We start from the raw sequence: 57,671 nt of genomic DNA on the forward strand, positions 1-57,671 counted from the left end.
GCGGGCGGCGGGTTCGCTCAGCCCACCTGGTGCAACCAGACGACCGGAGCGAAGTCACTCGCGTGGCGGAACGGTTCGAGCTCGTCGTCCCACGCCTGCCCGAGCGCGAGGCGAAGCTCACGGTGCAGCTCGACCGCGTCGTGGCCGGCGAGCTCCATGGCGTACCGGATGCGATCCTCGGGCACGACCATGTTGCCGGCGGAATCGGTCTGTGCGAAGAAGACCCCGAGCTCGGGAGTGTGCATCCACCGAGCGCCGTCAGAGCCCGGCGCAGGGTCCTCGCTCACCTCGTATCGGAGCTGCTCCCAGCCACGCAGCGCGGACGCGAGCTTCGCGCCGGTGCCGGGCGGGCCCTCCCAGTAGAACTCGGCACGCATGAGGCCGCGATACACGGGTTGTTCGGCCCAGTCGAAGTTCACAGCGCTGCCGAGCGCACGGCCTGCCGCCCACTCCACATGCGGGCACATCGCCTTCGGCGAGGAGTGCACGAACAGCACGCCTCGCGCGGCGCGCGCAGCCCGCGTGATCTTCTCCGCCATCTCCGTTCTCCGTTCTCGAGGTGCGTCTTCCCCTACGACCTCGGAACCACCGGAAAAGCGGGTGTTCGATTGTGGACGGCGAGCCGTCATGCACGAGTATGCCTCGGATTCGCACGGGAGACAAGGCGCACATGCCCCTTCGGGGGACGCTGCGGTGATCGCGGCGAGGCGCCGAAAACCATATACTCGGTGAATCGTTCCCCTTCGGGTCGGAGGTCGCATGGCCGTGCGCGACGCACTGCTCGCACTGCTGACCGCGGGTCCCGCCTACGGGTTCCAGTTGCACGGGGGCCTCGCCGATCGCACCGGCGGCCGGCGCGCGATCAACGTCGGTCAGACCTACGCCACGCTCGAGCGGCTCACGAAGCAGGGGCTCGTCGAGCCGGCGGGCTCGACCGACGACGGGCTTCCGCTGCACCGGCTCACGGCGGCCGGGCGCGCGGCGGCGGCGGCGTGGCTCGAGGGCGCGGATGCCGCGGGCGCCGACTCGTGGGACGAGACCGTCGATCGCGTCCTCATCGCGCAGTCGCTCCCCGATTGGAATGCCGCCGCCGTCGTGGCGGCCGAGCGTGCGCGGTGGGTGACGCGACGTGACGAGGCATCCGTCGCCGCCGGCATGCCACCCCCACCGACCGAGCGCAACGGGCCGGGGGTCGACGCCGACGTCGGTGAGGCCGCGCTCGGTCGTCTCGCGGCGGCAGCCGACGTCGCCCGTGCCGAGGCCGCGCTCTCGTGGCTCGACTCGGTCGGTCGTGCGGAGCGGCGCCCGTTCGCACCTCGCTCCGAGCGCCCACGGCGCGGCCGGCGCCCGGGCAGCGCGACGGCGGTCGGCGCCGACGTCGACACGGGCGACGCCGCTCAGGCGTCGGCCAGGGCGTAGCTGTCGACGATCGCGAGATCCAGCGGGAATTCGACCGGGAAGTCGCCGAAGAGCAGCGTGCCCGCTTCGCGCGCGGCCTCCTCGACGGCGGCGGCCACCTCGTCGGCGACCTCGCGTGGCGAGTGCACGATGATCTCGTCGTGCAGGAAGTACACGAGGTGCGGCGCGCGGGCGAAGACGGGGCCGGAAGCCGCAGCCGAAGGTGTCTCGTCGAAGACGCGTGCGGCCAGCTGCTCGAGCCGACCACGCAGGCCGGCCATCCAGCACAGCGACCACTCCGCGGCACTCCCCTGCACGACGAAGTTGCGGGTGAAGCGGCCCCAGTCGCGGGCGGTCGATCGGGCACGGCGCTCGTCGGACGCCGTCGCGTCGGGCTCGCTGGCGCGCGCCTGCACGGCACGCCACTCGGCCGTGGGGAGCGGTGACGAACGGCCGAGGAGCGTCGTCACGGTGCCGCCCCGCTCGCCCTCGCGCGCTGCGCGATCGACGAGCGCCATGGCTCTCGGGTACGCGCGGGCGAGACGGGGCACGAGGCGTCCGCTCTCCCCCGTGGTCGCGCCGTACATGGCGCCGAGGATGGCGTACTTCGCCTCCTCGCGCGTCGCGACGACGCCCGCGTCGACGAGACCGCGGTAGAAGTCGCGACCCCGGCTGGCCCCGGCGATCGCCTCGTCGCGGGCCATGCCGGCGAGAACGCGAGGCTCGAGCTGTGCCGCGTCGGCGACGACGAGCGTCCACCCGGGGTCGGCCGCGACCGCGCTGCGCACGTTCTTCGGCAGTTGCAGGGCGCCGCCGCCCGAGGTGGCCCAGCGTCCGGTGGCAGTGCCGCCCGGGACGTACTCGGGTCGGAACCGCCCGTCGACGACCCACTCGTCGAGCCAGGCCCACCCGTTCGCGCTGAGCAGCCTGGCGAGCTTCTTGTATTCTAGGAGCGGTTCGATCGCGGGGTGTTCGTGCTCGCGCAGCTCCCACTTCGCGGTCGAGTCGACTTGGATGCCGGCCCGGCGGAGCGCCCGCAGCAGGTCGACCTGCGAGTCGAGGTTGACGGATGCCACGCCGAGCGCCTCGCGCACCTGCACCGCGAGCGCCTCCATGCGTTCGGGTTTGCGACCGGGCGTGGGTCGTGCTCCGAGTTCGGCGGTGAGCACCTGCTCGTGCACCGACCGATGCCACGGGACGCCGGCCGCCTGCATCTCAGCCGCGATGAGCGCTCCTGCGGATTCGGCGGCGAGGAGGAGCCGCAGCGCGCCGGGATCCGTGCTCTCGGCGACGAGTGCGTCCTGGCGGGCGAGTTCGGCGAGCATCGCCTCGGTGTCGACGGCGCCGGTTGATCGCGCCGGGTCGCGGGTTGAGGCGTCCATCGGTTCGAACTCGTCGAGGTCGAACAGCGTGCTGTGGGCCGACCCCGTGGCCGTGGCCGGGCTCGCGGTGGGCTGCGCCTCGGCTGGACCCGGCGGCATCCATTCCGGCCGCGCATGGCGGCCCGCCTCGCGGGCCGTGGCCGTGGCCGCCGACCGGTCGAGGATGGCGGCCGCGAGCCGGAGGTCTCGGCAGCGCTGCACGCGCACGCCCGCCTGCAGCAACCGTGGGTACCACAGCCGGGCATCGAGCCACACCCACCGCGGATGGGAGGTCTCGAGCGCGCGCACGACCTCGGGCAGTTCGTCGGCGGCGACCTGCGCGAGCGCCTCGCCCGGATGGGCCGGGTCGACGAGTCGGACCAGGCCCGCCTCACCCTGCCCGACGACGATCCGCACGCATCCATTCTTGCCGCCGCCGCTGACAGTGTCGGCGGCTCCGGTCACCATGGAGGCATGGACCCAACCGAGGCGCGACGATGGTCGCGGTGAGCTTCCGCTGTGGGCACGGCGCCGACGCCGATGAGGCGGGCGTGGTGGCCCTGCGTCGCGTCTGCCCGCTCTGCATGCTGGTCGACGAGACGCATCGTTCACGCGCTGAGCTGCTGCGCAAGGTCGCCCCGCCGCAGCGTCGCGCACTCGCTCGCGAGACGCGCGTCGGCGCGGCCTACGAGTGGCAGTGCCCTCGCGGCCACGATCGGTACGCCGCAACGGTGCGCGAGGTGCTCACGGGCACTGGTTGCGCGAAGTGCCGCCAGAGCGCGGTCGCACCCGCGGCCCTGCGCGAGGCGGGCGTGCCGTTCATGAACCCCTCGCTCAGAACCCGTACCTCGCAGACCGAGCAGCGACTGAAGACCCTGCTCGGCGAACGCATCCGCCTCAATCATCGGGTGAACGCCATCCACATCGCCCGAACCTTCTATGGACGCCGCGAAGTCTGGCCCGACGTCATCGTGCCGCCGCTGCGCATCGCCGTCGAGTACGACGACCCCGGTCGATCTCGACGGGCCCACCTGGGGTTGAAGGAGGCATCCGACCTCGACAAAGACGACGCGCTCCGCGAGGTCGGCTGGGAGGTCATCCGCATCCGCGCGGGCGGCCTCGAGGCCATCGGCCCGCAGAGCATCGTGTGCCGGCAGCTGACGCCGGCCGTCGCCGACGAGGTGGTCGAGCGGATGCGGCGCATCCGCGGTGATGCGGCCGTCGACGCGATTGCGCTGGGGCATCCGGCCGTCTCCTGACTCGCGTGAACGCAGTGGGGAGAACGGATGCGTCCGCTCCCCGCGCGCCGATAAGGTGGGGTCCAGCCGCGCCCGCCGCGGGCTCCCGCGCAGAGAGGCCGTCAGTGCTCCTTCCGTTCCTCATCGTCGGAGGGGTCGGCCTCGTGCTGCTCCTCATCTCGCTCATCCTCGGTGACATCTTCGACCACTTCGAGGTCGGCGACGGGGCCATTTCGGGCACGGCGTTGTCAGTCGGACTGGTCGTGTTCGGCGCATCCGGAGCACTCACCGTCAGCAGCGGGCTCGACCTCATCTGGGCCTACGTGCTCTCGCTCGTGCTCGCCGTCGTCGCGTACGTGCTCAGCGTACTCATGGTGCGCAACCTCAGCCGCAGTTCCGACGGGGTGCCGCAGTCGGCGGTCGGGCTCACCGGGGTCGCGAGGTCGGATGTCTCCCCCGCGGGCGGTGAGGTCAGCCTCGACGGCCCCGCCGAGATCGAACGACGGCTCGCCTACTCCGACGCCCCCATCGCCGAGGGGTCGCGCGTCCGCGTCGTCGAGCACGTCGGCACGCGCGTCAAGGTCACCGCGGCCTGATTCGCGCGGCCACACGCACTGGCGCATCGCCGAGTACCTGCACGACCCGCACCTCCCCCGCCCCACCCCTCCGCCGAATGCCCTGAAAGGACCCCATGCTCTCCCCCGAACTCATCCAGGTGATCGCCGTCCTCGCGATCGCCGTGGCGCTCCTCGCGCTGCTCGTGTTCATCGCGCGCCGCATCCGCCGCGTGCCGCCCAACGAGGCACTCGTCATCGTCGGCCGCGGCGCCGGCCGACCCACGCCCGGCGAGGCCCCGATCGGCCAGCGCGTCGTGATCGGCGGTCGCACCTTCGTGTGGCCGATCCTGCAGCAGGGCTTCCCGATCTCGCTCGAGCAGCGCCAGATCGGCATCACCGTCGAGGGCGTCGACAAGAACCGCATCAAGATCGCGATCAAGGCGTCGATCAACTTCAAGGTGAGCGGCACCGAGGAGGGCGTGCGGCGTGCCGCGCAGCGATTCCTCTCGCAGCAGGGCGCCCTCACCGAGATCATCAAGGAGTCGCTCGAGGGGTCCCTGCGCTCGATCATCGGCGACATGACGATCGAGCAGATCATCTCCGACCGCAAGGGGCTCTCCGACCGGGTCGTCGCCGAGACGAAGACCGACCTCGTCGAGCAGGGTCTCCAGGTCGACCTGCTCAACATCTCCGACATCTCGACGCCGGGCAGCGATTACCTGGCGAACCTCGGTCGTGCCGAGGCGGCGCGCGCCCGACAGGTCGCCGAGGTCAGCGAGGCCGAGGCCGCACGGGCGAGTGAGTTCGCACGTATCGAGGCGGCGGAGCAGATCGCCGAGCGTCAGAAGGCGCTGAGCCTCAAGCAGGCGATCATCAAGGCCGAGACCGACCGGGCCAACGCCGAGGCGGAGGCCGCCGGCCAGCTCGCGAAGGCCGAGCAGGACAAGCTCGTGGCCGTGCAGGAGCGCGACGCCCTCTCGGAGCAGGCGCTCGTGACGCAGGAGCGCCTCGACATCGAGATCCGCAAGCCCGCAGAGGCCGAGGCGTACGCCGAGGTGCAGCGCGCCACCGCCAAGCGGGACGCGGCGAACGCGTCGACCGAGGCCGAGGCCTTCAAGCGCACGAAGATCGCCGAGGCGAACAAGGTGGCCGCCGTGCAAGACGCCGAGGCCGCCGCGACATCCGTGCGCTTCTCGGGTGAGGCCGAACGCGACCGCCAGGTGGCGCTCGCCGCCGGTATCCGTGCCGACGGCGAGGCGCGCGCTGCGGCCGTGCAGGCCCAGGGCCTCGCGGACGCCGCCGCGACCGACGCGAAGGCCGAGGCGCTGAAGAAGTACGGCGAGGCCGCCCTCGCCCAGGAGATCATCTCGCGCCTGCCCGAGATCGTGCGGGCCGCGGCAGAGCCGATCTCGAACATCAAGACCCTCACGGTGGTCTCGACCGACGGCGCGAGCGCCGTGACGAAGACCGTCGGGCAGGTGCTCGGCGAGGGCACCGAGGTCGTGAAGTCGCTCACCGGCCTCGACGTGGGCGCGATCCTCTCGGGGCTCGCGGCCGGCCAGCTCGTCAAGGCCGACGCGAAGCTCGACGCGGCGCGCGACTGACGCGACGATGGGCGACGGCTCTCGGGCCGTCGCCCATCATGCTGTGTCGACGAGGCGTCGGGTATCGTGCTCGAATGCCGACCGACCACCTCGCTGCTTCGACCGTTGAGCTCACCGAGAAGCTGATCGGCATCGATTCGGTGAACCCGGGTCTCGTTCCCGGTAGTGCAGGAGAGGCTCGTATCGCCGCGTATCTGGGTGACCGACTGGATGCCGCAGGATTCGTCGTTCGGTTGATCACGGCGGTATCCGATCCTTCGCGGGTCAGCGTGATCGCCGTTCGGGTCGGCTCCCGCCCGGGTCGTACCGTGGTGCTGAACGGGCACCTCGACACCGTCGGAGTCGAGGGAATGACTGACCCTTTCACTGCGCGCCTCACGTCTGACCGGCTGTACGGCCGCGGCGCCAGCGACATGAAGGGCGGGGTGGCGGGGCTCGTCGTGGCGGCGGAGCGACTTGCCGCCGCGGACGTGCCGGGCATGATCGTGGTGGCGCTGGTCGCCGACGAGGAGGACGGAAGTGTCGGCGCCGAGTCCGTCCTGCAGGATCTCACCGGACGCGACGTCGCAATGGACCTCTGCTTCATTGCGGAGCCGACCTGGCTCGACCTCGCGGGAGCACACCGCGGATTCGCGGTCGTTGATGTGAGCCTCAGGGGCAAGGCAGCCCATTCCTCGCAACCGGCCGAAGGCGTCGACACGATCGCCCCGCTCGGCGAACTCCTCGTCGGCATCGCGACGGCTGATCGGGCGATCGGCCGACGTCGGGGGCATCCGCTCCTCGGCCATGGGTCGATGATGGCGACCGTGGTTCGGGCCGGCACGGCCCCGTTCACCGTCGCGTCCCGTGCCGACGTCGTCGTGGAGCGCCGAACGTTGCCCGGCGAGTCGATGGCGGTGGTGCTCGACGAGGTACGCGAGATCGTCGACCCGATTGCTGCCAGTACCTCGGGGCTCGAGACATCCGTTCGACGCTCGACCGCTCGTGCAGCGTGGCAGGTCGATGACTCCGGCACGGCAGCCGAGTACAGTGGCCTTCTCGCCGACGCGCTCGCGACCGCCGGGTCGCACGAGCCGAAGGTGGTCGGCGCGCCGTACTGGGTGGAGTCCGCCCTGTGGCAAGCGGCGGGCGTGCCGACCGTGGTCTGCGGTCCCGCCGGCGGGGGTCTGCATGCTGTCGACGAGTGGGTCGATCTCGACCAGCTGCAACGGTTCCCCGTCGCGGTGGAGGCCGCAGTCAGCCGTTTCCTGAACCCGGCGTGACCGCGACTCGATCGCACTGTCGGCGAGATCTGTTCCGTGAGGAAGTAGACCGCGAAGCCGGACTACCGATCCACGAGGCCGTGGTGAGAACGGGCGACGCTTCCGACAACACCGGGTCGACGACTGGATGAAATCCGGTCGGAGCAGGGTGTTCCCGTGGGCGTCGATCCGTCATCACTCCGTAAGGACATCGCCATGGAGTCGGCGTCGTTCCGGCGATGGACTGGTGAGGCAGGCTGAACACGGCCTGCCCGGCCCTGGCCGGTGAGTCGGCCGGCCTCCGGCCGGTGGAAGGAACCTCTCATGCATGCTGGAATCTCTCAGATCACGCTCACGGCGGTCGCCGCGGCGGCCCTGGTCCTCGCGCCGGTATCGGCACAGGCCGTCGGAGCCGGCGGCGTCAGTGGGCCCGCCTTCTATGTCGATGGCGTGCTCTACCGCACGGCGGCCACTCCCAACGACCTGTCCGGTACCGACGCGCCCGAGCACTCCTTCGACGTGATCTACGACTTCGGCGGAGTGCAACGCAACGTGGCGACGGCTGCGCCCGGCGACGCCGACTACAACGGTGGGCGCTGGATGGTGCACGCACTCGACTTCCCCTCGGGATACGCCGCCGCGGTCGATGCCGGCGATGCGGACGGCAACGGCGTGCTCGACTCCGCTGCCGAGCTGATGACGGCGATGAACGCCGGCGCCGTGGTGGACGTGGGGATCGTCGCGTCGTTCACCTGCCCGGTGATCCCGTTGCACGACTGAACCCGGGAACGAGGACCACGATGCACGCACGAGCACACCGACCGGCACGACCCGTGGGCGTGATTGCGCTGCTCGTCGGCGCCCTCGCCCTCGCTGGCTGTGCGACGACGGATGCCTCCGGCACGAGCGCCGACCCCGCCGCGACCGCAGAGGCCGACGCGTCCACCCACGATGCGATGGTCGACGAGACCGAAACGCCCGAGGCATCCACCGATGATGAAGCCGCCGACGCTGACGGCGAAAACGCCGGGGGCGGGTACCTCGACTACGAGGACGGCGTGATCGAGGCGACGGCCGGCCCGAAGGCGCTGTTCTTCCACGCGAGCTGGTGCCCGAAGTGCCGTGCCCTCGACGAAGACCTCCGCGCGGAGGGCGCGCCGGCCGGGCTCACGGTGTTCAAGGTGGACTACGACTCGCGCACGGACCTGCGCCAGCGGTACGGCGTGACCTTGCAGACGACGATCGTGTTCGTCGACGACGCGGGCGAGATGATCACGAGCGTCGTCCTCTACGACGACCCGTCGGTCGAGTCGCTCGTCGCCGCGATCCCGTGACCGCCTCGCTCACCCTCGCGTTCGCGGCGGGTGTCCTCACCGTCGCCGCGCCGTGCGTGCTGCCGCTGCTGCCGGTGGTCGTCGGCGGGGCGATCGTTCGGGACGGCGACGAGCGTCGCGCGAAGTGGCGCCCGTACATCATCGCCGGCTCGCTCGCGGCATCCGTGGTGGCATTCACGTTGCTGCTCAAGGCGACGACCGCGCTGCTCGGCATCCCGCCGCACGTGTGGCAAGTGATCTCCGGCGGCATCGTGATCCTGCTTGGCGTCGACCTGCTGTTCCCGCGGCTGTGGGACCGCGTGTCGAGTGCGCTCGGCTTTGGCGCGCGCAGCGGCGCGATGCTCGATCGGTCCGTGCGGCGCCAGAGCGTGGGCGGCGACGTCCTCACCGGCGCGGCCCTCGGTCCGGTGTTCTCGAGCTGCAGCCCGACCTACGCGCTCATCGTCGCGGCGGTGCTGCCGGTGTCGTTCGCCGAAGGGGTCGCGTACGTCATCACCTATGCGATCGGCCTGGCCGGCATGCTGCTGCTCATCGCGCTGCTCGGACGGCGGCTGGTGCGCCGCCTGCGTTGGCTCGCGAATCCCGACGGCTGGTTCCGCCGGGCGATCGGAGTGGTCTTCATCGCGGTCGGGATCATCGTGATCACCGGCTTCGACAAGCAGCTGCAGACGTGGATCCTCGACGCGGGGCTGTACGATCCGATCGCAGACCTCGAGGAGGTGATCGGTGGCGGCTGACGCGGACCCGCTCCTCGACGGGCGGCTGGTGCTGCTCGTCGACGACGACCCCACGGTGCTCGAGGTGTGCCGCAGCTACCTCGAGCAGGCGGGCTTTCGCGTGCACGAGGCCGCCGACGCGTTCACAGCGCTCGACGCGGTCGACCGAGATCGTCCCGACCTGGTGGTGCTCGACCGCATGCTGCCGGGTGTCGACGGGATCGAGGTGTGCCGACGCATCCGTGCCGTCTCGCAGGTGCCCGTGATCATGCTCACCGCGCTCGGCGGCGAGGTCGACCGGATCGCCGGGCTCGAGGCCGGCGTCGACGACTACCTCGCCAAGCCGTTCTCGCCGCGGGAGCTGACCCTCCGGGTGGGCACGGTGCTGCGCCGGTCGCTCGCGGTCGAGGCAGCGGGCACGGCGCCGCCGGGGTCGGTCGCCGCGCTGATCGAGCGCGCCGGGCTGCGGATCGACACGACCGCACGCACGGTCGATCACGCGGGAACGCCCGTGTCGCTGACGGCACGCGAGTTCGACCTGCTCGCGTACTTGGCGCGACGGCCCGGGCGCGTGTTCTCGCGCGAGGAACTCCTCCGCGCCGTGTGGGGTTGGAGCCACGGAGATCTCTCGACCGTCACCGTGCACGTGCGACGTCTCCGCGAGAAGGTCGAGGCGGATGCCGCACATCCGCGCCTGCTCGTGACCGTGTGGGGGTACGGGTACCGGTTCGACGATCCCGAGGAGGCACCATGACGGGCGCCGACCTCATCCTCGTCATCGCCCTGTCGGCCGCCATCGCCGCCGCCGTCGGTGCGACGGCATGGATGGTGCTGAGATCGATCTCCCGAGCGCCGATCGTCGTGCACCTGATCACGATGGTGGTCGCCGCGGTCGCCGCGGTCGTCGGCGGCGTCCTCGTCGCCGCGCAGGCGATGTACCTCTCCGAGCACGACGCGCGCGTCACGATCGCGATCACCGTGACCAGCGGCACGGTCGCTGTGATCACGGCGTCGATCCTCGGATCGCTGATCTCACGATCGGCGCGGGCACTCACGGCCGCAGCGGAGGACCTCGGGCACGACGTGCCGGTGCAGAAACGGCCGCTCCCCGTCAAGGAGTTCCGCGACGTGCTCGACCAGCTCGCGGCATCCGACGCCCGGCTGCGCGCCGCCCGAGACGCGATCACACGACAGGAGCGCGCGCGGAACGACCTCGTGACGCGGATCGCGCACGACCTCCGCGTGCCGCTGGCCGGCATCCGCGCGCAGGCCGAAGCCCTGCAGGACGGCCTCGCGCCCGAGCCCGACCGCTACCTCGCTCAGATCACGGCGCAGGTCGAGCGGGTCGACGCGCTCGTCTCCGACCTCTTCGCAGTCTCTCAGATCGAGGCGGGCACGCTTGCGCCGCGGCGCGAACGCGTCTCCTTGGCCGACGTCGCCAGCGACGCCGCAGCCGACCTGCGAACGCTCGCCGACGCGGCGGGTATCCGACTCGATGTCACTGCGGCCGAACCGGGCGTCGTCGATGCCGATGCCGGCCAGCTCACTCGGGCCATCGCGAACCTGCTGGCCAACGCCTTGCAGCACGTCTCCCCCGGCGGGCACGTCCTCGTGACGGTCCGCGGCGACGGCGATCGGGTACGAGTCGCCGTCGAGGACGATGGTCCGGGCTTCGCGCCGGGCGAAGCGATGCACGCATTCGAGGCCGGATGGCGCGGGTCTGCGGCTCGCTCACCACACCGTGTCGACCTCACCGGCGGTGCCGGACTCGGACTGGCGATCGCACGCGGCATCGCCCGAGCACACGGTGGCGATGCGACCGCCGCCAACCGCTCGCAGGGCGGTGCCCGGGTCGAGATCGAGCTGCCGGCGACGACCGCCGCCGACTGACCGCCGCTTGCCAACCATCGATCGCTCGGCCGGCGCCATCCGAGACGCGCACAACCCGGGGGCACCAGTAGCCCCGACCAGTGATGACGACGGGCGCGACGAACGGATGCCACGGGCAGGCTCGATGCTGTCACCAGACCCACGAGGTCATCGAAAGGAAATCATCATGAGCACCATCATCGACAGCACCACCGCCATCCGGCCGTTCGCGGTCGAGTTCTCGCAGGAGCAGATCGACGACGCGCGCCGGCGAATCGCGGCGACGCGATTCCCGAGCCGGGAACTCGTCCAGGACCGCTCGCAGGGGGTGCAGCTCGCGACGCTGCAGGCGCTTGCGCGGTACTGGTCCGACGAGTACGACTGGCGCAGCGTCGAACAACGGTTGAACGCGCTGCCGCAGTTCACGACCGAGATCGACGGGGTCGAGATCCACTTCATCCACGTGCGGTCGCCGCATGAGAACGCGATGCCGCTGATCCTGACGCACGGCTGGCCGGGTTCGGTCATCGAGATGCTGGACACCATCGGCCCGCTGACCGACCCGACCGCGCACGGCGGCTCCGCCGAGGACGCATTCCACGTCGTGCTGCCGTCCCTGCCCGGCTACGGCTTCTCCAGCGAACCGACCGAGCTCGGCTGGGAGAACGGCCCCATCGCAAGCGCCTGGGGAAAGCTGATGGCACGCCTCGGATACACGCGCTACGTCGCCCAGGGCGGCGACGTCGGCGCCGCGGTCACCGATGCGATGGGCCGCCAGGGCCCCGACGGACTGGTCGGCATCCACATGAACCTGCTCGCCCTCGCGATCGGCGTCAAGGACATCCTCCCGGCGGAGTCGGAGTCGGAGCGTGCCGCGCACGCCGCCCTCGACACGTTCACCACCGACGGCTTCGGCTACTTCCTCGAGCAGTCCACCAGGCCGCAGACCATCGGCTACTCGCTGCTCGACTCGCCGATCGGCCTCGCCGCTTGGATGCTCGACCATGACACCGACAGCTACCTCAAGATCACCCGCGCGTTCGTCGACGGCGACCCCGTCGGCAACCTCACCCGGGATCAGATCCTGGACAACATCACGTTGTACTGGTTGACGGGCACGGGTGCGTCGGCCGCCCGCTGGTACTGGGAGTTCGGCCGGTTCCTGGCCGCGTCCCACGGCCACACCCCGCCGCCGGTGCAGGTCCCGGTCGCATTCTCGACCTTCCCGGGCGAGCTCTTCCCGTCCCCGCGCACCTGGGTCGAGACCGTCTACCCGACGACCACCTATTTCAACGAGGTCGAGCGCGGTGGTCACTTCGCGGCCTGGGAGGAGCCCGAGCTCTTCACGGCCGAGGTGCGGGCTGCCTTCAGGTCGTTGCGCTGATGTTCGCACTCCGAGCCTACGCACAGGGCGCGCCGGCACGACTCGCCTTCGAGGAGGCCCCCTCGCCCGACCTCGGGCCACGGGATGTCCTGGTCCGAGTTCACGCCAGCGGCGTGAGCCCGGCCGAGCTGGACTGGCCAGGGGTGTGGCTCGACCAGGACGCCGAGCCCCGCGTACTGCCGATCGTTCCTGGACGGGAGGTCGCGGGCGTCATCGAGGCGGTCGGCCCGGAGGCGACGGGCCTCGAGGTCGGGGACGAGGTCTTCGGGTACCTCGACGCCCATCGTGACGGAGCTGACGCGGAATACGTCGCCGTGCGGGCCGACGCCGGCGAACTCGCCCCGAAGCCCGAGTCGCTGACGTTCGCGGAAGCGGCGGCGGTCCCGCTGTCTGCCCTGACCGCGTGGCAGGCGCTCTTCGATCAGGGGGACCTGCAACCCGGTCAGCGAGTGCTCGTCCACGGCGGTGCCGGGGGCGTTGGGACGTTCGCGGTCCAGTTCGCCCGCTGGCGGGGCGCCCTCGTCGTGGCGACGAGCTCTGAGCGCGATCGTGCGTTCGTGAGCGGACTCGGCGCCGACGAGGTGATCGACTACCGCGGGACGCGCTTCGAGGACGTCGTAGCGGACGTGGATCTCGTCCTGGACACGGTCGGAGGTGACACGTGGTCGCGATCATGGGATGTGATCGGCCCGGGTGGGCGGCTCGTGTCGATCGCTGTCCCGCGTCCACCCGACCGCGACGATGGCGACGGGCGCCGGGCGATCTGGTTCGTCGTCCGGCCGGATGTCCGGCAGCTGGTGGAGATCGGCAGGCTGATGGACGCCGGGCTCGTCCGGTCGATCGTCTCGGACGTCCTGCCGCTCGCCAGGGGTGCAGAGGCCTATGGGCCCGGCGCCCTGCGGAGCGGGCCCGGCAAGGTGGTGCTGTCCGTGGCCGGCGGCTAGAAGGCGCCATGCCCGCGGACCTGCTCGCCGGGAGCCACGAGCTCCCGGCGAGCGACGCGCGCCGAGCAGACCTCGACGAGGCTAGCCGGCGACCGGTTCGTAGGTGGGGAGTGAGGTTCGCAGAGCTCTGCGGGAGTTGATCTGAAGCTTGAGGAAGACCTTCTTGAGATGCCACTCGACAGTGCGGGGACTCAGATAGAGCGTGGCACCGATCTCGGCGTTCGTCCTCCCGTCAGCTGCCAGTCGGGCCACATGCGCTTCCTGGGGCGTGAGCTCTTCGTGTTGCGCCTGAGAACGCTTGCGCACCGTCGCCCCGGTCGCGACCAGCTCATGCCGAGCGCGTTCCGCGAACCCTTCAGCACCCATGTCCGTGAACATCGAGTGCGCGGTCCGCAGTTGCTCGCGGGCGTCGACCCGCCGACCCTCGCGTCGAAGCCATTCGCCGTACACCAGATGCGTACGTGCCACCTCTGGACGCAGTCGCGTGGCACTGAGGCACTGGATTGCCTTGACGTAGTGCGGTTCGGCGTCGGCGACCTCGCTGAGCAGGGCGGTCGACCGCTCCGAGATGCCGACCGCCCACTCGGTGGCGCCCACGCTCGCGCTCGCCGTGACGCGCTCGAGCGATTCCGCAGCCCGGTGCGGTTGGCCGAGCCGCGCGGCTGCCTCGATGTGTTCAGCCGACGCGAAGATGGAGACGAACCAGTCGGGCCATGCATCCCACGCTCGTTCAGCGGCATCCAGCGCCTCGTCGTACCTCCTCAGGCCGTTCAGGAACATCGCGCCGGTCCATTGCGCCCACTGGAGTCCGAATCCCGACCCGCTCGCGCCCGCGTTTCGCCTGGCCTCCTCGAGCAGTGCGAAGCCCTCGGAATCACGACCACGAAGAGCCGCCAGCAACATCCCTCCGAATGGAGGAACTCGACTGCCGATCGCCTGATTCACCGCGGCTGCTTCAGCACACAGACGGAGGGCGGCTTCGAACTCGCCCGTCATTGCCATCGTGATCGCAGAACCGTTGAGTCCGAACGCGAGAGGCGTCAGCGCTCCCGCCTCTCGCGCCAGTTGCAACTGCCTCGTCGTGCTCCTGTTCCGGGTCTCGAAGTCCCAGAGCTCGAGCGCGGCACATGAGGCGATCACGCTCCATTGCATTCCTCGGTCGATCGGAAGGTCCTCCGCGAGAAACTCGCTGAGCGCGCGGCGCAGGATCGGTGCCGCCGCCTCGCGACCGTCGGTCATCAGCACGGACATCCCATGCAGGAGGAGATCGGTACCGTGCTGATCGACGCCGAAGGCTCGCCGGCTGCGCACGACGCGGGAGACCTCGCGCATGTCGGCACCGGCCCGGTCGCCCGCGAAGAGCGCCGCCCCCCATGCGTCGAGATAGGACTCGCGAGCAAGAACCCGGTCGAGCGGCTCCAGCCGCTCCGCCGCCGCGAGCAGGAGGGCAGGCGCCTCGTCGAGTGATCCCGACGCGGACGCGATCTGAGCACGCATCAGGTCGGCCCGAGCGTGGTGCAACTCGTCGAACGTGGATTCATCGGCCGTATGAAGCACGTGCAGTGCCGACTCGAATTCACCTGCGTGAAGGCTTGCCTGCGCTGCCGCGAGGGCGCGTTCTGCGCGCGCGGTGGAATCGCTCGTCAATTCGGCCGAGCGCTTGAGGAACGCAGCTGCTGCCGAGAGACCACCTCGGGCACGCGCTCGCCCCGCTGATCGCTCCAACTCCATGGCCACGGTCTCGTCTGGTCCGACGGTTGCTGCCGCGAGATGCCATGCACGTCGGTCGGGCTCGGCCCTCGGGTCGATCGACTCTGCGAGGGCAAGGTGTACGGCGCGCCGATGGTGCGGCGATGCTGCTCGGTAGACCGCGGAGCGCACGAGCGGGTGCCGGAACCGCACACCGCTGTCGACGGTGAGCAAGCCTTCGCCTTCCGTCGCGTCTGCCGCCGAGGCATCGATGCCGAGACGATCTGCCGCGCGCCAGAGCAGTAACGGATCGTCGCCCGGCTCGGCGGCGGCGAGGAGGAGCAGGAGCCGCGCCTCTCGGGAGAGTCCCTCCAGGCGAGCGAGGAAGGCATCCTCGATGCGCTCGGGAAGACCCCGATCGTCACGCAGCACGAAGGCACCCGGGAGTTGCGTCGAGGTCAGCCGCTGCGGCAGCTCCAGCAAGGCGAGCGGATTGCCCCGGGTCTCCGTGAGCAGGCGATCACGCACGCGGGATTCGAGTCGACCCGGGATGACCGTCCGGAGGAGAGCGTGAGCGTCGTCCTCCGCGAGACCCTCCAGTCGCAGTTCCGGCAGGCCGTCGAGTCCGCGATTCGAGGCCGGCTCGCGCACGGCGAACACCATGGCGATCGAATCCCCGAGCAGGCGTCTCGCGACGAAGGCGAGGGCCTGCGTTGAGGCGCTGTCGACCCACTGCGCATCATCAATGAGGCAGAGCATCGGCTGCTGCGCGGCTGCCTCCGAGAGGAGACTCAGCGCGGCGAGCGAGACGAGGAACGGGTCGGGAGTCTCCCCGTCGATCAGCCCCAGCGCGACGCTCAGCGCCACCTCCTGAGGTGCAGGAATCGAGCCCACTCGATCGAGGAACGGCCGGCAGAGCTGGTGCAAGGACGCGAACGGCAGCTGCATCTCCGACTGCACTCCGGCAATGCGGCGAAGCTGGAGGCCGGTGGCGTGGTCCGCGCAATGGCGCAGGAGGCTCGTCTTGCCCACCCCGGCTTCACCACGGATCACCAGAACCGCCCCGTGGCCGCCTCGTGCTTCGGCCAGGAGGTCGTCCAGCATGGTCTGCTCGTGCGCACGTCCGAGAAGGAGACGATCGTCGTGTCCGCCCATGCTGAGGCCTCCTTGCGAACCGGTCCTCACGATCTGAGGCCGCCGAACGGCCGGCGCCCGACGTTGCATCAGCTGTCGGCGCCGAGCCGGGGGCGGCGGCACTGAGTCAGGCGTGAGGAAGTCTCGCTTGGCTCGGAGTGTAATCCGCGGGCATGATCCGCCGCAATCAGGTCCGACGACCAGAGCGGCCGCTCAGCTACTCGAGTGCACAGGGTATCTGCACGCGGATGCTCGGTCCGCCGCCGAACTCCGACGCGGTCAGGTACACCGTGCTGATGAGACCACCGGCAGCACCCTCGGCGGCGATGCCGTTGTCGGGGCGATACACCGTGAGCGCACGCGACGACCAGTACCGGTCGACGATCTCGAAGAGCTCTTCGTCGGGCGTCGACGAGGCAGCGGTGGTCACCGCGACCTCCGACACGACGCCGGGAAAGCCGTCGGGATGCTCGCACCGACGGCGTTCGGGTGGATAGGTCGTGGCGATCGTGAGCCCGAGCTCCGCCGCGGTGCCCTCGACCAGCGCGAACCCTTCGGCCTCCGCGGTGGCGATGTTCGGGGCATGCAGTGACTCGTCGCGCTGCGGACCGGTGTAGTCGGCGACGCGAGCGGTGAGGATGTCGCGCGCGGATGCCGCGGCGTCGCCGGCTTCGATGACATACGCGTCTTCCCCGATTGTCAAGACGACGATCATGGCGCCCGGGACTGACACCCGGCCGAGCGCCGGATAGCCTGTGCGGTCGTCGAGCGGCTCGAACGCCCCGTCGAAATCGGGCTCGCGGAGCATCCTCTCCATCAGGTCGCCGGCTCCGGGAACGATGTAGAGCCGTCCGCCTTCGAGCGCGCACGCGACCACTCCCGCGCGCTCGACGATCAACCGTGAGAACTCGGGCAGCACGTCTTCGGGCATGGCGCCGGGTGGTGCAGTCGGTGCAGTACCGTCGCAATCGGCTTGGCCGGTGACCACCGGCCAGTCGAGTTGTTCAGGACCGGCCTCCGCGACCGACGCGAAGGCTGGTTCGGCGACCGCGGCGAGCCGGTCGAGCACGAGCTCGTCGTCGACCGCTGCGAATCGCGACACACTGTTGAACGCGGGCCACTGCAGCCTCACCTGCATCCACACGCCCTCGACCGAAGCGGCGACCACGCACTCGAATGCCCAGGCCCGGCATGCCGCCACCGCGTCGTAGCCCCCGATCGACGTCGACGAGGCGATCGGCTCGCCGTCGGCGTCTCGCACATTCACGGCATCACCGTCGTGCGGAAGCGCCTCGATCGAGAGGTAGCCCCAATCGCTCGTGAAGTCGACGGCGGGTGCGCCGGCGTTCCATGAACAGCGGAGTCCGCCGGCGGCCGGCAGGAGCATCAGGAACGGGTCGAACTCCAGCGGGGGCATCGCCGGTATAGGGCTGGGCTCCACGCCGGCGACGTCGGTGAGTGCGGCGGCGACGAGGTCGTCGGAGGGCGCGAGCTCGTCGCAGCCCAACAGGGCGGCATCTGCCTCTTGACCCTCCGTGCTGCTCGCGCAGCCCGAGAGCAGCAACAGCAGGGCAAGGGCGGCGGTCACGCTTCGTCGGGTCCCGGTCGGCACGAGACGACCGTATGGGGTGGTGCGGCTCGCACACAATGCGGGCCGGCCTTCACAAGCACGTCGAAGGGGTCGACGGCATGTCCGTCGACCCCTTCAGCGCGAGCGATCAGGCTGCGGCGTACTTCTCCGGGTCGGCGTCGAAGAGCGGGCCGCAGGCGGCGCAGCAGAACCAGTAGCGCTCTCCGTCGTGGTCCCGGTAGAGACCGGCCTCCTCGGCGTCGGCCTTGACCACCACACTGCCGGGCATCACCCGGCATTCGGCGAGCTCGTCGGGTCCGCGGAGCAGGTCGGTCGCGTCGGCGGGCTTCGCGGCGTGGCTGTGGCCGTGGGCGTGGCCGTGGCCGGGGGTGGAGGAGTGTGCATTCATGAGGGTGTCCTTTCCGTTCGCGTGCATCACGCGTGTTCGAGTTCCCGCGCCGATGCGGTCGCGGTGGGGTTGGCGCCGCTGGCGCCGGCTGTCCGCGAGCGGAAGGTGCGCAGGCGGAGGCTGTTGCTGACGACGAAGACGCTGGAGAACACCATCGCTGCGCCGGCGAGCATGGGATTCAGCAGACCGAATGCGGCCAGCGGGATTGCGGCCACGTTGTAGGCGAACGCCCAGAACAGGTTGACCTTGATGGTCCCGAGGGTCCTGCGCGAAAGCCGGATGGCGTCGGCCACCGCTCGGAGGTCGCCACGGACGAGGGTGATGTCGGCCGCTTCGATCGCGACATCCGTACCGGTGCCCATGGCCAGGCCGAGATCGGCCTGGGCGAGGGCCGCGGCATCGTTCACGCCGTCGCCGACCATTGCGACGACCTTGCCCTTCCCCTGCAGTTCGCGGACGATGCGGACCTTCTCCGCGGGCAGGACGTCGGCGATGACCTCGTCGATGCCGACCTCGTCGGCGACGTGGCGGGCGACGGTGGCGTTGTCTCCGGTCAGCAGCACGGGAGTGAGGCCGAGCCGGCGAAGCTCCGCGATCGCCTCGCGGCTGGAGTCCTTGACCCGGTCGGCGACGACGAGCACGCCGCGGGCTGCGCCGTCCCACGCGACGACTACCGCGGTCTGGCCGGCGGCTTCCGCGGCCAGCTTCGCGGCGCGCAGATCGTCGGGCACCGGAATGGCCCAGTCGCCGAGCAGCGATTCCCTGCCGACGACGGCGAGGTGCCCGTCGACGATGCCGTGCACGCCGCGCCCCTCGTCGTTCTCGAACGATTCCAGCGCGGGGAGATCGCCGACGCGGGCGGTCGCACCGACGGCGATGGCCCGGGCGATCGGATGCTCCGAGGCATCCTCGAGCGCGCCCGCGATCCGGAGCACGTCCGTCTCGGACTCCCCCGCGGCCGTGTGCACGGCGAGCAGCGTCATCCGACCGGTGGTCACGGTGCCGGTCTTGTCGAGCACCACGGTGTCGACCTTGCGGGTCGACTCCAGCACCTCGGGGCCCTTGATCAGGATGCCGAGCTGCGCGCCGCGACCGGTTCCGACCAGGAGCGCGGTCGGCGTGGCAAGGCCGAGTGCGCACGGGCATGCGATGATCAGCACCGCGACGGCGGCCGTGAACGCAGCGGCCACCGGGAACCCCGCGCCGATCCATACGCCGAGCGTGGCGATGGTGATCGCGAGGACGACCGGCACGAACACACCGGAGATCCGGTCGGCGAGACGTTGCACCTGCGCCTTGCCCGACTGGGCGTCTTCGACGAGCTTGGCCATCTGCGCGAGCTGCGTCTCGGACCCGACACGGGTGGCGCGCACCACGAGCCGGCCACCCGCGTTGACGGTGGCGCCGACGACCGCGTCACCGACCGCCACTTCGACGGGCACGGATTCGCCGGTCAGCATGGACTGGTCGATGGCGCTGCGGCCATCGACGATCACGCCGTCGGTAGCGATCTTCTCGCCCGGGCGCACGACGAACTCGTCGCCGGCGGTGAGCCGGTCGATGGGAATCCGCTGCTCGCGCCCGTCCGTGAGCACCGCGACGTCCTTGGCGCCGAGCTCGAGCAGGGCCCGCAGTGCGGCTCCGGCGGCGCGCTTGGATCGCTTCTCGAAGTAGCGGCCGGCGAGGACGAACATGGTCACTCCGGCGGCGACCTCCAGGTAGATGTTGGCTGCACCATCCGAGGGCGCGACGGTCAGCTCGAACGGGTGCGTCATGCCCGGCAGTCCGGCTGTTCCGAGGAACAGTGCGTAGACCGACCACAACAGGGCGGCCGAGGTGCCGACCGAGACGAGGGTGTCCATCGTGGCGGCTCCGTGGCGCAGGTTCACCCAGGCGGCACGGTGGAACGGCCACGCCGCCCACACGATCACCGGTGCGGCCAGGACGAGTGACAGCCACTGCCAGTACGGGAACTGCAGGATCGGGATCATCGCCATCAGGATGACCGGGACCGACAGCACGACTGAACCGGTCAGCCGCTGCCGGAGCGACCGCAACTCCCCATCCTCTGCCCGGTCGGCGGCGGAGGTGGGTTCGGCGTTCGTCAGTGCAGGCAGCTCCGCCGTGTAGCCGGTCTTCTCGACCTCCGCGATCACCTCGGCCGTGCTCACCCCGGCCGGCAGCTCGACGCGGGCCTTCTCCGTGGCGTAGTTGACCGTCGCGGTGACGCCGTCCAGCTTGTTCAGCTTGCGCTCGATCCGCATCGCACAGGAGGCGCAGGTCATCCCGCCGATCTCGAGCTCGATGACACCGGTTGGCGGTGGATCCTGCGTGGTTCTCGCATTCATCGGACGTTCCTTTCTTCGTTGTCGGATGTCAGTGCTCGCCGCCGTGCGCGCCGGTATCGGAGTGCGACCCCGACGTGGGTTCTGAAGACGTGGCGGCGTCGACAGCGAAGGACGCGGTGTAGACCTGTCCGTCAACCTGGAAGTCGAGGTAGAGGAAGTACCCGCCCGCCGTCGGCGGGGCCGCGCCGAAGCGGATGTCGGGTCCGAGATCGGTCGCGCCGGACTTCTCGGCCTCGTCGAGCGGGTGCACGTGCAGGTAGCCGAGGTCACCGGCTCGCAGCATGACCAGGTGGCCTGCCGCGCCCAGATAGGGCTGGATGTCCGTGACCGGCTCGCCGTCACGGCGCACCGTGAAGACGAGTTCCGTCTCCGTGCCCGCGTCGAGGTCGCCCGCGAGCTCGACCGTGAACGGTCCGGCCTCTGCGACGCGGTCGCCGGATGCCGCCACCTCCCCCGCATGTACGTGCCCGTTCACCTGGGCGGTGTTGGTGAGCGTCACGGTTCGGTCGTGACCGGTGGGACGGAAGTCCGCGAAGAGCCGGTGGGCGCCCGCCGCCGACCACGTCCAGGGGATGCTCCAGGTGCCGTCCGGGTCCAGTTCCGGGTGCACGTGCCGGAAGGAGCTGCCGTCGGCGCGCACCGCGATCAGGTGCAGCTGCTTCTCGTGCGTGACGTCGAACTCGGTCACCGGCTCCCCGTCGGTGCCGAGGATCCGGAATCGCAGCTCGCCCGGCTCATCCGTTCCTGCCGGCGCGGTGAGATCGGCGAATCGGTATCCGTCCGCCTCGATCGACAACCCAGGCACTTCGGCCGGGGTGGGCTTCTCGCCAGTCATCTCGTGCTCCCCTCCCTCGTGGTCGCCCTGCTCGCTCTGCTCGGCCCAGGCGCTGACGGCGCTCGGCGACACCACGATCGGACCAACCGCCACGGCCACGCCGAACACCGCGACAAGACCCGCTCCGAACAGACCAAGACGGAGCGGGGTACTCATCTCACCGGCGCTGCGCGACATAGCCGGCCTCCTCGACGGCCGCAAGGACCGCGCGATCGTCGAGCTCCACCTCGGAGCTGATGACGAGACGGCCGGTCACGGCCGACACGTCCACCGTCTGCACACCGGGTAGTTCGGAAACTTCCTCGCGCACGGACAGCTCGCAGTGCCCGCACGTCATTCCGGTCACCTGGTACTCGAACACGCTCATCGCTTCATCCTTTCGATACGGGGGTGGGGTATTAGTATGGTGCCAACCATATATCCCTGTGGGGTATTCCGCATCTGGAGGTTCGCATGAAGTCGCATCACGTCCTCATCGTCGGGGCCGGCGCCGCGGGCTGGTCCGCGGCAGACACGCTGGCGCGTTCCGGCTGGCCGGGGCCGGTGACGATCGCCGACCCGCAGGGGCCGATGAACCGGACGCTCGTGAACAAGGGCGTGCTGACCGGGTTGCTGACGCCCGAGCAGATCACCCGCGAGGCGCCGGCGGGCGCCGAGCTGGTGCGCGAGGAGGTATCCGCGATCGAGGATGACGGAACCGTGCGATTCCGTTCCGGGGGTCACATCAGGCCGGCGGCCGTGCTGCTCGCCTCGGGGAGCACCCCCCGGCACTACTCGACAGAGGCCGACATGGATCGCGTCGGCGCGGTCGAGCGGCTCACGCCTCTCCACTCGATCCAGGACGCCGAGCGGGTGCGCCACCTGCTGCCGTCGAGCGGTGGCCGGGTCGTGATCCTCGGCGCCGGCCTCGTCGGCTCCGAGACTGCGTCGTTGCTCACGGAAGCGGGAGCCGACGTGACCCTCGTGTCCCGCTCGCCGATCCCCCTGCGTCGCGAACTCGGCCCGGTCGTGGCGTCGGCCCTCCTCGACGTACACGACGCTCGTCTCCGCACACGCTTCGGCCATCCCGTGAGCCACGTCATCGCCGGGTCCGAGTCCGTGGTCATCGAACTGGAGGACGGGGAACGCCTCGAAGCACACGCGGCGCTCGTCGCCCACGGCACCGTCGCCCGTCGACCCGTTCTCGTCGGATCACGCGAGGGAAGCATCGCCGTCGACGGTCGGCTGCGATCCGGGCAGCGCGATGTGTACGCCGCCGGCGGCGTCGCAGCCGTCCGCGCCGGCGGCGCGTCGGTGCGGGTCGATCACTGGGAGGATGCGGCCGCTCAGGGTGCGCATGCAGCACGCTCGATTATCCACGACCTGCTCGGCGGTCCGGATCCCGGCGAGTACCGGTTCGCCGCGAGCTACTCCAGCCGGATCCATGGCTCGACGCTCACGGCGTGGGGTGTCGCGTTCCCAGGGGGTCGCTGGACCCAGCCGATCGACGGAACCGTCGTCGCCGTCGGCACCCACGAGAGCCACACGACAGCGGTCGTCGGGGTCGACGACGCCAAGTCCGTCCGCAGCATCGCCGCGGAGATCATGGCAGCCCGGCAGCTCAACAGCGCTTCGTAGGGTTGTAGGCGGCGGGCCCCCCGTCGTCGGATGACCGGCGGTACGGTTCAGGACCTCGGGCTCGCGCGGCGCTCCAGGGCTTCGATGACGGTCTCGGCGATGTCGATGTCGTAGAGCCTCTCGACGCTCTGGAACCCGCCGGGACTCTCCGCGTTGATCTCCACCACCTGGCTGCCGATCACGTCGATGCCCACGAGGAACATGCCATCGGCGACGAGCTTGTCGCCCATCGCCTCGACGATGCCGAGCTCGGCTGCACCGACCTCGAGGGGCACCGACCGACCGCCGGTGCTGATGTTGGCGCGCGGGTCGTTGCCGGTGGGCACGCGTCGGAAGGCGGCCGGCCTGCCGTCGCGCTCGAGGATGCGGCCCTCCAGCAGGAAGATCCGGGCATCGCCCTCCCTGGCTCCGTCGATGAACTCCTGGATGATGGCGTAACCGTCCTGCAGGACCGCCTCCGTCATCTGCGCGAGGTTGGTCTCTCCCGGGCCTTCGATCATGAAGACGTTGCGGCCCTTGGCCCCGTACAGCGGTTTCAGGACGCAGTGGCCGACTTCCTCGACGAACCGCTCGATCGACTCCGGATTCCGTGTCACCAGCGACCGTGGTCGAACCTTCTCGGGAAACTCCTCCAGGTAGAGCTTGCTGGTCGCTCGATGGAGGGTGTTCGGGTCGTTGACCACCGTCACCCCTCGGTCCGCGAGCATCTGTCCGAACACCACGCCCATCGGGCTTGCCCACGGGCGCTCCTGCAGGTCGTCGATCGACTCGTTGCGCAGGACGAGCGCATCCAGGTCGTCCATGACGATCCGCTCGGGATCGCGCGCCTTGATCCCCTCCATGAAGCTCGCGAGGGTGTCGTCGCGCTTCCACCTCGCGGCGCGAGCCATGGCCGCGAACGTCCCATCGCTGCTGCCGTGCTCGAGGTCCCCGACGCCGACATACCAGGTCTCGTGCCCGCCCCTGGCTGCGGCCCTGGCGAGTCGGGTGGTCGCGTACTCGTCCACCTCGGTGTCGACGTCGTTGACGAGAAATGCGAGCCTCATGCCGCCACGTCTCCTTCGTAGAGGTCGGTGACCGTCGCGCCCGCGCGCAGCCTCTCCAGACGCTCTTGTGCACCGGGCACGTCCAGCCAGCGCGGGCGAACCCACGGCGCGTGGAGCACCTCGCGGTCGAGCAGGTCCTGCACCAGGGGGATGTGGTCCAACGCGAGCTTGCCGACGAGCAGGACGTCGAGGCGGCTGCCCTCGGCGAGGGCGTCGAGGATGCGCGTGATCCCGCGCAGGTAGATCGCGTCCTTCACCCAACCGCCCCCGACGACGACCCGGATGGCGATGGACCACGCGGTCCGTGCCGGTATGCGGTGGTCGGCGCGCAGCGACTCGAAGATGTCCAGGAAGCCGGCGCCGTCGAGCATCTTGCCGACCGCGACCACTCGCGCCGCGAGCACGCGCAGCCGCCGCGGGTCCAACCCGCCGGTCAGGTACTCGGCGAGCACGGCGAGGCCCTCCTGGGTCTCGTCGTAACCGGGCAGACCGATGGTCAGCAGCGTCAGTGGCTGCCGGGCACCATTCTGGTAGGTGACCACGTGGGTGCCGACCTCGTGGTGCAGCAACGGCTCGACCCGGTCGGCCCGGAAGGCGGCGGACTCCGGGATGAGCAGGCGGCCGAACGACACCATCAGCTCGGAGATGTCGTCCCGTACCTCGACGCGGACCGGGAAGTCCGGGTACACGGCGCGGTAGCGCTCGAACTCCGCACGGGCCGCCTCGGCGAACGCCCCGGCCGTGACGGTCTGGCTGCTGGGCGCCTGCGGGGGGATGGTCTCGAGCAACTCCTCCGCCGCCGCCGCCAGCGGAGGGGCCACCGTTCCGTAGAGCTGGAGTGACCCGTAGAGGAACCGTGACGTGTCGCGGTCCTCCAACGCGGTGATCTCCCGCGCGATCTCGTCCCTCTTCGCCCGGAAGAGCGTGTGCAGCGCCGGGTCGTCCACGTTCTCGACCTCGAGGTCGTACAGGTCACGCTGCGCCAGGTCCGGGTCGAAGTCCAACGGCCGCAGCCGCAGCGTGGGGGCCGTGCCGAAGTCACTGCGTTCGAAGTCGGCCCACGCCTCCGCCGCGTTGAGTGGCGTGACGTTGACGAGCAGGTTCACGCGGCGCTCGATCTCGGTGAGCCGGGCGTCGATGTCGAGTGCGGGCGCCAGCCGCTCGGTCGGTGACGACATCTCACGAGCATGCTCGTCCTCAGGCGAGCCAGGATCGCCAGGGCGAGTGGTCGCATCCTCTGCGATGTCGATGCGGGTGACACCAGCCTGCTCAGTCACCTCGATCTGCGCTGGCAGATCCTCCGGGTTCACGATCTCACCGCTCCGGTCGGGCCGATCTGCGCGGTCACTCATCGTCGTCCCCCGGGCTCTGGGTCCCACCTGACGCAGTATCGATCGCGACGGTCTCGTCTTCGATATGGGTCTCCGCGGGAAGGGTGACGTTGTCGCTCAACGTCCGACTGTCATCGCGCTTCCCCCCTGCGTCGTCAGTCGTCCGCGACGGGGTCATCTCAGGATCTGACATGGTGGCTCCGTTCACTCGATGATCCGACCGTAGGCGTGCCGCCGTCGCGGCGTCGAGGCCTTGCCCGCTGGCCCGAGGTGCACTACGCGGATGAGTAGCGGGGTCATTTTCGGGCGACATGCTCTTGAAGGACCGGCTGCCCCTCCGCCAGTCCGAATCGAGCGTTGAAGAGCTCTCGAACGACATTGAGCGAAGAGCTCACACGTGGGCCACCATTGGTCCGATCGTTCTACTGTTCGGGTTGGTGTTGATCGGGATCGCGATCGCGATCGCCCACTGTCACCATCGGACGCAGTGATCGGCGATCGCAGCGGCCATCTCCACGCTCGCGGCGAACCACAGGACCGCGCCAGGATGTGGGCTCAGGGATCTCATAAGCATTTCGCCCGATTTCGCCTCGTGCCAGCCCGTGTCATGCTGACTCCGTGGTCAGACGGATCAACGCGCATCTCGTCGGGCGGGCGATGGAACTCGAACTCCTCGACGATGCGTTGCAGGGTGCCCGACGCGGTCAGGCCCGGGTGCTGATCCTCAGCGGCGACGCAGGCGTGGGGAAGACCCGCTTGCTGCAGGAATTCGCCGAGCGCGCCCGAGCCGCGTCGATGGTTGCCCGTGGGCGCTGCATAGAACAGAGCGAGGGGGGTCTTACATATGCGCCCGTCGTCGGGATCCTTCGCGACATCGTGCGACAGCGCGGGGTGGAGCACGTGAGGGCGCTGCTGGATCCAGCGACGGCGGCGGCCCTCTCGCTGCTGGCCCCCACGCTCTTCGAAGGGATTGAGCGCGAGCCATCCCGTGTTCAGCTGTTCGAGGCTGTGCTGTCGTTGGTCGATGCGCTCGCGGTGGAGCAGCCGGTCGTGCTCCTCGTCGAGGACATGCATTGGTCGGACCCTGCCACCCGAGATCTGCTGCTCTTTCTCGCGTCGAACCTCGAGGGCTCGGGTGCAGTTCTCGTGATTACGCTCCGCGATACCGGCTCGAGTTCAGAGATGACGGGATGGCGTGTCGCATTGGCTCGGCTTGGATACGCCTCGGGCATCCGCGTCCCGCCATTCACGATGGATCAGACCGGCGAGCAACTGGAGGCGATACTCGGCGCCCGCCCCTCGCCGGGCGTGCTTCGAGCGGTGCACGAGCGTTCCGGTGGGATCCCGCTCTTCTCTGAAATGCTGATCAGCTCCGAGGGTGCGATGTCTGAGGCGGTGTCCGGAGATCTGCGTGAATTCATCATCGCGGACGTACGCCAGATGCCGTATCCCACTCAGGAGCTCGTGCACGCTGCCGCAGTAGGTGGAACCTCCGTTGACGCCGACCTGCTCGCGGCGGTCGCTGGCATTGATGCCACTGAGGTAGCCCGCCGGATCCGCGCCGCCGTCGAGCGGGGCATCCTCACCGCTGACGAGCGCGCATATCGATTCAGGCACGAGTTGCTCCGCGAAGCCGTCCGTGATGGTGAACTGCTGCCCGGTGAGCGCGCGTCACTGCACCGCGCCTACGCCGTGGCGATGGAGTCGAACCCGGACTGGGATCCCGAACGCGGCCGCGATGGCCGGATCGCGCTGCACTGGAAAGGTGCGCTGGACCATGAGCGGGCGCTTTGCAGCAGTTGGAACGTCGCCCGCCGTGCGCACGCAGCCGGGGCATTCGTCGAAGAGCTCAGGATGACTGAGCAAGTGCTCTCCGTATGGGACCGCGTACCCGATCCGACCGCCTCGATCCACGCTGATCGCAGTGAGGTGCTGGAGGCGGCCGTCGATGCGGCATGCTGGGCTGCTCAATCGGAGCGAGGCCTGGCTCTCGCCGAGGCGGCGCTCGAACTGCTCGATCGCAACGACGTTTCCGGCCCGCAGCGCGCACGCATGCTCGTACAACGCGCGAGTCTCAGGCAGCAACTCATGCTGCCGGGTCACATCGACGACCTCGCCGAAGCGAGCAGCATCGACGACGTCGAGTCCGTCGGCCGAGCCGGCATCCTCGGACAGTTGGCGCGTGCGCAACTTGGTGCCGGCGATGCCGACGCTGCAGCCCAAACCGCAACAGAACTGCGTGTCTTGGCGAGCACATTGAACGATCTCCCGGCCCGGCTCGAGTCGCGTGCGACGGATACGCTCATCGGCTCCGCCGGCGCCGGCGCCGCGGCGCTGGAAGAGGTCATCGCTGAGGCGGCCGCGCGTGGACTCGGCTGGGTCGAGGCGCTCGGATGGATGTGCGCCGTCACCATCGCCGTTCGCGACGGCGCGTACCTCCATGCCATCCGGCTCGGCCGGCGCGCCACACCGCGGCTACGGGAGCTGGGGCTTATCGAGTACTCAGGTGCCGCCGTCTCATCCCGCCTCGCCGACGCGCAGCTCGCGCACGGCCAACTGGACAGCGCACTCGACACAATCCGTGAGGCTATGGCGCTGGATCCCGCGCCGAACGGGCGGGCGGAACTGCTGCTCGCCGAGGCAGAGGTGAACCTCGCGGCGATGAACACGCAACTCACCGATCGCGCGCTCACCGAATACGACGCGCTCGTGGCCGGGCGTGTGCCCGTTCGCGCGCTCGAGCTTCGCCGAGCGGCCCTCGGGCCGAAGCTCGGGAGGATCCGCGACGATCGCCGCATCCCCGGCGTTGCGCCGCATGGCCTCACTGCCCGTGAGATCGAGGTGCTGACGCTCGTCGCCGAGGGGCTCAGCAATAAGGAGATCGCATCGCAGCTCTTCATTTCCACCAAGACCGCAAGCGTGCACGTCTCGAACATCCTCCGGAAGCTGGATGTCCCCGCTCGAGGCGCGGCCGTGGCGCTTGCATACCGTGAGGCGATCATCGACGCGCCCACCGCACAGCCTGTCGACGACTAAGGCACAATCCCTATTCAACTCGCCGTGTCTTACGGCGAGGCTCCAGGTATGTCGAACATCACCGCTGCTACGCCTCGCTCGGAGCTCGAAGCGGTCGAGCTCAACCGGGCTACGATCGCCGCATACGAGCAGTATGCACGCAACTATGCGCTGCTCATCGGGTCTGAGCCCAGTCCCGAGTGGGCGCTCGCAATGCGCCGGCTCGATCGGATCGCACCTCCGGGCAGCATGCTCGAGGTCGGATCGGGAACGGGATGTGATGCGGACTACCTCGAGGACGTACTGGGGCGCCGGGTACGCCGCACCGACGCGACCGCGGCGTTCCGGCGAATCCAAGCTGAGCGCGGACGGGCCGTCGATGCGCTGAACGTGATGACCGATCCGCTCGGTGGTCCGTACGCTGCAGTGGTCGCGCTGTGCGTGCTGATCCATATTCCGCACGATTCACTGCCCAGGGTGCTTCGTCGCATTCACCATTCGCTCCTACCCTCCGGAGTGGCCCTTATCTCGATGCGTGAGGGCAAGGACATCGAACATGACGGACCGTGGTACACGGCCCTCTGGCGTGAATCCGAACTGCTTCCCGTCCTTCTGGGCGCGGGTTTCCTCATCGAGACCCGGTCCTTGCACATCGACTCCGCCGCAGAGGCCTGGCTCACCTACGTGCTCGTCAAGGCGGCGTGAGATGTCACGACGCGGCTGGCTGATACTGCTGGCGCTCGGTGCCATCTGGGGCATGCCCTACCTACTGATCAAGATCGCTCTCGTCGACTTCGATCCGATGCTCATCGCATTCGGCCGCACGCTGACGGGAGCACTGGTGCTGGCCCCGTTCGCCCTCGGGCGGAGCCCGTTGCGCGCTGTGATCTCGCGTTGGCCTGCCGTGCTTGCGTTCACCCTGGTCGAGATCAGCGGCCCGTGGCTACTGCTCGGCCATGCCGAGACGCTGGTCAGCAGTTCGACGGCCGCACTGTTCATCGCCGTGGTGCCGATCCTTACCACCGCCATTGCGGCAGGAACCCAGCGGGACCGGATCACGCCAGTCCGTGCACTCGGCCTCGGTGTCGGATTTCTGGGGGTGGCGGTGCTCACGGGTTTCGACCTCGCCGTGACGAGCCCGTGGGCGCTCGGCGCCCTTGCGCTCACCGCACTGGGGTACGCAATCGGCCCCATGATCATGTCCCGCTACCTGAGTGGAGTGCCCCGGATCACGGTGGTCGCCGCGTCACTGCTGCTCGCGGCGGCCGTGTACGCACCGTTCGTCCCCGGCAATCTCCCGGTCCGGTTCGAGGTCCAATCGGTGGTTGCGATGATCGTGCTCGGCGTGATCTGCTCGGCGCTCGGCTTCGCGCTCTTCTTCGACCTGGTCGCCGAGGTGGGGCCGGCCCGCTCAACGCTGATCACGTACCTCAACCCCGCGGTCGCGATCCTCCTCGGCGTCGCAATCCTCGGTGAACCCCTCAGTCCGGGCATCGCGCTGGGCATGCCGATGATCCTCGCCGGTTCCCTTCTGGCCTCCCGACGACCCGGGCCTGCCCTCGATCCACCCCGCCCCCAAGTCGTGACCTCGGTCACAGGAAGGGAAACGCGATGAACACGCGAATGATCCGCACGAACGACGTGGACCTCTGCGTCGAGACGTTCGGCTCCCCCGACGACCCCGCCGTGCTGCTGATCCATGGCGCGGGAGCATCGATGATCTACTGGCAGGCCGAGTTCTGTCACGGCCTCGCAGCACGCGGGCGCTACGTGATCCGCTATGACCACCGCGACACCGGCGAATCCACCGCCTTCCCAGTCGGCCGACCCGGATACTCGCTCCACGACCTGGCGGACGACGCGCTGGGCATCCTCGACGATCTGGGCATCGCGGACGCCCATCTCGTCGGCAGGTCGATGGCGGGCGCAATCGTCGCAACTCTTGCCGTAGAACATCCGGATCGTGTCGCCACGGTCACGTTCGCCGGCACCACCACGGGTGATCCCGAACTGCCGCCGATGACCGAAGGCTTCCTTTCAGCTGCACCGACACCCTCCGCTGCACATGACACCGGGGCGATCGTAGAGTTCCTCGTCGACCTGGGCCGTCGTTACACCGGCACCTCGCCGTACTTCGACGAGGCCGCAGCACGGGAACTGGCCATCCAGGACGTCGCGCGCACACCGAATCCGCTCACGGCGTTGACAAACCATTTCGTCATGGAGATCGACGGAATCCGTCGTGAAAATCTGCGCGACATCGTCGCCCCAGCTTTGGTGATCCACGGCGACCTCGATCCCGTCTTCCCGCTCGAGCACGGCATCGCCCTGGCTGATGCAGTCCCTGGCGCTCGACTGATGGTGCTGCCCCGCGTCGGCCACGCCATCCCGTTCGAACTGTGGCCGGATGTGATGGACGCTCTGGTGGAGCACACCGCCAGGCGCAACCCACATGCTGTCGTGCCCGTCCCAGCCGTCCCAGCCGTTCTCCGCCGCGGCGACCCGGGCTACGACGAGGCGCGCACTGTTTGGAACGACATGATCGATCACCGTCCGCTCATGGTTATGCAAGCACGCTCGGTAGCCGATGTTCAGACGGCCGTGCGCCTCGCGCGCGACTCGGAGCTCACGGTCGGGATCCGCGGCGGCGGCCACAACGTGGTCGGCTACGCGGTGCCCGAGAACGGACTGATGATCGACCTCCGCGAACTGGATCGGGTAACCGTCGACCCGCTGCGGCGACGTGCGTTCGTACAGGGCGGTGCGCTGCTGGGTACGCTCGATCGAGCCGCCCAGGTGCACGGTTTCGCGACCACGGCGGGCAACGTCTCGCACACCGGCGTCGGCGGCCTCACCCTTGGTGGCGGAATGGGATGGCTGGCTCGGCAGTTCGGGCTGACGTGCGACAACGTGAGGTCATACGAACTCGTGACCGCCGACGGCGAGATCATCAGGGCGACCGCCGAGACCCATCCCGAATTGTTCTGGGCGCTGAAGGGTGGCGGCGGCAATTTCGGCGTCGTCACTGAGTTCGAGTTCAACCTGCACCCGGTCGCACCGCAGACCCTGATCGTCGAGGCGGACTTCGGGTTCGAGGCGGCGGACGCGGTGCTGCGACGGTGGAGGGACCTGAGCGTGGACGCACCCCGCCGTGCAACGTTCACCGCCGACCTCTCGACCGACGGGGTAACCGTCGGGTTCGTATGGATTGGCGAGCCCGCCGACGCCGCCGAGCTGGCGCACAGCATCTCGAGGCTCGGGCGCGCAACCGCACAACGGCACGAGGAGATGACCTACCTCGCACTGCAGACCCGGCTTGATGTGATCGGAGGCCATGCCAAGCGCCGATACACGAAGAACCAGTTCATCCGGGACCTCTCCGATGACGCGATCGCCGCCGTCCTGGAGGCCTCGCGTGTGCCCGGCGCGCCGGCGGCAGGCATGCAGGCGTACGGTGGGGCGATTCGTGACATCGTCGATGAGGCAACCGCGTTCAGCCACCGTGACACCCAGTTCGACTTCAACACCGGCTTCGCGTGGACTGATCCGGCTGAAGATGAGGCACGCATTACGGCGGCACGGGAGCATGCCGCGGTTGTCGCGCCCTATGTCAGCGGCGTCTACGGCAACTCTTCGGGAGAGTCCGACTCGGGGGTGACGAGTCGGGTGTTCGACCACCCCACCATTGAGAAGTTGCGGCGGGTGAAGGCGCAGTACGACCCCGAGAACCTCTTCCGGCATAACGTCAACATCCCGCCTGCCGAGTGATCATGACCCGTACTTCGGGCGCCGCCATATGGACATCGACTCTCCTCCTCATCGCAATCGTCCTGGTGTTTGCGACGATCAGGGCTCTTACCGACATATCGCTCATCGTGACGCAAACGTGTCTGGAGGACCGCAGCTTCGAGCAGCGGTATGTGGCATACCCGTGGCTCGCGTACCTGCACGTCCTGCCCGGCGCCTTCTACCTCGCGGTCCGAAAAGACAACGCGCGGGTGCACCGACGCTGGATGATTCGCGCTTTCGCTGTCGGGCTCGGCGTCGGGACGATCCGGGTTTGGGTCGGACTCCTTGGCGGAAAGCGTCCTGCCGATCGATCAGAGCTTCGCGATGGCGTTCTGGCTCAGGCTTTCGATGCACGTCGTCGTCGGCGAACTCTGGCTGTGGCGACACCCGAAGGACGATGGTCTGCCCAAGCGCCTGGCCGTTACCCACTAGCACGGGTCTTCTGCACGGGATCAAACGCGGCGGGTCGAGTGCGCTCGAGCGCCCCTCGTAGTGCCAGCACGACAGCAAGCACTCTCAGAGAAATGCCTGATCAGTTGGTCATTGTAGGGCCGGACGGGACTTAAACCCGTGACCGATGGATCTCCACGGCCTGGAGGCGCCATCTCGGGATGGGCCGGGATACCTCGAACAATCTCGACGTGATCAGGAATTCCTTGCCGTGATCGTCGCTGTCGATTCTTGATGCTACCCGATGTGCTCGGCCGTTCTCGGGGCATCTCGGGTCAAGAGTGCTGGATAAACGTGTGCGTCTCAAATCGCTGCGATCGGAGATCTGGACGGTCGGATTGGTGGACGGCCCTCTCGCAGCGGCGGCTATCGTGCCGCGAAGCCCTCGAGCGCAAGGTCGAAGTCCTTGCTCGCCGCAACGGCGTCGAACGATCCCTCCTGAAAGAGCAGCTTGAAGTAGACGGGGGCGTAAATCCGCTCCGCGATCTCGTCTGATTCACGATCGCCGCGGATGGACCCCTCTGCGATGGCGCGCTCGATCAGGACGTTCACGGCGTCCCGCCGCGGTCTCCAGAAGTGCTTCTTGAATTCGTCGAGCGTCGCGGGGTCATATTGGCTCTCGGCGATGAGCTGTGCCATCAGACGACCCTCGTGCCCGGCGTACAGCGCGGTGAGGGCGATGACGTGCTCGCGTAGCGCCTCGATCGCGGGAAGATCTTGGCGCACCGGAGTCGCGAGTATGTGGTTCTCGAGAAACGTATCGATGATCACTGCGGCCTTGCTCGGCCACCAGCGATAGATCGTCGTCTTGCTGACGCCGGCTTCGCGCGCGATGCGCTCGATCGAGAGTTGCTGCACGGACATGGAACCGGCTTCGCGATCGTCGAGCAACTTCATGGTCGCCTGAAGGATCGCCTGCCTGCTGTGCTCGCTACGAATCGCCACGGCTCGACTCTAGGGCTTCGTTGGTGTGATACGAAACGTTCACGATGGCGTGTTCATCGGCGAGAACCGGCTTGCCGACGAGATGGCCGACTCTGATCGCCGCGAAGCTCGCGTACTCCTCGAGGAGCGCCGGATCGTCGACGGCACCCAGGTCGGCGACTTCGTCCAACGGAACGCCCTGGACGAGTCGCTTGACCGGAACCTCGAGCTTCTTCCCCGTCTTCGTGTGTGGGATGCCCCGCATCACGACGATCTCGTCGGGCAGGTAGCGGGCGGAGAGGTTCGCGCGGATCGACTGCTCGATGGCCGCCTTGGCATGCTCCTCGTCGACGCCCTCGGCGAGCTTCACGAAGAGGGGCATGTAGTACTCGGTTCCGAGCTCCGCGCCCACGACCATCGCCTCGCCGACCTCGGGAAGCGCCTCCACGGCCGCGTAGAGGTCGGCTGACCCGAGACGGATTCCATTGCGGTTGAGCGTCGAGTCCGACCGCCCGTGAATCAGGATGCCTTCCGGCAAGAACTCGATGAAGTCACCGTGACGCCAGACCCCTGGGAACGTCTCGAAATAGCTCGCCCGGTAGCGGGATCGGTCGTCGTCGCCCCAGAAGCGGAGCGGCATCGATGGCATCGGATCGGCCACGATGAGTTCACCGCGGCCGAGCGTCGGGCTCCCCTGCTCGTCCCACGACTCGACGCGCACCCCGAGCGCCGGCGCCTGGATGCATCCGGCGCGAACCGGGAGCGTCGGAACGCCGCCGACGAAGATGGATGCGATGTCGGTGCCGCCGCTCTGCGAGGTGAGCCACACGTCGCCGACGCAGCGGTAGACCCACCTGAAGCCGTCGCTCGAGAGCGGCGAGCCGGTGACGGTGATGACCCGCAACCCGGAGAGATCATGGTCGCGCCCAGGTTCGAGCCCCGCTTTGGAGCATCCGTGTATGAACCCGGCGCCGACGCCGAGCACGGCGACCCGTTCGTCCGAGGCAATCTGCCAGACCCGGTCGAGCGACGGGAAGGCCGGGTTGCCGTCGACGAGCACCGCGGTCGCGCCCAGTCCCAGCGCGGCCACGAGCCCGTTCCAGACGACCCAGCTCGTCGACGCTACGGTGAGGACGCGATCGCCCGGGCGGATGTCGTCGTGGATGCTGCAGAGTTTCAACTCCTCGAGCAGGGCGCCACCGTGCCCGTGCACGATGCCCTTGGGGATGCCGGTGGTGCCAGAGGAGAACAGCACCCAGAGCGGATGACTGAACTCCACGTCCGCGATGTCCAGCTCGGCCGGGGTCGCCGTCACGGTCGCCCAATCGACCGACGGAACGGCGAGCGGGATCGGAGCGGCATCGGTGTGTGCGGTGACCCACACGACCGCCTGCACCGTTGGGAGCGACTGCAAGACCTCCGCCAGCTCGTCGCGGCGGTCGCGGTCGCGACCGGCGAGACGGTACCCCGGGGCGGCGATGACCACCTTCGGGTCGAGCTGGCGGAAACGGGAGACGATCGCGCCAGGGCCGAACTCCGGCGCGCACACCGACCAGACCGCGCCGATCGATGCGGTGGCGAGCAGCGCGACGACGGCCTCGGCGACGTTCGGCAGGATGGCGACGACACGGTCGCCGACACCCACGCCGATCGATCTGAGATGCGCCGCGAACGCGGCTACTTGTTCACGGAGTTCCTCGAACGTGACCTCCGTGCGCGCGCCGTGCTCGGCGATCGCGATCAGCGCGAGGCCGTCGTGGCCCTCGAGCAGGTGGCGCGCGTAGTTGACGGTGCGTCCGGGGAACCAGCGGGTGTCCGGCATCGGATCGCCGGTGCGCACCGGACCGGGTTCGCCGCCAAGCCGCACCCCGACGAACTCCACCCAGTTCGACCAGAACTGTTCGGGCTCGTCGACCGACCACTGCCACAGCGCGTCGTACTCGTCCCCGACGTGAACGCCCCGGCTGTGAACGAACTTCGCGAACCTCGCGACGTTCGTCGTCGCCTGCCCCTCGGGTTCGAGCATCCAGAGGATGTCGCCGTCAGCGGCATCCGGATCGACGATCATGGCTGCTCCGCACCCACGGAGAGCTCCCGCCGCTTCGCCGCGATACGGTCGGCAGAGATCGGCTCAGTTCCGATGAGGACGAACGCGACCCGGGCAATGCGGTCGGTGCGGTTCGACCAGGCGTGACTCGTCGCGCGCTGGATGGCGACGTCACCGGCCTTGAGCGTTGCTTCACCCTCGTCGACGAGCAGGGTGATCTCGCCCTCGAGCACGATCGCGTAGTCGAGGGAGTCGGTTCGGTGGAACCAGAAGTGCTTGCCGCCGGAGTGCCTGGCACCGTCGGCGGCCTCGGCCTTGCTGTCGATCTCGTCGAAGATCGTGTCCTGGGCGTCCTTCGGGTAGACCGCGTCGGGTGGGAACTCCGCGATGCGGAACACCGTCTCGCCGGCGGCGGGGAAGGTCGGCACGGGCGAACCCGGCCCGACCGGGTCGTGGTCGGTGACGTGGTCGATCGGGTTCGAGCTCAGCCATGGAACGGATGCGCCGAAGCCCGGGATGGTGGGCGAGGCGAAGGTGTTGGGCGCGACGTCGTCGGTGAGGATGATCGCGCGGCCGAGGTCGTCATGACCTGTGACGACGCGGCGGATCTGCGGTCCGTTCGTCATGATCAGGCCGCTTCCTCGAACGGGAACGGGCGAGGGGTGGGCCACCAGGTGGGGGTCTCCTTCTCGGTGGCGACGGGCGAGCGCAGCACGCCGACCTTCTCGAGTTCGAGCTCGAGCACGTCGCCGGGCTGCAGGAACTTCCGCAGCTCCGCGCCGGCGCCGAACGCCATGGTTCCCGAGCCGATGAGGTCGCCGGGCTGCAGCCCATCGAACTGGGAGACGTACGACACCGTCTCCTCGGGGGTCCAGATGAAGTCGTCGACCTTCGTGTCCGACCAGACCTCGCCGTTGACGCGCACCTGGCCGGTGAGGCCGATCACCGACTGGATCTCATCGAGCGTGACGATCCACGGCCCGATGCCGTACGCGAAGTCCTTCGAGTGCTGCGCGCCCATGCCGATGGGGCTCTCGAGCACCTGCACGTCGCGGAGGCTCCAGTCGTTGAAGATGGTGATGCCGAACACGTGGCCGAATGCGTCCTCGGGGGTGACGTTGCGGCCGGGCTTTCCGATGATGTAGCCGATCTCGAGTTCGTAGTCGAGCTGCTCGGTGATGCTCGGATACGGGATGGTCTCGTTCGTGCCGTAGATGGTCGCCGTCGACCCCTTGAAGAACCCGGGCCGCTCGTAGACGGCTCGGGCGGGCGTCGTCTTCATGACCTCGCCGAAAAAGTTCTTGATGTGCCCGTTGAAGGTGAGGCTGTCGCGGATGACGGGCGGCTTGATGGCCGCCCGGAAGTCCGCTTCGGCGAGCGACGACGAAGCGTCGTCGGCCGCCACGAGCGCGCGGTCCGCGGCGTCGAGGAAGAAGTCACCGGTCGAGACCGCCTGCGTCATATCCCGGAAGGTCGCGTGGGCGAGCTGACGAGACCCGTCCACCGTCGCGCCGCCCCGCTGCAGTGCGAGCGCGTAGGCCCGCTTGAGGTCGATGACCCGATCGTTCTCCGGTTCGACGGCGACGACTCGGATCTCCTCGCCGTCGGGCCCAGCGACGGCAACACGTCCCAGCTTCATTGGTGGCTCCTCCTGTGGACGAGGCAGGTGCCGCGTCCGATCTAAAGTATACGATACGAACAGTATCGAATCCCGGGCGCCGCCGCAACCCAATCGTGGGTCCCGCCGGTCACATGATGGCGCTCGCGCCGCCGTCCACGACGAGGTTGGCTCCCGTCACCCACGCCGCCTCGTCGGACGCGAGGTACAAGCCGGCATACGACACCGCCATCGGGTCGCCGGGCGCCCCGGTGATCGTCCGCTCGACGATCGGCGCGACAGGAGCGCGTTCGCCGAGCTCGGCGTACATGGCGACGATCGGGGGTGTCGCCATGACACCCGGGCTCACGCTGTTGACCCGGATGCCGACCGCGATCCCCTCGGCCGCCAGCTGCCGGGTCAGCGCGATCACCGCGCCCTTCGCCGCAGCGTGGGCGGCCTGCGGCAGTGCCCGAGCGCCGAGCAGTCCCGCGCCCGAACCGATGTTGACGATCGCCCCGTGCGACTGCGCAAGATGGGGCCACGCCACCTGGCAGGCTCGCCACACCAGGTCCAGCTCGTTGTTCATCGTGAAGACGTAGTCCTCGTCGCGCATGTCGGCGAAAGGGGCGAACCGAGGCAGACTGGCGTTGTTGTAGAGCACGTCGATCCGTCCGTGCCGCGCGACCGCGTCCTCGACCCAGCGCTCCACGTCCGCCCGGCTGCTGAGGTCGACCGGGGCGACAGCCTCGATGGGGTGACCCTCGTCGACCGACATTCGCTCGGTCTCCGCCGCCGTCTCCGCGTTGAGGTCGCAGCCGACCACGGTCGCGCCCTCGCGTGCGAAGAGCAGCGCCGTCGTCCTCCCCATGCCGCTGCCGATCCCCGTCAGCAGCACGACCTTCCCATCGAGTCGTCCAGTCATCTCCACGCTCCATTTCGTCGTCGAATCGTCTCCGCCGGCCATGGAACCGCGGCGCGGCGGCATCCGTTGGCCTTCGTGCACGCAGCGCACAGATCTGTGCACCGACTGCACCCTTCGAGCACCGCACACAACCGATCGCGTATCACGGGGATACGGAGTAACCCCGCAATCAGCTCGAAGGAGAGATGAGGAGCCATGTCAGACACCACCCAGACCACTCGGCCGACCCCGCCAGGAGTGACCGAGGCCGACCTGGACGTCGCGCTCGCGGCGTTCGCCGCGGCCATCGGCAACGAGAAGGTCGCGACCGATGCCGAGACGCTGGCCGAGTTCCAGGACCCGTACCAGGTCCCCGGCGCGGCGATGAACCTCCCTTCGGCGGTGGTGAGCCCCACCTCCGTTGACGACGTCCAGGCGATCGTGCGCCTGGCGAACGAGCACCGCATCCCGCTCTGGCCGATCGGTCGCGGCAAGAACAACGGCTACGGCGGCGCTGCGCCGCAGGTGCGCGGAACCGTCATGCTCTCGTTCAAGGAGATGAACCGAGTCCTCGAGATCAACGAGGAGCTCGGCTACGCCATGGTCGAGCCTGGCGTGAGCTGGTTCGACCTGCACGACGCCATCGAAGCCGGCGGTCACGACCTCGTCGCCTCGATCGTCGACATCGGCTGGGGCGGCGTGATCTCGAACACGCTCGAGCACGGCCTCACCTACATGCCGTACTCGATCGACCAGGCCTCGCACTGCGGCTTCGAGGTCGTGCTGCCGAACGGCGACCTCATGCGCACTGGATCGGGCGGCATGGACGACAACCCGACGTGGCCGCTGTACAAGCGCGGACTCGGGCCGACCTCGACCGAGATGTTCATGCAGTCCAACTTCGGCATCGTCACCAAGATGGGCTACTGGCTCATGCCGAAGCCCGAGGTCTACATGCCGCTCTGGCTGCGCGTATGGGATGACTCGCAGATGCCCGCCGTCGTCGACGCGCTGCGCGAGCTCATGCTCGCCGGCACCATCGACATGCGCCCCCAGCTGTCGAACACGCTGATCATGGCCTCGATGCTCACCTCGCGTGCGGAGTGGTACGACGGCACCGGGCCGATGCCCGAGGAGATCATCGACAAGATCGCCACGGAGCTCGGCCTCGGCCGCTGGATGATGCGCTTCGCCCTGTACGGCGACGAGGCCGTCGTCGACCACAACTACGAGAAGCTCCGCGCTCGCTTCCTGCAGATCCCGAGCGTCGACCTCGTCGGCGAGAAGCACGGCGCGGATGCCTGGGAGACCCTCCCGAACCCGCACGAGCGCGTGCAGATCGGCGTTCCGAGCCTCGATCTCTACAAGATGGCCGGGTGGTCGGGCGGTGACGAGGGCGGTCACGTCGACTTCTCGCCGGTGGTCCCGCTCACGGCGAAGCACACGCTGGCAGCGCAGAAGCTGATGACGGAGATGTGCGCCGAGGCCGGCCTCGACTACCTCGGCGGGATGCTCCCGATCAACGCCCGGTCGACCACGTTCATCAACGTGATCCCCTTCGACACGAAGAACCCGGAGCAGGTCGAGAAGGCGTACGACGCGGCGAAGCGGATGGTGGCCAAGGCCGGGAAGCTCGGCTACGGCGAGTACCGTGCGCACCTGTCGTTCATGGACCTGGCGGCCGACCAGTTCGGCTTCAACGACCACGCCCAGCGCCGGTTCAACGAGACGATCAAGGACACGCTGGACCCGAACGGGATCATCGCACCCGGCAAGTCGGGCATCTGGGGTTCGCGGCTCCGCAGCGAGGGCTACCCGCTGGCGTAGCGCGGAAGGTCGACAAGAGGCCCTCGTCCGGGATGTCCCGGACGAGGGCCTCTTCACGCACATGGCACGGGGCGCTCAGGCCGCAAGGCTCCTCCGCACGTCGCGTGGCGACATCCCGTACGCCTCGCGGAAGGCGCGGCTGAAACTGGCGGGGTCGCGGTAGCCCGATCGCAGGGCGACGGCCGCGACCGAGGCCTCGAGCGAGGTCTCCAGCTCCTGGCGGGCGCGCTCCATGCGCTGCTCGCGGATCCAGGACGCGACGCTCGTGCCCGACGCCGTGAACAGCTTGTGCACGTAGCGGGTGGACACGAAGTGGGCCCGCGCGAGCTCCCCCGGGCCGAGGTCGGGGTCATCGAGGTTCTCGAGCAGGTACCGGCGCATCTGCGCCAGCAGCGCGGTGGAACGGGATGCCGGTGGGGTCGCCTCGTCGCCCTCGAACGCGCGCAGCATGGTGAGGAGCATCTCGGCGGCGGTGTCACCCTCGACCCCGCTGAGTCCCCCGGCGTCCGCCGCGCGGGCCAGGCCGGCCACGAACGGCCCGGCCAGGTGCGCGAACGGCGCTCCCCCGCCGGCGACCCTCATCGCCGCACGCCGGGCGTAGACGTCAGCCCGAGCTCCGAGGAACCACTTCGGCAGTGCGAGGGCCAGCAGCTCGAAGCCTGTATCGGCCTGGAATGCCGAGGGCCGCGAGGTGTCCTGCCATCCGATGTCGCCGGCTCTCAGCACGGTGGAACGATCATCCTGCTCGATGCGGCAGGACCCCTCGCGCACCAGGTACAACAGGATGCTCTCAGGATCCCCGGCCGCCACCGCGGCCGTCGTGCGCATGACGCGATGGGGAACCCCCCGCATCGACCGCACCGTGATCGGACCGACCTGTCCCCCGGTGAGCCGTCCCTCGAAGGGGCCGGCACCGATGGTGCCGAAGCTGATGGGGAAGAAGTGCTCGGCGATCCCCGCCGACCAGTACTCTGGGCGCTCCGAGAGCGGCACTACGCGAGTGTCCAGAAGCGTCGTCATGAGTTCTCCAACCGGAGCCGGCGAAGGGGCGGATCATCGACGACCCGCCCCTTCAAGGTTACTCGGCCGACTGCGGCCCGAGCTCCGGGTTCGCGAAGAACTCCGCGAGCTGCTCGTCGGTGTAGTACACGCCCTCGGGAGCGAGGTCGGTTCCATCCGCCTCTGACCATGACGCGTCCACGATGTCGGTGAGGTTCGACGCATCGACGGGATACGGCTCCCAGACCACCTGATTCACCTTCGGGCCGGCGCCGGCCAGCGTCTTGAGTCCGATCTGCACGGCAGCCTGAGCCATGGCGATCGGCGGCGTCGCCGAGCCGAAGTACGGGTAGTCCTCGTTCGCGCCTGCGAATGCGGCCATGCCCTGCGAGCCGCCGATGTCGCTGATCGGCGGGACGGGCTGACCGGCCTGCACGAACGCGTCGCGGATCGCCCAGCCCATGGTGCCCGCCTGCAGCACGGCGTCGACGCCGGCCGGGTTCGTGGCGAGGAACTGGACGACGGCCTGCTGCGCGAGCGGCGGCTGGAAGAGCCCCTGCACCTCGCCGGCGATCGTGACGTCCGGGCAGAGCTCGAGCGCCTTCGCCGTCCCGTCCTCCCAGAAGAGCTGGTTCGGGATGCCGGGCACGCCGTCGACCTCGAGGACGCGACCGCTTCCGCCGATGGCGTCCATGATTCCGGCGGCGGACCTCATCGCCTGGAGGTTGGCGTTGTAGGTGGTGTTGATCGCATGCTCGCTGTCGATCGGAACCACGACGGCGACGACCGGGATCCCCGCGTCATGCGCCTGCGCGACCAGGTCGACCGAGGGCTCGGGTGCCGCGGGGTTGTAGAAGATGATGTCGGGCTTGAGCGAGAGCGCCTGGCCGAACATCTGCATCTGCCCGGGGACATCCGTCGGGTCGTTCGGTGCGACATCCAGCACGATGTCGACGCCGGCCGCCTCGAGTGACGCGGTGAGCGTCTCCTGGTAGACCGCGATGAACGGGGCCGCCGGGGCCTGCCCGACGATGGCAGCGGTGAAGCCGTCGGCCTTCTCCGACTTCCATCCGGCCCACGCGGATTCCTTGATCTCGAAGGGGTACGCGTTGTAGCTGTCCTGGATCTCCGGGGAGAATCCGGCGAGCAGCTCGTTGGGGTCGTTCGCGCCGATCTGGGGCACGGACCCGCAGCCGTCAGCGGCGGGCTCCCCGGCTCCGGCCGACGTATCGCCCGATGGGCTGCCGGCCGTCGCGCATCCGGCGAGGCCGAGGGCCCCCACCGCCACGAGGGCGGATGCCGCGACGCCGAGCCGGCGGAAGCGTGTGTTTTTCGACATGGTGTTGCAGCTCCTCATTGAGATTGCAGGGTTGGCGAGATTGCAGGGTTGGCGCTGTGCGCAAGATACAGACTAGACACATTCGATACGGTTCGTCTAGTTTAGGATCGGAAGTGCGAGTGAAATCGCAGAACTCGATGAGGAGTGACGAAGATGACGGATGCCCCCGACGGCCTCAGGCTGTCCGGAGTGAGCAAGCGATTCGGGGCCACCCGGGCGCTCGTCGATGCGCAGCTCCGCGTACAGCCCGGGGAGATCCACACGCTGCTCGGCGAGAACGGCTCCGGCAAGAGCACGCTCGTCAAGATCATCGGCGGCGTGCACCAGCCCGACGACGGCGTCTTCCTGCTGGATGGTCGGCCCGTCGACCTCGCGAACCCTCGTCAGGCGAACCGCCGGCGTATCGCGGTGGTCTTCCAGGAGGTGCTCACCGCGGCCAGCCAGTCGGTCCTCGACAACATCTGGCTCGGCACCGACGGCGTCTTCGTCCGTCGACTCAGTCGCGCCCAGCAGCGCGCGATCGCGAAGGAGACCCTCGGCCGACTCGTCGATGGCATCGATGTCGACGCACCGGCCGGCCAGCTCTCGCTCTCCGAGCGCCAGGCCGTTTGCATCGTCCGCGCGCTCGTGCGGAATCCGCGGGTCCTCATCCTCGACGAGTCCACGGCGGCGCTCGATGTCCAGACCCGGGATCGCCTCTTCGCCGAGATGCGACGATTGGCAGGAGAGGGCGTGAGCATCCTGTTCATCTCGCACCGCATGGACGAGGTGGAGGAGATCTCCGACCACGTGACCGTGCTCCGTTCCGGGCGCACCGTCTCGACGTTCAGCCGCGAGGAGCTCTCGATCACGCGGCTCATCGCCGACATGACCGGAACCTCCGGGCACTTCGAGCGCGAGGACCACGGCCGAACGCTCGGCGACGTCACCCTGCGTGCCGACGCCGTCACGCTCGCCCCGGATGCGGCACCGATCCACTTCGAACTTCGTGCCGGTGAGCTCGTTGGTCTCGCCGGTCTGGAAGGCCACGGACAGGATGCGTTCATCAAGCGCCTGTCCGGTCTCACCCACGGCGCCGGCACGGTCACGCGCGTGGTCGATCCGGGAATCGACCTCAAGTCCGTCGACGGTGCGAAGCTCGGCGTGGCGTACCTACCGCGGGAGCGGCGCGGCGAGTCCCTCTTCGAGCAGATGTCGATCCGGGAGAACTTCGCCATTCCGACCTTCCATCAGGACCGTCGCGGGCTCCTGCTCAGCGTGAAGCGGATGACCGAACGATTCGGCGAGTTCGTACAGTCGCTCAGCATCCGGCTCGGGAACCAGAACGACCCGATCTCGAGTCTGTCCGGTGGCAGCCAGCAGAAGGTGATCTTCGCTCGCTGGCTCGCTACCGATCCCAAGGTCCTCCTGCTGAACGATCCCACCCGCGGCGTCGACATCATGACGAAGCGCGAGATCTACGCGACGCTCGAGCGCCTCTGCGCCGACGGGATGAGCGTCGTGATGCTCTCGAGCGAGGTCGATGAACTCGTCGAGTTGGTGGATCGCGTGCTCGTCTTCCGCGACCAGGAGGTCTTCGCGGAGATCCCGCGAGCGGGACTCAGCACCGAGGCCCTCGTCGCCGCCTACTTCGGCCAGCAGATCAGGAGTGCAGCATGACCCGGATCCTCCGATTCCTCCAACGGCACGCGTGGGCGTTCGCGAGCCTCCTCGCCCTCGTCCTGCTCGCCATCAACCTCCTGGTCAGCCCGAGCTTCCTCGCCCCCGACCGACTTCCGGCGACGCTCGCGACGCTCGCCCCATTCGTGCTCGTCGGCTTCGCGTCGACGCCCTCGATCCTCTCGGGAGGGATCGACATCTCCGTCGGCCCGCTGGCGACCTTCATCAACTGCCTCTTCGTCGCCGTGTTGCTTCCGTCTGGTCTGGGCGACTGGTACTCCGCCATCCCGATCCTCCTCATCGTCGCCGGCGCGATCGGAACGGTGACGGGGCTCCTCGTCACGGTCGCCAGACTCCACCCGGTCGTCGCGTCGACCGGAGTGCTCTTCATCCTCATCGGGCTCGCGACCACGATCTCGAGGGCTCCGGTCTCGGCACCGCCGAACTGGTCCGACGGGCTCGCGCAGTCATACGGCTGGATGCCCGGTGCGGCCATCACCATCGGGGTCGTGGCGCTCGCCTGGTTCCTGTTGCGCCGCACGACCTACGTCCGCAACCTGCTCGCCACGGGTGAGAGCGATGTCTCCGCGTTCGGCTCCGGCGTGAATGTCACTGCGGTCCGGATACTCGCCTATACGATCGGCGGGATCTTCGCCGGTGTCGCGGGAATCGCGCTTTCGGCGCTGCTCCAGTCGTCGCAGTCGTCCCTGGCAACCATGTATGCGCTTCTCGGGCTCGCCGCGGCAGTGCTGGGCGGCACCGCCCTCGGCGGAGGGAAGGGCGGCCTGCTCGGCACGTTCTTCGGAGCAGTCGTCATCTACCTGCTGCAGCAGTTGCTCACCGCCATCGGCGTCCAGCCGAGCCTGGTGCAGTTCGCCTACGGGCTCGTGCTCGTCGTCGGCGTCGTGTTGGGCGCCACGCTGCTCAGCCCCCGCCTGACAAGGAGCCGCGCATGACCGAGCCGACGACCGCCGCGGTGACCCAATCGCTCACCGCGCCGATGCCGTCCCCCGCTGGATGGCTCCGGTTCCGGAACTGGGCGCTCCGAACGCCGTTCATCCAGCTCATCGTGCTCATCGCACTCTCGGCGGTGCTGGTGGCGCTCGTCCCGGCGTTCATCGCCAGGCCCCAGGCGGCCATCGCGGTGCTCGTCCTCGCATCGCTGCTTGCACTCGCCGCGATGGGGCAGACCCTCGTCGTCATCCTCGGCGGACTCGATCTCGCGATCATCGGCTACGTCACCTTCGGCGCGATGATCGCATCCAACGCGACCAGCCGGCTCGGCTGGCCCGTGCCGATCGCCCTGCTCGTGGTGCTGCTCGTCTGCGGAGGCGTGGGCGCCGGCGTCGGTTGGCTGTGCCACCGGTTCCGGGTGCAGCCCCTCGTGGTGACGCTGGGCGTCGGCGTGATGCTCGCCGGCGGTTCGATGTTCCTCGCGAACGGCGACTACAACGGGCAGCCTCCGCAAGAGCTCAAGTCGCTCGCGCAGCTCTCGGGAACGACGTTCGGCCTGCCGGTTCCGCCCGTCATCCCGATCGTCATCGTGCTCGGCGTGCTGATCTGGGTCGTCCTGGCCAAGACGTCGGCCGGGCGGAAGCTCTACGCAACCGGGATCAACCCGCGTGCCGCCGAACTCACGCGGATCAACGCCACCGCCGTGTGGGCGAGCGTCTTCGCACTCTCCGGCGCGCTCGCCGGCGTCGCGGGCATGTTGATCGCCGCCTTCGGCTCGGGGTGGTCGCAGTCCATCGGCGAGCCGTACCTGTTCTCGGGGCTCGCCGCTGTGCTGGTCGGAGGCACCACCTTCGGTTCGATCAACGGCAGCTTCACGCGCACCGCGCTCGGCGCCGTCATCCTCACGGTGCTGTCGACGATCATCGTCAGCCAGGGCCTCACGGAATCCCAGAGCCGCATCGTCTACGGCCTCATCATCCTGGGCGTGGTCGCACTGTACGGCCGTGAACGGCACGTGCGCGACCGGTTCTGATTCGGAGCACCGTCAACGACGAACGCGCCGGGAGCGATCCCGGCGCGTTCGGCGTTGGTCGTTTCCCGGTCGGAGTCAGTAGGCGTGTGCCTCGGTCAACAGCAGGGCTCGAGACGTTCCGACATCCGTGAAGCGCCGTTCATCAGGGGCCACATGGCGCGCGTAGTGGTCGTCGGCGAACTCCTCGGCGAGCGCCGCCGCCGACGTGAAGGTGAGCGCGCCAACGCCGTCGTATCGCGTGCGCTCGAACCACGACGGCGGCGCGGTCGGCGCAGGCGTGTCCTCGATGCGCACCAGCCGCTTCGTCGTATGCGGGCCGCTGAGGGCGAGCTCCGCGTGGGCACCGGTCCAGTGGTCGACGAAGTCCTGGAAGCGGAGTCGGCGCAGCGCAACCGGCAGTACGAGGACCGTGACCGGGGATGTCCCGGCCGGGGGTTCCCGCTCCCACACGACCTGAGGCTCGCCGCCGACCGCGGCCGGGCGGCCAGCAAGCAGCGGGAGCCGTTCGGAAAGCCAGACGTGCTCGAACTCCCGCGACGCGACCCAGTCGGCGGCGTCGTTCTTGCGCCGCCACCAGGTCTCGATCGCCGCATCATAGGGTGCGGCGGGTGCACCCACGATCGGCGATGACGCCGCAATCGGGCGGTGCGCGACGTAGCGCGCGAGACCCGGTGCCACCACCGGGTCTCGTCGTTCGACCTCGAGCCACCGCTCGACGAAGTCCTCGTGCTCCAGGTCCGCGCGACGCGAGAGCAGGATCGTCAGCTTGTACGCGACGTCGCCCACCGGAGCCGACCTCAGTGCTTCCGCTTCCCCGCCCGCGCAGCCGTGTCGGCGATGCTCATGAGCAACGGGTTGCCGGCCGCCCACACGAACAGGTTCTGCGCGAGGGTCGAGCGCTTGGCTCCCGGGTCCTCATGGCCCATCTCGGGGTTCTTGTGGCAGGCGACCGGCACGTTCGTCATCAGCCGACGCAGGCAGGAGTTCGCATGATCGCACCAGACGATGTCGCGCTCGCGTCCTTCGATGACCTTGTTGGGATAGTCCGGGTCGGCCAGCAGCTGACGCGCCAGCATCGACGCATCGGCGATGCCCGTGGCGATCGCCTCGGCAGCCTGCCTCGGGTCGGGCGTGCTCGACAGGAAGAGCGGGATGTCGCCGACCGCGGCACGGAAGGCTTGGGGCTCGCCGTGCGCGATCATGTTCCCCGAGGCCGACGGCACGTTCTCGCCCATCGACTCGTAGTTGCCCTCCGAGAGCGAGATGAAGTCCACACCAGCCTTCACGATGTGCGACGCGACCTCGGCGAAGCCGTGCTCGTCCTGGCCGCCGGGCAGGTGGTCGTTGACGCTCATCCGGATGCCCACCGGGTAGTCGGGGCCGACCTCCGCTCGCACTGCGGCCACCGCATCCCGCAGGGCCCGCGCGCGGTTCTCGGCGGTGCCGCCGTACTCGTCGGTTCGGGTGTTCGCGTGCGGCGAGAGGAATGAAGAGTAGAAGTAGCACATGTGCGCGGCCACCTCGACGCCGTCGAAGCCGGCAGCCTTCGCACGGCGAGCCGAGGCGACGAGATCGGCCTCGAGGGCCTTGATCTCCTCGACGGTCGTCTCCCGCGGCCCCGGGATGACGCGGCCGCCGGGGATGTACACGTGGTCGGGGAGCCCGACGGCACCCATCACGACCGGCGTGGGGCTCGCCGCCGAGGGGAACTTGCCGTTGCGGGGCACGCCCATCCGGCCGAAGCTCGGGAAGAGCTGGGCGAAGACTGCGGCGCCGCCGTCATGCACGGCGTCGACGAGCCGGGCGAGGTCGGGGACGATCTCGTCCTTGTCGAAACGGATGTTGGGGAAGAACGGAGATTCGTTCCAGGCCCGTTCCGTCGCGACCGTCCCGCCCACCATGACGAGTGACGCCCCGCCCTTCGCGCGGCGCTTCAGGAAGGCGATGGACTGCTCGCTCGGCCGGCCATCGTCGGTGGGGCGCAGCACGGCCATCGGACCCAGGATGATCCGATTCTTGAGGACGAGCTTGTTGATCGTGAGCGGGCTCGAGAGCACCTCCCGCACGTTCACGTCCATCCGTTGTCCCAGTTCGTTCGCTTCCATGTGTCTCTCCTGACTCTCCGGGGCGTCAGCCCCACGTTTCGTGTTCATGGGCGGCCGCTCATCTGAGGGGCCGCATCAGCAGTGCGCGCAGATCGGCGCCTTCGGGCAACAGCCCGAGTTCGTCGCGGATGCCGGTCAGCGTGTCGAGGCCGTCGGGTTCGACCTCGACCAGCCCGGACTGCCACAGTGCCGAGAGGTAACGCGAGAGCTCCTCGTCTCCCACCAGGTCACCGCGGACGACGAGCCCTTGACCCGGGAACGCCGGGAACATCTGCTGCACGCTCGCGAGCTCCCGTTGGCCCGACGCACGCGCGTGCCCGTCGAACGGCGGCCCGAGCAGCGTGGCGTCGACGGCGCCTGCGAGCAGTGCGTCGTACCGTTGCTCGACGCCGCCGACCTCGAGGTAGTCGACGTCGGCCTTCGCCTGCCGGAGCAGGTACCGTGCGACGAGCGCGAACCCATTCGCGACGGCGTCCACGGCGAAGCGCCGCCCGTGGAGATCGCGGAGCGATTCGACTCCGGATCCGGCGAAGACGCCGAGCGGCGTCGTGCGCTCGACCTGCGCCACGAGGCGCACGTCGGCGCCGTCCCGGGTCCACTCGAAGAGGTTGTCGATCGCGGTGACGACCACGTCGAGCTCCCCGGCCAGCAGCCCCGCCAACTGCGCCGGGCTCCCGGCCGCACGCGACTCGATCACCTCGATCCCGTCGAGCAGCCCTCGCTCGCGCGCCTCCACGTGCGGTGGTGGCGGAACGAAGTACGACAGGTGCAGGGTCATCCGGTCGCCCCCACCGCTCGCGATGCATGCCAGGGAGCCGGCACACCGCTCGGGCCGCGCACGGCGGTGCGCTGGGTGCCGAGGCCGGTGATCGAGACCTCCATCACATCGCCAGCCACGAGGAATCGCTTCCAATGCGAGCCGTTCCCCGCAGGCGAGCCCGTGATGAGCAGGTCCCCCGGCCGCAGCTCGGCGACCGACGAGGCGTAGGCGATGAGCGCCCGCACGTCGAACGCCATGTCACGCGTGGAGCAATCCTGCATCACCGTGCCATTGAGGCGAAGCTGGATGCGCAGCGCCGATGGGTCTGGAACGAACCGCGCCGGCACGAGCATGGGGCCGACCGGGAAGAAGGTGGGCTGGTTCTTCGCCCGGAACCAGTCCGTGCCGATCTTCGCGATGTCGTCGCGCGGCACGAGCGAACGCGCCGTGATGTCGTTCACGATCACGTACCCGGCCACGTGGTCGAGCGCGTCCTCGACCGGCACCCGCCACGCGGGGCGTCCGATCACGACGCCGAGCTCCGCCTCCCAGTCGACGTGGTCCCCGAAGTCGGGCAGCCGCACGTCGTCGTAGGCGCCGCTCACCGCCGACGGGATGCCGGTCCAGATGTAGGGGTCGCCGGAGCGGACCCGGGCGTCGAGCTCGGCGGCCGCGTCGGCTCTCAGTTGCTCATCTGAGGCTCCCGCCTTCCCGAGCCTGTGCGCGACGCTCATCTCGATGATGTGCGCCCGGTAGTTCACGCCCGCGGCGAGGATCGGACCGGCCGGTTGCACCGGCGGAAGCACCCGAAGGGACTCGAGCGGGATGCCGGCGCGGCCGGTCTCCGCCTGCAACGCGTCGAGGTTCGCATCCCATTCGGCGAACAGGTCACCAGTGCGCCGCACGGCGGGCAGGATCACCCGGACGTCGATGACGCGGTCGTCGACGACCAGGCCGGGGAACTCCTCGCCGTCGGCGACGAACGTCCCCAGGGCGAACGGTGTGGGCCCGGCGGGCGCGCTGGAGTCGGGGGTCATGGCTCACACCGGCGGCGCGACGAAGAGGTGGTGGTTGTCGGAGTCGTTGAACATCTCCTTGGTGATGAACTCGTCCATGTCGCCGCCGGTGCCCCACTGGTCGGAGGTCTCAGGTTCCTGCACGTCGAAGATGTGCGGGTGCCAGGTGTCCTCGTCGATCATCTCGAGCTCGGTGGTCATCTCCATCGTGTTCCCGTTGGGGTCGATGAAGTAGGTGAAGGTGTTGTCACCAGCGGCGTGGCGACCGGGGCCCCAGATCTTCCGGTATCCGGCGCGCATCATGCGGCCGCTCCCTCGCATGTACTCGTCGAGGCCGCGCAACTCGAACGACGCGTGCTGCAGCGAGGCGTGCGGGCCGCGGGCGATGGCCATGGAGTGGTGCTGCGAGCTGCACCGCATGAAGTAGAAGAGGTCGCCGGCGTGCGGGTGGTTGAGTGTATCCGAGAGGCGGAAGCCGAGGTGCTTCTCGTACCAGGCCCGCATGTTCTCGGGTTGGCTCGAGTTCAGCACGACGTGCGAGAGGCGCACCGGGATGGCCTCGCGCTCCTCGATCTTGCGGTGCTCGCGCACCTCGACATCGGTCGAGACCTCGACCGTGCGTCCCTCGAGGTCGAAGAATCGGAATCCGTATCCGCCGCCGAGGGTTTTGAGATCGGTCGGCTCGAAGACGAGCTTCACGCCCGATGCGGTCAGGTTCTGCGCGAGCGTGTCGACCGCCGCGCGATCGGCGGCGCCGAAGGCCACCAGGTCGAGCCGCTTGTCGGTCGAGCGTCGCACGCGGGTCACGTACTGTTCGGGCGAGCCCTCGGCGGCGAAGTAGACGACGTCGCCGTCGTCGTGCTGCACGGTGAGTCCCCAGTGGTTCTTGTAGAACTCGATCTGCTGGTCGAAGTCGGGCACCGCGATATCGAAGTGGCGGATGTGGGTGATCGGGCTGAATGACATGACGTGCTCCTTCGGTGGAAGCTTCAATGGGTGACGGTCGCGGCGTGCGCGATCGCCGGGATCCGGCGGATGAGACGCTCGAGGTCGTCGGCGGTGTCGCCGACCCCGAGGATGTACCGGTCCGGGCGGATGACGACGGCCCTCGCGCCGGCGGCGGCGAGGATGTCGCCCACCTTGAGCGGGTCGAGCAGGGTCACGGTGTCACCGTCCTCGTCGAGGGCCGCCTTGAGTCCGGCGGGAAGGGCACTGTACAGTGCCCGGTCGGCGGCGACGACGAAGTGCGTGCCGACCATGTCGTCGAGACGGGTGCCGTCCTGGAGGATCGGCTGCACGCTGAGCTTGCCGGCGCGGTCGTCGCGGTCACCCTCGTGCAGGCCGGCGCCGAGGCCCGGGGAGGTCGGCACGGCGCTCGCCTCGGGGTGCGACCTGATGAAGGCGTCACGACCCGCGGCCACCTCGGGATCGGTGGTCTGGATCATCACGGCCTGGTCGGCTGCGGTCTTCACCCAGAAGGTGGCGTGCGGCTTGCGCTCGCTCTCGTAGGTCTCGAGCAACTCCTCGCCCGCGATTCCTCGCGCCACGAGGTCGAGCTTCCATACGAGGTTCTGCACGTCGCGGATGCCGGCGCAGAGGCCCTGCCCGAACAGCGGCGGCGCTTGGTGGGCGGCGTCCCCGGCGAGGAAGATGGCGTCCGCTCGCCACCGATCCGCGATACGCCCACGGAACGTGTAGACCGCTTGGCGATCGGGCTGGAACTTCCCCACCGGCAGGGCACCATGACTGATCCGTTCGACGGCGGCCGGCGTGACGATCTCCTGCGGGTCGTCGTCGGGCATGAGCATGAACTCCATCCGGACCCGGGTTCCCGGGAGCCGGAGCCAGAGCGCCGGACGCGTATACCGCCCGAACTGGATCATGTCGGCGTCGTAGCCGGGAGCGTTGGTGAGCTGGCCGTCCACGACGAGCCACTGCTCGTCCTCGCCGAACTTCTCGCTCTCGATGCCGAGCGCCTGCCGGACACCGGACCGCGCGCCGTCGGCGGCGATCGCCCAGCGAGCCCGGACGACCTGCTGACGGCCGGCATCGTCGGTGGCTGTGACCTCGACGCCGCCGTCGACGTTCTCGACCTTCGTGGCCGTGACGCCGCACCGGAGCTCGACTCCGGGCGTGCGGTCGACGACGGCACGGATGAGCGCCTCGACGTCGGGCTGGTGGAAGCTGATGTGGTCGTTCCACGCCTGGTCGCCGAGTCGGTCGGTCGGGGCGTGGACCAGCACCTCACCGGCCTCGTTGATGATCTGGACGTCCTTCATCGGGATCGTGACGGCCGCGAACTCCTCGGCGACGCCGAGTCGCTGCAGGGTGCGCATCGTCTCACCATCGAAGTGGACCGCACGCGCGGTGGGCCACATCTCCCGGTCCTTCTCGAGGCCGATCGCGGTCAGCCCGACCTGGCCGAGCAGCGCGAGCGCGGTCGTTCCGACCGGGCCACCTCCGATGACGACGACATCGACGTCGGTTCTCACAAGCACTCCTTTGTGTGCAATACGTTCCGTATCGGATGTTACGCGACAGTTCGTATCGATGCAATCCACTCTGGACGTTAGAGCGCCATCAAGAAACGTTGACTTGGCTATCTCCGTGATTAGGTTTTCGAATGACCTCGTCGCGCACGCGGGCAACGACTCCTCGCAGCCAGACGTGCTCCGCGTCGTGCTCGCGGTCAGAGTGCCACCAGAACGCATCGCGAACTGGGTCGAGATCCAGCGGTGGCACGACCAGGCGCAGCCGCGGCTCCGAGCGCACAGCCATGCGCGCGAAACCCTCGGGCACGAGGGCAACTCGATCGGTTCCGACGATGAGCGACGGCACGACGAAGAAGTGCGGCGTCGCGGCCACGACCGAGACGTCGATCCCGCGGAACTTGAGTTGCTGGGCCACCGGGGTCACTCCCTCGCGGGCGGGAAGCGTCTGCACCCAGGGCCGCGTGAGCAGTTCGTCGGCGGAGGGTTGCTCGCCGACTCCGGCTGCCGCATCGACGAGGCAGACCCAGGCCTCCGGCTCGAAATCCAGATGTGGCTGGTCCGTGACGTACCCGTGCGGAAGGATCGCGCCGTCGATCGTGCGCAGCGAGTCGGGGACCCCTGACACGAGACGTCCGTCGGCCGCTGGAAACTCGAACCGCACATTCGGCGCCTCGCGCTCCACGATCCTGGTCAGCGCCGGGGCGATCCGCACGATCATGTAGTCCACGCCGGCGATCGAGAACGTGCGCGTGCTCGTCACCGGGTCGAATCGCGACTTCAGCCGGAACACCTGCTCGGTCTCGGCGATGACCTGCGGGAGCGCGGCGAGCAGCCGCTCCCCCAGCGGCGTCAGCTCATGTCGATTGCCATGTCGTACGAGCAGAGGGTCCTCGTAGTGCGCGCGAAGTCGCGCGAGCGCGATCGACATCGACGGTTGCGAGATGCGCAGTCGTGCGGCCGCGCGCGTGACACTGCGCTCCTCGAGCAATGCCCGGAGGGGCCGCAGCAGGTTATAGTCCGCGTTGACCACGGCCTCACGCTATCGCGAACGCATACGCGCAGGCTGGAGGACGCTCACGCCCTCCAGACGGTCTTCAAGTTGCAGAACTCCCGGATGCCGACGGCGGCGAGCTCTCGGCCGAAGCCCGAGCGCTTGATCCCGCCGAAGGGCAAGTCCTGGTACGACACCGTCATCCCGTTGATGAACACGGCTCCAGCGTCGAGTTCGGCGAGGAACCGAGCCTCCTCATCGGAGTCGTTCGTCCACACCGCGCTCGAGAGGCCGAAGGTCGTCTGGTTTGCGATCCGCAGCGCGTCGTCGTTGTCGATCGCGCGATAGAGGGATGCAACGGGGCCGAACGCCTCCTCCTGCACGAGCCGCGCGTCATCCGGCAGATCGGCGATCACTGTCGGCGCATAGAACCATCCCGGAAGGTCGGGTGCGCTGCCCCCGGTGAGGATCGTGGCCCCCTTCGCCCGCGCGTCGTCGACGAGGTCGACGAGGTCTTGGCGACCGGCTTCGGTGGCGACGGGCCCGACCTCTGTCTCGGGAAGCAGTGGGTCGCCGACCTTCAGCGCAGCCATGCGTGCGGTGAACTCGGCGGCGAACTCGTCGTAGACATCGGCGTGCACGATGAAGCGCTTGCCGGCGATGCAGGACTGGCCGTTGTTGTTGATGCGGGCGCGCACCGCGGTCTCGGCCGCGGCCTTCACGTCGGCGCTCGCGAGCACGATGAAGGGGTCCGATCCGCCGAGCTCGAGCACGGCCTTCTTGACGTGGTCGCCCGCGGCCGCGGCGACCGACCGGCCGGCCGGCTCCGATCCCGTCAGGGTGACTGCCATGACCCGCGGGTCGGCGATGACCGCGGCCACCTCTCTCCCGCCGATCAGAAGGCTGCGGAACGATCCCTTCGGGAAGCCCGCGCGCTCGAACAGCGTGTCCAGCATGAGCGCTGACTGCGGCACGTTCGAGGCGTGCTTGAGCAGGCCGGCATTGCCGGCCATCAGGGCCGGTGCGGCGAACCGGATGACCTGCCAGAGCGGGTAGTTCCACGGCATCACGGCCAGCACCACGCCGAGCGGCTCGTAGCGGGTCCACGCCTTCGATGCGCCCACCTTCGACGGATCGTCGAGCGGCTGGTCGGCGAGGAAGGCTTCGGCGTTGTCGGCGTAGAACCGCATCGCCTTCACGCACTTGTGCACCTCGGCGACCGACTGCGCGATGGGCTTGCCCATCTCCACGGTGACGAGTTCGCCGAGGCCCTCGGCCTGGTCCTCCAGGATGGCGGCCGCGGCTCGCATCCACTCGGCCCGCTGCGCGAACGAGGTGCCGCGCAACGTACGAGCGGCGTCCGCCGACTCCGCGATCCGCTCGGCCACTTCAGCCGGGCTGTGCGGCTCGATGATGATCTCGGTCTTTCCGGTGGTCGGATTGACGGTGGCGATCGCCATGATGCTCTCTCTCGTTGAGACGATGTGGTGTGACCGAGTATAGTCGCATTACATACGATGCGTTTCGTATTGCTTGATGGATGCCGCAAGGGTCGCCACTGGGGCTCGAAACGCTGATCCCGAAGGAGTGATCCATGAGCGCCGACGGCGAACTGCCCGACCGCCTTCCCCTGTTCCTCACCGACGACGACGTCGAGCGGCTGTCCGACTGGGGCCGCGCGATCGTGGCGATCCGCGACGCGTACGCGACCGCCACTGACGAGAAGCGCACTCCCGGCCGCATCTTCGCCGACAGCGGCCGCGAGTGGATGCGCATCATGCCCTCGGTCCCCGCGAGCGGCAGGCTCTTCGGTGCGAAGTCGATCAACGGGTCCTTCGCCGACGGGCTGCGGGTGAGCTATCTCATCTCGCTGTTCGACAAGGACACCGCCGACCTTGTCGCACTGGTCGACGGCAACCGAGTGACGGGGCTTCGCACCGCCGCAACCACCGCTGTGGGCGCCGAGGCACTCACGCCGCGGCATCCGCTCACCGTTGGCGTAATCGGCTCCGGCTTCGAGGCGCGTTCCCACCTCACCGCATTCGCGCAGGTGCTCGAATTCGCTGAGGTGCGCGTCTACAGCCCGACGGAGCGGAACCGCGAGGCCTTCGCTGCAGAGTTCGATGGCAGGTTCGGCGCCCCCGTGCGTGCGGTGAGCGCGGCCGAGGTCGCGGTGCGGGGCGCCGACCTGGTGCTGTGCGCCGCCCGCTCGCGCGACGAGAGCCCGACCGTGCAAGCGGATTGGGTCGGCGAGGACGCGACCGTCGTCTCCATCGGCTCGACGACTCCCGCGCAACGCGAACTGCCCGCGGACCTCTTCTCCCGAGCATCCGTCGTCGTCGCCGACACCGTCGAGGAGGTCGTGCACGGCAGCGGCGACCTCATCGCCGCACGCGCCGCGGGGGTCGACGTCGACGCCCTGGTGATCCCCCTGTCGAGCGCGGTTGCCGGGGATCGCCCGATCGACGCAGCACGCGGCATCCGAATCTACAAGTCCACCGGCTCGGGGCTGCAGGACGTCGTGGTCGCCGAGATGCTCTACGACCGCGCCCGCAGCGAGGGGCTCGGCACCGAGCTGCCCGTCGGCATCGTGACCACCCGCAAGTAAGGAAGCAGAGACATGGTCGACTACACGAAGAGCGAGGCCCGAGCGTGGGCCAAGCAGAACTGGAACGGCTGCATCGCCGTCACGATGCCCTCGTACACCCCCGACTTCTCGAAGATCAACGAGAATGCGATCCGTCACGACATCTTGAAGCTCAAGGAGCTCGGATACGCGGGCACGCTCCTCATCACCGAGCTCAACATCACGCCCGAAGAGAACGCACGGGTGACGGCCGTCGCACGAGAAGCCGCAGGCCCCGACTTCCAGCTGTTCTTCCATGCCGCCTTCAACACGCTCGAAGAGAACATCCACGCGCTGTCGCTCGCGGAGAAGGAGGGCGTCGACAGCGTGCTCATCTCGTACCCGACGGCCTTCTGGCCGACGAGCCATGATGAGGTGTTCGACTACACCAAGCGGCTCGCCGACTCGACCGACCTCGGTGCCATGCTCTTCGGACTCCCGGCATGGGGCTTCGAGCGCATCGACCCTGCCGGCATGCCGGTGCCCTTCGTGCGCAGGGTGCTCGACGAGATCCCCAACATCGTCGCGATCAAGGCCGAGCAGGGGTATCCGACCATCGGCGGAGTCATGGAGATGTACCACCACTTCCGAGAGGAAGTGGTCATCTCGTGCCCGATCGAATCCGAGACGATCCCGCTGATGTCGGTGCTCGACTTCCACTTCTCCGGCACGAGCAACACCAACTGGATGAGCGACTACTTCCCCCGAGCCTTCAACCTCGCGCGCGAAGGCAAGTGGGAGGAGGCCATGGAGCTGTGGTGGCAGGTCGCTCCCGCCCGTGCCGCGAACGTCGCGATCCTCACGGGCTCCTCGGTCGGGACCACGGTCATCAACCGCACCGGCTGGAAGTACCAGGAGTGGCTCGCGGGCTTCAATGGCGGGGCGCTCCGTGCGCCGGCCCCGCGGATCCCCGACCGCCTCATGAAGCAGGCGCGCCAAGCGCTCGTCGCATCGGGGCTCCCGGTCACCGAGCTGCCCGACAGCGAGTTCGTGAAGGGCCGCACGCAGGCCTGAACGACGAGCGGGGCCCGGGCGAAGTTGATTCTGCCCGGGCCCCGCTCTCGTGGGTGCTGACTTCGTGTGGGATGTCGCGGGCTGCAGGCCATCCCAGATCGAGATCAGGGTCTCTTGGTGGCGCGAGCCATCCCCCGGTAGCTGGCGACCACGGTTCCATCAGCGGTGACGGTGACGTCGATGACGGCGCGACGGTCGTCGGCCCAACTCGCCGCTGCCACCGCCTCCAGTCGCTGACCGAGGCGGCTCGGTGCCAGGTAGTGGATCTGAGCGTCGCCCGTGGCGGCGTGCGGGATGAGCGTGTTCGCCGCCATTGCGAACGCCTGGTCGGCGACGGCGAAGACGATCGCCCCGTGTGCCATGTCGTTGGCGTTGACATGCCCGGGACCCACGACGAGTGAGACGACGGCCCGCCCTTCGGTGGCCTCCTCGATCGTGAAGCCGAACCATGCGAACGAGGGTTCGTTCTCGAGCACCCCCTGGATGAACGGATCGACGATGCCCA

Annotated in this window: 50 protein-coding genes (1 of these 50 cut by a window edge); 24 read left to right on the top strand and 26 right to left on the bottom strand. The window is 68.8% G+C overall.

Translation table 11 applies throughout. From position 1 onward, the window contains the following. Positions 1-17 precede the first annotated feature (17 nt). Entirely contained in the window at positions 18-539 is a 522-nt protein-coding gene (locus AB0K73_RS07380; RefSeq protein WP_360512167.1) for a DUF3145 domain-containing protein, read from the bottom strand. Positions 540-759: 220 nt separating this feature from the next. On the opposite strand from AB0K73_RS07380, the gene AB0K73_RS07385 reads away from it, so the two are divergent. Then, on the top strand, positions 760-1,419 hold the full coding sequence (locus AB0K73_RS07385; protein ID WP_360512170.1) for a helix-turn-helix transcriptional regulator: 660 nt from the start codon (positions 760-762) through the stop codon (positions 1,417-1,419). Here AB0K73_RS07385 and AB0K73_RS07390 read toward each other — a convergent pair. Next, positions 1,398-3,176 (bottom strand): bifunctional 3'-5' exonuclease/DNA polymerase, encoded by a 1,779-nt coding sequence (locus AB0K73_RS07390; RefSeq protein ID WP_360512172.1) that lies wholly within the window; start codon positions 3,174-3,176, stop codon positions 1,398-1,400. The two genes, AB0K73_RS07385 and AB0K73_RS07390, sit on opposite strands and share 22 nt — an antisense overlap. Before the next feature lie 80 nt (positions 3,177-3,256). Here AB0K73_RS07390 and AB0K73_RS07395 point away from each other — a divergent pair, with 80 nt between their 5' ends. The 11 genes from AB0K73_RS07395 (at position 3,257) to AB0K73_RS07445 (ending at position 13,646) form a co-directional block, all read left to right on the top strand. Continuing rightward, on the top strand, positions 3,257-4,018 hold the full coding sequence (locus AB0K73_RS07395) for a hypothetical protein (protein WP_360512174.1): 762 nt from the start codon (positions 3,257-3,259) through the stop codon (positions 4,016-4,018). Positions 4,019-4,122: 104 nt separating this feature from the next. After that, complete coding sequence (locus AB0K73_RS07400; protein ID WP_360512176.1) at positions 4,123-4,593, top strand: NfeD family protein; 471 nt, start codon at positions 4,123-4,125, stop codon at positions 4,591-4,593. 95 nt (positions 4,594-4,688) lie between these two features. Beyond that, complete coding sequence (locus AB0K73_RS07405) at positions 4,689-6,158, top strand: SPFH domain-containing protein (protein ID WP_360512178.1); 1,470 nt, start codon at positions 4,689-4,691, stop codon at positions 6,156-6,158. A 74-nt stretch (positions 6,159-6,232) separates the two neighbouring features. Beyond that, the gene (locus AB0K73_RS07410) at positions 6,233-7,420 is read left to right on the top strand and encodes a M20/M25/M40 family metallo-hydrolase (protein WP_360512180.1); all 1,188 of its coding nucleotides are present in this window, start codon (positions 6,233-6,235) and stop codon (positions 7,418-7,420) included. A gap of 303 nt (positions 7,421-7,723) precedes the next feature. Then, the gene (locus tag AB0K73_RS07415; RefSeq protein WP_360512182.1) at positions 7,724-8,179 is read left to right on the top strand and encodes a hypothetical protein; all 456 of its coding nucleotides are present in this window, start codon (positions 7,724-7,726) and stop codon (positions 8,177-8,179) included. Positions 8,180-8,199: 20 nt separating this feature from the next. After that, positions 8,200-8,733, top strand: a complete 534-nt coding sequence (locus AB0K73_RS07420) for a thioredoxin family protein (RefSeq protein WP_360512184.1) — start codon at positions 8,200-8,202, stop codon at positions 8,731-8,733. Continuing rightward, a complete protein-coding gene (locus tag AB0K73_RS07425; RefSeq protein WP_360512186.1) occupies positions 8,730-9,470 on the top strand; it encodes a cytochrome c biogenesis protein CcdA in 741 nt (246 codons plus the stop codon). Before AB0K73_RS07420 ends, AB0K73_RS07425 begins: the two co-directional genes overlap by 4 nt. Further along, positions 9,460-10,203 carry a response regulator transcription factor gene (locus AB0K73_RS07430; RefSeq protein WP_360512188.1) on the top strand — a complete coding sequence of 248 codons (744 nt, stop codon included), beginning with the start codon at positions 9,460-9,462 and terminating at the stop codon, positions 10,201-10,203. The genes AB0K73_RS07425 and AB0K73_RS07430 overlap by 11 nt, the downstream gene beginning before the upstream one ends. Next, entirely contained in the window at positions 10,200-11,339 is a 1,140-nt protein-coding gene (locus tag AB0K73_RS07435) for a HAMP domain-containing sensor histidine kinase (RefSeq protein WP_360512190.1), read from the top strand. The genes AB0K73_RS07430 and AB0K73_RS07435 overlap by 4 nt, the downstream gene beginning before the upstream one ends. 166 nt (positions 11,340-11,505) lie before the next feature. Next, a complete protein-coding gene (locus tag AB0K73_RS07440; protein ID WP_360512192.1) occupies positions 11,506-12,702 on the top strand; it encodes an epoxide hydrolase family protein in 1,197 nt (398 codons plus the stop codon). Beyond that, on the top strand, positions 12,702-13,646 hold the full coding sequence (locus AB0K73_RS07445; RefSeq protein WP_360512194.1) for an NADP-dependent oxidoreductase: 945 nt from the start codon (positions 12,702-12,704) through the stop codon (positions 13,644-13,646). Before AB0K73_RS07440 ends, AB0K73_RS07445 begins: the two co-directional genes overlap by 1 nt. Positions 13,647-13,727: 81 nt before the next feature. Here the strand turns inward: AB0K73_RS07445 and AB0K73_RS07450 are convergent, their stop codons facing one another. The 6 genes from AB0K73_RS07450 to AB0K73_RS07475 form a co-directional block, all read right to left on the bottom strand. Then, complete coding sequence (locus AB0K73_RS07450) at positions 13,728-16,490, bottom strand: AAA family ATPase (protein WP_360512196.1); 2,763 nt, start codon at positions 16,488-16,490, stop codon at positions 13,728-13,730. Between the two features lie 196 nt (positions 16,491-16,686). Beyond that, a complete protein-coding gene (locus AB0K73_RS07455; RefSeq protein ID WP_360512198.1) occupies positions 16,687-18,081 on the bottom strand; it encodes a hypothetical protein in 1,395 nt (464 codons plus the stop codon). 106 nt (positions 18,082-18,187) lie between these two features. Beyond that, positions 18,188-18,448 (bottom strand): YHS domain-containing protein, encoded by a 261-nt coding sequence (locus AB0K73_RS07460; RefSeq protein ID WP_360512200.1) that lies wholly within the window; start codon positions 18,446-18,448, stop codon positions 18,188-18,190. Positions 18,449-18,474: 26 nt separating this feature from the next. Beyond that, positions 18,475-20,796, bottom strand: a complete 2,322-nt coding sequence (locus tag AB0K73_RS07465) for a heavy metal translocating P-type ATPase (RefSeq protein ID WP_360512202.1) — start codon at positions 20,794-20,796, stop codon at positions 18,475-18,477. Between the two features lie 28 nt (positions 20,797-20,824). Continuing rightward, a complete protein-coding gene (locus AB0K73_RS07470) occupies positions 20,825-21,808 on the bottom strand; it encodes a heavy-metal-associated domain-containing protein (RefSeq protein ID WP_360512205.1) in 984 nt (327 codons plus the stop codon). Next, positions 21,789-21,998 carry a heavy metal-associated domain-containing protein gene (locus AB0K73_RS07475; RefSeq protein ID WP_360512207.1) on the bottom strand — a complete coding sequence of 70 codons (210 nt, stop codon included), beginning with the start codon at positions 21,996-21,998 and terminating at the stop codon, positions 21,789-21,791. Before AB0K73_RS07475 ends, AB0K73_RS07470 begins: the two co-directional genes overlap by 20 nt. Before the next feature lie 86 nt (positions 21,999-22,084). Here AB0K73_RS07475 and AB0K73_RS07480 point away from each other — a divergent pair, with 86 nt between their 5' ends. Further along, complete coding sequence (locus AB0K73_RS07480; protein WP_360512209.1) at positions 22,085-23,248, top strand: FAD-dependent oxidoreductase; 1,164 nt, start codon at positions 22,085-22,087, stop codon at positions 23,246-23,248. A 47-nt stretch (positions 23,249-23,295) separates the two neighbouring features. On the opposite strand, the gene AB0K73_RS07485 is transcribed toward AB0K73_RS07480, so the two are convergent. Together AB0K73_RS07485 and AB0K73_RS07490 are read right to left on the bottom strand one after the other, a co-directional pair. Further along, entirely contained in the window at positions 23,296-24,294 is a 999-nt protein-coding gene (locus tag AB0K73_RS07485; RefSeq protein ID WP_360512211.1) for a glutathione synthase, read from the bottom strand. Next, positions 24,291-25,472 carry a tyrosine/phenylalanine carboxypeptidase domain-containing protein gene (locus AB0K73_RS07490; protein WP_360512213.1) on the bottom strand — a complete coding sequence of 394 codons (1,182 nt, stop codon included), beginning with the start codon at positions 25,470-25,472 and terminating at the stop codon, positions 24,291-24,293. Before AB0K73_RS07490 ends, AB0K73_RS07485 begins: the two co-directional genes overlap by 4 nt. Positions 25,473-26,243: 771 nt before the next feature. On the opposite strand from AB0K73_RS07490, the gene AB0K73_RS07495 reads away from it, so the two are divergent. The 5 genes from AB0K73_RS07495 (at position 26,244) to AB0K73_RS07515 (ending at position 32,861) form a co-directional block, all read left to right on the top strand. Further along, entirely contained in the window at positions 26,244-28,661 is a 2,418-nt protein-coding gene (locus AB0K73_RS07495; protein WP_360512215.1) for an AAA family ATPase, read from the top strand. Between the two features lie 192 nt (positions 28,662-28,853). After that, entirely contained in the window at positions 28,854-29,345 is a 492-nt protein-coding gene (locus AB0K73_RS07500; protein ID WP_360512217.1) for a methyltransferase domain-containing protein, read from the top strand. Position 29,346: 1 nt separating this feature from the next. Next, a complete protein-coding gene (locus tag AB0K73_RS07505) occupies positions 29,347-30,255 on the top strand; it encodes a DMT family transporter (protein ID WP_360512219.1) in 909 nt (302 codons plus the stop codon). Beyond that, positions 30,252-32,408: an alpha/beta fold hydrolase gene (locus tag AB0K73_RS07510; RefSeq protein ID WP_364775039.1), complete on the top strand. Its 2,157-nt coding sequence runs from the start codon at positions 30,252-30,254 to the stop codon at positions 32,406-32,408. Before AB0K73_RS07505 ends, AB0K73_RS07510 begins: the two co-directional genes overlap by 4 nt. A gap of 306 nt (positions 32,409-32,714) precedes the next feature. Beyond that, the gene (locus AB0K73_RS07515) at positions 32,715-32,861 is read left to right on the top strand and encodes a hypothetical protein (protein ID WP_360512223.1); all 147 of its coding nucleotides are present in this window, start codon (positions 32,715-32,717) and stop codon (positions 32,859-32,861) included. Positions 32,862-33,245: 384 nt separating this feature from the next. On the opposite strand, the gene AB0K73_RS07520 is transcribed toward AB0K73_RS07515, so the two are convergent. The 5 genes from AB0K73_RS07520 to AB0K73_RS07540 all read right to left on the bottom strand — a co-directional run bounded on the left by AB0K73_RS07520 (position 33,246) and on the right by AB0K73_RS07540 (position 38,372). Beyond that, complete coding sequence (locus AB0K73_RS07520; protein ID WP_360512225.1) at positions 33,246-33,824, bottom strand: TetR/AcrR family transcriptional regulator; 579 nt, start codon at positions 33,822-33,824, stop codon at positions 33,246-33,248. Further along, complete coding sequence (locus AB0K73_RS07525; protein ID WP_360512228.1) at positions 33,811-35,871, bottom strand: acetoacetate--CoA ligase; 2,061 nt, start codon at positions 35,869-35,871, stop codon at positions 33,811-33,813. Before AB0K73_RS07525 ends, AB0K73_RS07520 begins: the two co-directional genes overlap by 14 nt. Beyond that, positions 35,868-36,476: a cupin domain-containing protein gene (locus tag AB0K73_RS07530; protein ID WP_360512230.1), complete on the bottom strand. Its 609-nt coding sequence runs from the start codon at positions 36,474-36,476 to the stop codon at positions 35,868-35,870. The genes AB0K73_RS07525 and AB0K73_RS07530 overlap by 4 nt, the downstream gene beginning before the upstream one ends. Positions 36,477-36,478: 2 nt before the next feature. Continuing rightward, positions 36,479-37,489 (bottom strand): fumarylacetoacetate hydrolase family protein, encoded by a 1,011-nt coding sequence (locus AB0K73_RS07535; RefSeq protein ID WP_360512232.1) that lies wholly within the window; start codon positions 37,487-37,489, stop codon positions 36,479-36,481. Positions 37,490-37,598: 109 nt separating this feature from the next. Further along, positions 37,599-38,372, bottom strand: a complete 774-nt coding sequence (locus AB0K73_RS07540; protein ID WP_360512234.1) for an SDR family oxidoreductase — start codon at positions 38,370-38,372, stop codon at positions 37,599-37,601. A 195-nt stretch (positions 38,373-38,567) separates the two neighbouring features. Here AB0K73_RS07540 and AB0K73_RS07545 point away from each other — a divergent pair, with 195 nt between their 5' ends. Beyond that, positions 38,568-40,178: an FAD-binding oxidoreductase gene (locus tag AB0K73_RS07545; RefSeq protein ID WP_360512237.1), complete on the top strand. Its 1,611-nt coding sequence runs from the start codon at positions 38,568-38,570 to the stop codon at positions 40,176-40,178. A gap of 75 nt (positions 40,179-40,253) precedes the next feature. Here the strand turns inward: AB0K73_RS07545 and AB0K73_RS07550 are convergent, their stop codons facing one another. Beyond that, entirely contained in the window at positions 40,254-41,198 is a 945-nt protein-coding gene (locus AB0K73_RS07550) for a helix-turn-helix domain-containing protein (protein WP_360512239.1), read from the bottom strand. A 58-nt stretch (positions 41,199-41,256) separates the two neighbouring features. Next, the gene (locus AB0K73_RS07555) at positions 41,257-42,516 is read right to left on the bottom strand and encodes a substrate-binding domain-containing protein (RefSeq protein ID WP_360512241.1); all 1,260 of its coding nucleotides are present in this window, start codon (positions 42,514-42,516) and stop codon (positions 41,257-41,259) included. A gap of 153 nt (positions 42,517-42,669) precedes the next feature. On the opposite strand from AB0K73_RS07555, the gene AB0K73_RS07560 reads away from it, so the two are divergent. Genes AB0K73_RS07560 through AB0K73_RS07570 form a run of 3 tightly spaced genes read left to right on the top strand, consistent with a single transcriptional unit; the run spans position 42,670 to position 46,162 of the window. Beyond that, positions 42,670-44,175, top strand: coding sequence for a sugar ABC transporter ATP-binding protein (locus AB0K73_RS07560; RefSeq protein ID WP_360512243.1), 1,506 nt, complete (start codon positions 42,670-42,672; stop codon positions 44,173-44,175). Continuing rightward, the gene (locus AB0K73_RS07565; protein ID WP_360512245.1) at positions 44,172-45,131 is read left to right on the top strand and encodes an ABC transporter permease; all 960 of its coding nucleotides are present in this window, start codon (positions 44,172-44,174) and stop codon (positions 45,129-45,131) included. The genes AB0K73_RS07560 and AB0K73_RS07565 overlap by 4 nt, the downstream gene beginning before the upstream one ends. Then, positions 45,128-46,162, top strand: a complete 1,035-nt coding sequence (locus AB0K73_RS07570; RefSeq protein ID WP_360512247.1) for an ABC transporter permease — start codon at positions 45,128-45,130, stop codon at positions 46,160-46,162. The genes AB0K73_RS07565 and AB0K73_RS07570 overlap by 4 nt, the downstream gene beginning before the upstream one ends. Positions 46,163-46,237: 75 nt before the next feature. On the opposite strand, the gene AB0K73_RS07575 is transcribed toward AB0K73_RS07570, so the two are convergent. The 8 genes from AB0K73_RS07575 to AB0K73_RS07610 all read right to left on the bottom strand — a co-directional run bounded on the left by AB0K73_RS07575 (position 46,238) and on the right by AB0K73_RS07610 (position 54,986). Beyond that, positions 46,238-46,948 (bottom strand): EthD domain-containing protein, encoded by a 711-nt coding sequence (locus tag AB0K73_RS07575; protein WP_360512249.1) that lies wholly within the window; start codon positions 46,946-46,948, stop codon positions 46,238-46,240. A gap of 11 nt (positions 46,949-46,959) precedes the next feature. Beyond that, on the bottom strand, positions 46,960-48,267 hold the full coding sequence (locus AB0K73_RS07580) for an NADH:flavin oxidoreductase (protein WP_360512251.1): 1,308 nt from the start codon (positions 48,265-48,267) through the stop codon (positions 46,960-46,962). Between the two features lie 58 nt (positions 48,268-48,325). Continuing rightward, entirely contained in the window at positions 48,326-49,045 is a 720-nt protein-coding gene (locus AB0K73_RS07585) for an ABC transporter substrate-binding protein (protein WP_360512253.1), read from the bottom strand. Beyond that, positions 49,042-50,064: a fumarylacetoacetate hydrolase family protein gene (locus AB0K73_RS07590; RefSeq protein WP_360512255.1), complete on the bottom strand. Its 1,023-nt coding sequence runs from the start codon at positions 50,062-50,064 to the stop codon at positions 49,042-49,044. The genes AB0K73_RS07585 and AB0K73_RS07590 overlap by 4 nt, the downstream gene beginning before the upstream one ends. Positions 50,065-50,067: 3 nt before the next feature. After that, on the bottom strand, positions 50,068-51,009 hold the full coding sequence (locus AB0K73_RS07595) for a VOC family protein (RefSeq protein WP_360512257.1): 942 nt from the start codon (positions 51,007-51,009) through the stop codon (positions 50,068-50,070). Between the two features lie 23 nt (positions 51,010-51,032). Then, positions 51,033-52,535, bottom strand: a complete 1,503-nt coding sequence (locus AB0K73_RS07600) for a bifunctional 3-(3-hydroxy-phenyl)propionate/3-hydroxycinnamic acid hydroxylase (protein WP_360512259.1) — start codon at positions 52,533-52,535, stop codon at positions 51,033-51,035. An 88-nt stretch (positions 52,536-52,623) separates the two neighbouring features. Further along, complete coding sequence (locus AB0K73_RS07605; RefSeq protein WP_360512261.1) at positions 52,624-53,565, bottom strand: LysR family transcriptional regulator; 942 nt, start codon at positions 53,563-53,565, stop codon at positions 52,624-52,626. 44 nt (positions 53,566-53,609) lie between these two features. After that, a complete protein-coding gene (locus tag AB0K73_RS07610; RefSeq protein WP_360512263.1) occupies positions 53,610-54,986 on the bottom strand; it encodes an aldehyde dehydrogenase family protein in 1,377 nt (458 codons plus the stop codon). A gap of 134 nt (positions 54,987-55,120) precedes the next feature. Between AB0K73_RS07610 and AB0K73_RS07615 the strand changes: the two genes are divergently transcribed. Together AB0K73_RS07615 and AB0K73_RS07620 are read left to right on the top strand one after the other, a co-directional pair. Next, positions 55,121-56,134, top strand: coding sequence for an ornithine cyclodeaminase family protein (locus AB0K73_RS07615; RefSeq protein ID WP_360512265.1), 1,014 nt, complete (start codon positions 55,121-55,123; stop codon positions 56,132-56,134). 12 nt (positions 56,135-56,146) lie between these two features. Then, positions 56,147-57,166 (top strand): dihydrodipicolinate synthase family protein, encoded by a 1,020-nt coding sequence (locus AB0K73_RS07620; protein WP_360512267.1) that lies wholly within the window; start codon positions 56,147-56,149, stop codon positions 57,164-57,166. 104 nt (positions 57,167-57,270) lie between these two features. Here the strand turns inward: AB0K73_RS07620 and AB0K73_RS07625 are convergent, their stop codons facing one another. Beyond that, positions 57,271-57,671 carry the 3' portion of a hotdog domain-containing protein gene (locus AB0K73_RS07625; protein WP_360512269.1) on the bottom strand. 1 nt of this gene lie beyond the right edge of the window, so only the last 401 of its 402 coding nucleotides appear in the window; its start codon straddles the right edge of the window (only 2 of its three bases are visible, at positions 57,670-57,671); the stop codon is at positions 57,271-57,273.

Source organism: Agromyces sp. NPDC052230, from assembly GCF_040679595.1.
Lineage (GTDB): Bacteria > Actinomycetota > Actinomycetes > Actinomycetales > Microbacteriaceae > Agromyces.

Excerpts from the sequence above, each read along its gene's own strand:
- AB0K73_RS07420 (WP_360512184.1), top strand. The coding sequence starts at position 8,200 with ATGCACGCACGAGCACACCGACCGGCACGACCCGTGGGCGTGATTGCG.
- AB0K73_RS07385 (WP_360512170.1), top strand. The coding sequence starts at position 760 with ATGGCCGTGCGCGACGCACTGCTCGCACTGCTGACCGCGGGTCCCGCC.
- AB0K73_RS07480 (WP_360512209.1), top strand. The coding sequence starts at position 22,085 with ATGAAGTCGCATCACGTCCTCATCGTCGGGGCCGGCGCCGCGGGCTGG.
- AB0K73_RS07410 (WP_360512180.1), top strand. The coding sequence starts at position 6,233 with ATGCCGACCGACCACCTCGCTGCTTCGACCGTTGAGCTCACCGAGAAG.
- AB0K73_RS07620 (WP_360512267.1), top strand. The coding sequence starts at position 56,147 with ATGGTCGACTACACGAAGAGCGAGGCCCGAGCGTGGGCCAAGCAGAAC.
- AB0K73_RS07490 (WP_360512213.1), bottom strand. The coding sequence starts at position 25,472 with ATGTCGTCACCGACCGAGCGGCTGGCGCCCGCACTCGACATCGACGCC.
- AB0K73_RS07535 (WP_360512232.1), bottom strand. The coding sequence starts at position 37,489 with ATGAAGCTGGGACGTGTTGCCGTCGCTGGGCCCGACGGCGAGGAGATC.
- AB0K73_RS07415 (WP_360512182.1), top strand. The coding sequence starts at position 7,724 with ATGCATGCTGGAATCTCTCAGATCACGCTCACGGCGGTCGCCGCGGCG.
- AB0K73_RS07435 (WP_360512190.1), top strand. The coding sequence starts at position 10,200 with ATGACGGGCGCCGACCTCATCCTCGTCATCGCCCTGTCGGCCGCCATC.
- AB0K73_RS07380 (WP_360512167.1), bottom strand. The coding sequence starts at position 539 with ATGGCGGAGAAGATCACGCGGGCTGCGCGCGCCGCGCGAGGCGTGCTG.
- AB0K73_RS07465 (WP_360512202.1), bottom strand. The coding sequence starts at position 20,796 with ATGAATGCGAGAACCACGCAGGATCCACCGCCAACCGGTGTCATCGAG.
- AB0K73_RS07445 (WP_360512194.1), top strand. The coding sequence starts at position 12,702 with ATGTTCGCACTCCGAGCCTACGCACAGGGCGCGCCGGCACGACTCGCC.
- AB0K73_RS07580 (WP_360512251.1), bottom strand. The coding sequence starts at position 48,267 with ATGGAAGCGAACGAACTGGGACAACGGATGGACGTGAACGTGCGGGAG.
- AB0K73_RS07615 (WP_360512265.1), top strand. The coding sequence starts at position 55,121 with ATGAGCGCCGACGGCGAACTGCCCGACCGCCTTCCCCTGTTCCTCACC.
- AB0K73_RS07485 (WP_360512211.1), bottom strand. The coding sequence starts at position 24,294 with ATGAGGCTCGCATTTCTCGTCAACGACGTCGACACCGAGGTGGACGAG.
- AB0K73_RS07545 (WP_360512237.1), top strand. The coding sequence starts at position 38,568 with ATGTCAGACACCACCCAGACCACTCGGCCGACCCCGCCAGGAGTGACC.
- AB0K73_RS07475 (WP_360512207.1), bottom strand. The coding sequence starts at position 21,998 with ATGAGCGTGTTCGAGTACCAGGTGACCGGAATGACGTGCGGGCACTGC.
- AB0K73_RS07560 (WP_360512243.1), top strand. The coding sequence starts at position 42,670 with ATGACGGATGCCCCCGACGGCCTCAGGCTGTCCGGAGTGAGCAAGCGA.
- AB0K73_RS07590 (WP_360512255.1), bottom strand. The coding sequence starts at position 50,064 with ATGACCCCCGACTCCAGCGCGCCCGCCGGGCCCACACCGTTCGCCCTG.
- AB0K73_RS07500 (WP_360512217.1), top strand. The coding sequence starts at position 28,854 with ATGCGCCGGCTCGATCGGATCGCACCTCCGGGCAGCATGCTCGAGGTC.
- AB0K73_RS07555 (WP_360512241.1), bottom strand. The coding sequence starts at position 42,516 with ATGTCGAAAAACACACGCTTCCGCCGGCTCGGCGTCGCGGCATCCGCC.
- AB0K73_RS07460 (WP_360512200.1), bottom strand. The coding sequence starts at position 18,448 with ATGAATGCACACTCCTCCACCCCCGGCCACGGCCACGCCCACGGCCAC.
- AB0K73_RS07550 (WP_360512239.1), bottom strand. The coding sequence starts at position 41,198 with ATGACGACGCTTCTGGACACTCGCGTAGTGCCGCTCTCGGAGCGCCCA.
- AB0K73_RS07595 (WP_360512257.1), bottom strand. The coding sequence starts at position 51,009 with ATGTCATTCAGCCCGATCACCCACATCCGCCACTTCGATATCGCGGTG.
- AB0K73_RS07395 (WP_360512174.1), top strand. The coding sequence starts at position 3,257 with ATGGTCGCGGTGAGCTTCCGCTGTGGGCACGGCGCCGACGCCGATGAG.
- AB0K73_RS07440 (WP_360512192.1), top strand. The coding sequence starts at position 11,506 with ATGAGCACCATCATCGACAGCACCACCGCCATCCGGCCGTTCGCGGTC.
- AB0K73_RS07505 (WP_360512219.1), top strand. The coding sequence starts at position 29,347 with ATGTCACGACGCGGCTGGCTGATACTGCTGGCGCTCGGTGCCATCTGG.
- AB0K73_RS07470 (WP_360512205.1), bottom strand. The coding sequence starts at position 21,808 with ATGTCGCGCAGCGCCGGTGAGATGAGTACCCCGCTCCGTCTTGGTCTG.
- AB0K73_RS07510 (WP_364775039.1), top strand. The coding sequence starts at position 30,252 with ATGAACACGCGAATGATCCGCACGAACGACGTGGACCTCTGCGTCGAG.
- AB0K73_RS07405 (WP_360512178.1), top strand. The coding sequence starts at position 4,689 with ATGCTCTCCCCCGAACTCATCCAGGTGATCGCCGTCCTCGCGATCGCC.
- AB0K73_RS07565 (WP_360512245.1), top strand. The coding sequence starts at position 44,172 with ATGACCCGGATCCTCCGATTCCTCCAACGGCACGCGTGGGCGTTCGCG.
- AB0K73_RS07530 (WP_360512230.1), bottom strand. The coding sequence starts at position 36,476 with ATGACGAACGGACCGCAGATCCGCCGCGTCGTCACAGGTCATGACGAC.
- AB0K73_RS07540 (WP_360512234.1), bottom strand. The coding sequence starts at position 38,372 with ATGACTGGACGACTCGATGGGAAGGTCGTGCTGCTGACGGGGATCGGC.
- AB0K73_RS07525 (WP_360512228.1), bottom strand. The coding sequence starts at position 35,871 with ATGATCGTCGATCCGGATGCCGCTGACGGCGACATCCTCTGGATGCTC.
- AB0K73_RS07610 (WP_360512263.1), bottom strand. The coding sequence starts at position 54,986 with ATGGCGATCGCCACCGTCAATCCGACCACCGGAAAGACCGAGATCATC.
- AB0K73_RS07585 (WP_360512253.1), bottom strand. The coding sequence starts at position 49,045 with ATGACCCTGCACCTGTCGTACTTCGTTCCGCCACCACCGCACGTGGAG.
- AB0K73_RS07570 (WP_360512247.1), top strand. The coding sequence starts at position 45,128 with ATGACCGAGCCGACGACCGCCGCGGTGACCCAATCGCTCACCGCGCCG.
- AB0K73_RS07450 (WP_360512196.1), bottom strand. The coding sequence starts at position 16,490 with ATGGGCGGACACGACGATCGTCTCCTTCTCGGACGTGCGCACGAGCAG.